The sequence below is a fragment of the Methylotuvimicrobium sp. KM1 genome, from assembly GCF_044788715.1.
Taxonomy (GTDB): Bacteria; Pseudomonadota; Gammaproteobacteria; order Methylococcales; family Methylomonadaceae; genus Methylotuvimicrobium.
In genome coordinates, this window is record NZ_CP173170.1 from 4,382,306 (window position 1) to 4,439,756 (window position 57,451).

Annotated in this window: 61 protein-coding genes and 1 riboswitch (2 of these 62 cut by a window edge); of the genes, 41 read left to right on the forward strand and 20 right to left on the reverse strand. The window is 49.7% G+C overall.

The genetic code is table 11. From position 1 onward, the window contains the following. Positions 1-673 carry the 5' end (the start) of a leucyl aminopeptidase gene (locus tag ACINK7_RS19030; RefSeq protein WP_404357739.1) on the reverse strand. 815 nt of this gene lie to the left of the window's left edge, so the window shows 673 of its 1,488 coding nt (coding positions 1-673); the start codon lies at positions 671-673; the stop codon falls past the left edge of the window. A gap of 196 nt (positions 674-869) precedes the next feature. On the opposite strand from ACINK7_RS19030, the gene lptF reads away from it, so the two are divergent. Continuing rightward, the gene (gene lptF / locus ACINK7_RS19035; RefSeq protein ID WP_404357741.1) at positions 870-2,006 is read left to right on the forward strand and encodes an LPS export ABC transporter permease LptF; all 1,137 of its coding nucleotides are present in this window, start codon (positions 870-872) and stop codon (positions 2,004-2,006) included. Then, positions 2,003-3,070, forward strand: coding sequence for an LPS export ABC transporter permease LptG (gene lptG / locus ACINK7_RS19040; protein ID WP_404357743.1), 1,068 nt, complete (start codon positions 2,003-2,005; stop codon positions 3,068-3,070). The genes lptF and lptG overlap by 4 nt, the downstream gene beginning before the upstream one ends. Positions 3,071-3,080: 10 nt before the next feature. Here lptG and ACINK7_RS19045 read toward each other — a convergent pair whose 3' ends face one another. Together ACINK7_RS19045 and ACINK7_RS19050 are read right to left on the reverse strand one after the other, a co-directional pair. Further along, positions 3,081-3,572: an RDD family protein gene (locus ACINK7_RS19045; protein ID WP_404361478.1), complete on the reverse strand. Its 492-nt coding sequence runs from the start codon at positions 3,570-3,572 to the stop codon at positions 3,081-3,083. Beyond that, a complete protein-coding gene (locus ACINK7_RS19050) occupies positions 3,538-3,717 on the reverse strand; it encodes a hypothetical protein (protein WP_404357745.1) in 180 nt (59 codons plus the stop codon). The genes ACINK7_RS19045 and ACINK7_RS19050 overlap by 35 nt, the downstream gene beginning before the upstream one ends. Before the next feature lie 324 nt (positions 3,718-4,041). On the opposite strand from ACINK7_RS19050, the gene pcnB reads away from it, so the two are divergent. The 5 genes from pcnB (at position 4,042) to panD (ending at position 8,100) form a co-directional block, all read left to right on the forward strand. Continuing rightward, positions 4,042-5,436 (forward strand): polynucleotide adenylyltransferase PcnB, encoded by a 1,395-nt coding sequence (gene pcnB / locus ACINK7_RS19055; RefSeq protein WP_404361479.1) that lies wholly within the window; start codon positions 4,042-4,044, stop codon positions 5,434-5,436. A 14-nt stretch (positions 5,437-5,450) separates the two neighbouring features. After that, the gene (gene folK, locus ACINK7_RS19060; protein ID WP_404357747.1) at positions 5,451-5,951 is read left to right on the forward strand and encodes a 2-amino-4-hydroxy-6-hydroxymethyldihydropteridine diphosphokinase; all 501 of its coding nucleotides are present in this window, start codon (positions 5,451-5,453) and stop codon (positions 5,949-5,951) included. After that, positions 5,952-6,770 carry a 3-methyl-2-oxobutanoate hydroxymethyltransferase gene (gene panB / locus ACINK7_RS19065; RefSeq protein ID WP_404357749.1) on the forward strand — a complete coding sequence of 273 codons (819 nt, stop codon included), beginning with the start codon at positions 5,952-5,954 and terminating at the stop codon, positions 6,768-6,770. Positions 6,771-6,772: 2 nt separating this feature from the next. Beyond that, the gene (gene panC, locus ACINK7_RS19070; protein WP_404361480.1) at positions 6,773-7,624 is read left to right on the forward strand and encodes a pantoate--beta-alanine ligase; all 852 of its coding nucleotides are present in this window, start codon (positions 6,773-6,775) and stop codon (positions 7,622-7,624) included. A 95-nt stretch (positions 7,625-7,719) separates the two neighbouring features. Then, positions 7,720-8,100, forward strand: coding sequence for an aspartate 1-decarboxylase (panD, locus tag ACINK7_RS19075; protein WP_026130189.1), 381 nt, complete (start codon positions 7,720-7,722; stop codon positions 8,098-8,100). Between the two features lie 371 nt (positions 8,101-8,471). Here panD and fliW read toward each other — a convergent pair whose 3' ends face one another. From fliW to ACINK7_RS19095, 4 genes are all read right to left on the reverse strand, one after another. Further along, entirely contained in the window at positions 8,472-8,933 is a 462-nt protein-coding gene (gene fliW / locus ACINK7_RS19080) for a flagellar assembly protein FliW (RefSeq protein WP_404357750.1), read from the reverse strand. Positions 8,934-9,018: 85 nt separating this feature from the next. Next, positions 9,019-9,270, reverse strand: coding sequence for a hypothetical protein (locus ACINK7_RS19085; protein WP_404357752.1), 252 nt, complete (start codon positions 9,268-9,270; stop codon positions 9,019-9,021). A gap of 127 nt (positions 9,271-9,397) precedes the next feature. After that, positions 9,398-10,318, reverse strand: a complete 921-nt coding sequence (locus ACINK7_RS19090) for a VWA domain-containing protein (protein ID WP_404357754.1) — start codon at positions 10,316-10,318, stop codon at positions 9,398-9,400. Then, complete coding sequence (locus tag ACINK7_RS19095) at positions 10,318-10,905, reverse strand: MxaK protein (protein ID WP_404357756.1); 588 nt, start codon at positions 10,903-10,905, stop codon at positions 10,318-10,320. The genes ACINK7_RS19090 and ACINK7_RS19095 overlap by 1 nt, the downstream gene beginning before the upstream one ends. A 199-nt stretch (positions 10,906-11,104) precedes the next feature. Between ACINK7_RS19095 and ACINK7_RS19100 the strand changes: the two genes are divergently transcribed. From ACINK7_RS19100 to ACINK7_RS19170, 15 genes are all read left to right on the forward strand, one after another. Beyond that, positions 11,105-11,236: a hypothetical protein gene (locus tag ACINK7_RS19100; protein ID WP_404357758.1), complete on the forward strand. Its 132-nt coding sequence runs from the start codon at positions 11,105-11,107 to the stop codon at positions 11,234-11,236. Further along, positions 11,233-12,102: a 5-bromo-4-chloroindolyl phosphate hydrolysis family protein gene (locus tag ACINK7_RS19105; RefSeq protein ID WP_404357760.1), complete on the forward strand. Its 870-nt coding sequence runs from the start codon at positions 11,233-11,235 to the stop codon at positions 12,100-12,102. The genes ACINK7_RS19100 and ACINK7_RS19105 overlap by 4 nt, the downstream gene beginning before the upstream one ends. 26 nt (positions 12,103-12,128) lie before the next feature. Beyond that, positions 12,129-13,259 (forward strand): toxic anion resistance protein, encoded by a 1,131-nt coding sequence (locus tag ACINK7_RS19110; protein WP_404357761.1) that lies wholly within the window; start codon positions 12,129-12,131, stop codon positions 13,257-13,259. 401 nt (positions 13,260-13,660) lie between these two features. Beyond that, entirely contained in the window at positions 13,661-15,445 is a 1,785-nt protein-coding gene (locus tag ACINK7_RS19115; RefSeq protein ID WP_404357763.1) for a hypothetical protein, read from the forward strand. Beyond that, on the forward strand, positions 15,442-15,873 hold the full coding sequence (locus ACINK7_RS19120) for a tetratricopeptide repeat protein (protein WP_404357765.1): 432 nt from the start codon (positions 15,442-15,444) through the stop codon (positions 15,871-15,873). The genes ACINK7_RS19115 and ACINK7_RS19120 overlap by 4 nt, the downstream gene beginning before the upstream one ends. Positions 15,874-16,067: 194 nt before the next feature. Next, a complete protein-coding gene (locus ACINK7_RS19125; RefSeq protein ID WP_404357766.1) occupies positions 16,068-16,265 on the forward strand; it encodes a hypothetical protein in 198 nt (65 codons plus the stop codon). Between the two features lie 295 nt (positions 16,266-16,560). Beyond that, positions 16,561-17,610 (forward strand): prepilin-type N-terminal cleavage/methylation domain-containing protein, encoded by a 1,050-nt coding sequence (locus tag ACINK7_RS19130; RefSeq protein WP_404357768.1) that lies wholly within the window; start codon positions 16,561-16,563, stop codon positions 17,608-17,610. Between the two features lie 149 nt (positions 17,611-17,759). Next, positions 17,760-19,673 (forward strand): hypothetical protein, encoded by a 1,914-nt coding sequence (locus tag ACINK7_RS19135; RefSeq protein WP_404357770.1) that lies wholly within the window; start codon positions 17,760-17,762, stop codon positions 19,671-19,673. Then, positions 19,673-20,431 carry a type II secretion system protein GspG gene (locus ACINK7_RS19140; protein WP_404357772.1) on the forward strand — a complete coding sequence of 253 codons (759 nt, stop codon included), beginning with the start codon at positions 19,673-19,675 and terminating at the stop codon, positions 20,429-20,431. Before ACINK7_RS19135 ends, ACINK7_RS19140 begins: the two co-directional genes overlap by 1 nt. 8 nt (positions 20,432-20,439) lie before the next feature. Continuing rightward, positions 20,440-21,489, forward strand: a complete 1,050-nt coding sequence (locus ACINK7_RS19145) for a type II secretion system protein (RefSeq protein ID WP_404357774.1) — start codon at positions 20,440-20,442, stop codon at positions 21,487-21,489. A 364-nt stretch (positions 21,490-21,853) separates the two neighbouring features. After that, positions 21,854-23,644 (forward strand): hypothetical protein, encoded by a 1,791-nt coding sequence (locus ACINK7_RS19150; RefSeq protein WP_404357775.1) that lies wholly within the window; start codon positions 21,854-21,856, stop codon positions 23,642-23,644. Further along, positions 23,641-24,339: a hypothetical protein gene (locus ACINK7_RS19155; RefSeq protein WP_404357777.1), complete on the forward strand. Its 699-nt coding sequence runs from the start codon at positions 23,641-23,643 to the stop codon at positions 24,337-24,339. The genes ACINK7_RS19150 and ACINK7_RS19155 overlap by 4 nt, the downstream gene beginning before the upstream one ends. Before the next feature lie 12 nt (positions 24,340-24,351). Then, on the forward strand, positions 24,352-25,998 hold the full coding sequence (locus ACINK7_RS19160) for a GspE/PulE family protein (protein WP_404357779.1): 1,647 nt from the start codon (positions 24,352-24,354) through the stop codon (positions 25,996-25,998). Position 25,999: 1 nt separating this feature from the next. Further along, the gene (locus ACINK7_RS19165) at positions 26,000-27,226 is read left to right on the forward strand and encodes a type II secretion system F family protein (RefSeq protein ID WP_404357781.1); all 1,227 of its coding nucleotides are present in this window, start codon (positions 26,000-26,002) and stop codon (positions 27,224-27,226) included. Positions 27,227-27,460: 234 nt separating this feature from the next. After that, positions 27,461-27,913, forward strand: a complete 453-nt coding sequence (locus ACINK7_RS19170) for a hypothetical protein (protein ID WP_404357783.1) — start codon at positions 27,461-27,463, stop codon at positions 27,911-27,913. A gap of 561 nt (positions 27,914-28,474) precedes the next feature. On the opposite strand, the gene ACINK7_RS19175 is transcribed toward ACINK7_RS19170, so the two are convergent. Beyond that, entirely contained in the window at positions 28,475-28,900 is a 426-nt protein-coding gene (locus ACINK7_RS19175; RefSeq protein ID WP_404357784.1) for a BLUF domain-containing protein, read from the reverse strand. Positions 28,901-29,965: 1,065 nt separating this feature from the next. After that, positions 29,966-31,834 (reverse strand): phosphomethylpyrimidine synthase ThiC, encoded by a 1,869-nt coding sequence (gene thiC / locus ACINK7_RS19180; RefSeq protein WP_404357786.1) that lies wholly within the window; start codon positions 31,832-31,834, stop codon positions 29,966-29,968. A 28-nt stretch (positions 31,835-31,862) separates the two neighbouring features. Continuing rightward, positions 31,863-31,962: riboswitch (TPP riboswitch) on the reverse strand. 195 nt (positions 31,963-32,157) lie between these two features. Here thiC and ACINK7_RS19185 point away from each other — a divergent pair. The 5 genes from ACINK7_RS19185 (at position 32,158) to ACINK7_RS19205 (ending at position 36,381) form a co-directional block, all read left to right on the forward strand. Next, the gene (locus tag ACINK7_RS19185) at positions 32,158-33,735 is read left to right on the forward strand and encodes an inorganic phosphate transporter (protein ID WP_404357788.1); all 1,578 of its coding nucleotides are present in this window, start codon (positions 32,158-32,160) and stop codon (positions 33,733-33,735) included. A 573-nt stretch (positions 33,736-34,308) separates the two neighbouring features. Next, complete coding sequence (gene minC / locus ACINK7_RS19190) at positions 34,309-35,052, forward strand: septum site-determining protein MinC (RefSeq protein WP_404357790.1); 744 nt, start codon at positions 34,309-34,311, stop codon at positions 35,050-35,052. Positions 35,053-35,079: 27 nt separating this feature from the next. Continuing rightward, on the forward strand, positions 35,080-35,892 hold the full coding sequence (gene minD, locus ACINK7_RS19195; protein ID WP_046061333.1) for a septum site-determining protein MinD: 813 nt from the start codon (positions 35,080-35,082) through the stop codon (positions 35,890-35,892). Beyond that, complete coding sequence (gene minE, locus ACINK7_RS19200) at positions 35,892-36,158, forward strand: cell division topological specificity factor MinE (protein WP_125217102.1); 267 nt, start codon at positions 35,892-35,894, stop codon at positions 36,156-36,158. The genes minD and minE overlap by 1 nt, the downstream gene beginning before the upstream one ends. Before the next feature lie 19 nt (positions 36,159-36,177). Then, on the forward strand, positions 36,178-36,381 hold the full coding sequence (locus ACINK7_RS19205) for a winged helix-turn-helix domain-containing protein (RefSeq protein ID WP_125217103.1): 204 nt from the start codon (positions 36,178-36,180) through the stop codon (positions 36,379-36,381). 61 nt (positions 36,382-36,442) lie between these two features. Here ACINK7_RS19205 and rapZ read toward each other — a convergent pair whose 3' ends face one another. The 9 genes from rapZ to ACINK7_RS19250 all read right to left on the reverse strand — a co-directional run bounded on the left by rapZ (position 36,443) and on the right by ACINK7_RS19250 (position 43,670). Then, positions 36,443-37,300 carry an RNase adapter RapZ gene (gene rapZ / locus ACINK7_RS19210; RefSeq protein ID WP_404357793.1) on the reverse strand — a complete coding sequence of 286 codons (858 nt, stop codon included), beginning with the start codon at positions 37,298-37,300 and terminating at the stop codon, positions 36,443-36,445. 92 nt (positions 37,301-37,392) lie between these two features. Then, positions 37,393-37,683 carry a ribosome hibernation-promoting factor, HPF/YfiA family gene (gene hpf / locus ACINK7_RS19215; RefSeq protein ID WP_017840886.1) on the reverse strand — a complete coding sequence of 97 codons (291 nt, stop codon included), beginning with the start codon at positions 37,681-37,683 and terminating at the stop codon, positions 37,393-37,395. Between the two features lie 40 nt (positions 37,684-37,723). Then, positions 37,724-39,169: an RNA polymerase factor sigma-54 gene (locus tag ACINK7_RS19220; protein ID WP_404357795.1), complete on the reverse strand. Its 1,446-nt coding sequence runs from the start codon at positions 39,167-39,169 to the stop codon at positions 37,724-37,726. 185 nt (positions 39,170-39,354) lie between these two features. Beyond that, positions 39,355-40,080: an LPS export ABC transporter ATP-binding protein gene (lptB, locus tag ACINK7_RS19225; protein ID WP_404357797.1), complete on the reverse strand. Its 726-nt coding sequence runs from the start codon at positions 40,078-40,080 to the stop codon at positions 39,355-39,357. A gap of 7 nt (positions 40,081-40,087) precedes the next feature. Beyond that, positions 40,088-40,600 (reverse strand): lipopolysaccharide transport periplasmic protein LptA, encoded by a 513-nt coding sequence (gene lptA / locus ACINK7_RS19230; protein ID WP_404357799.1) that lies wholly within the window; start codon positions 40,598-40,600, stop codon positions 40,088-40,090. After that, on the reverse strand, positions 40,587-41,156 hold the full coding sequence (lptC, locus tag ACINK7_RS19235; protein ID WP_404357801.1) for an LPS export ABC transporter periplasmic protein LptC: 570 nt from the start codon (positions 41,154-41,156) through the stop codon (positions 40,587-40,589). Before lptC ends, lptA begins: the two co-directional genes overlap by 14 nt. Before the next feature lie 2 nt (positions 41,157-41,158). After that, positions 41,159-41,683 (reverse strand): 3-deoxy-manno-octulosonate-8-phosphatase KdsC, encoded by a 525-nt coding sequence (gene kdsC / locus ACINK7_RS19240; RefSeq protein WP_404357803.1) that lies wholly within the window; start codon positions 41,681-41,683, stop codon positions 41,159-41,161. Between the two features lie 16 nt (positions 41,684-41,699). Then, positions 41,700-42,677 (reverse strand): KpsF/GutQ family sugar-phosphate isomerase, encoded by a 978-nt coding sequence (locus tag ACINK7_RS19245; RefSeq protein WP_404357805.1) that lies wholly within the window; start codon positions 42,675-42,677, stop codon positions 41,700-41,702. 27 nt (positions 42,678-42,704) lie between these two features. Next, entirely contained in the window at positions 42,705-43,670 is a 966-nt protein-coding gene (locus ACINK7_RS19250; protein WP_404357807.1) for a calcium/sodium antiporter, read from the reverse strand. 748 nt (positions 43,671-44,418) lie between these two features. Between ACINK7_RS19250 and ACINK7_RS19255 the strand changes: the two genes are divergently transcribed. From ACINK7_RS19255 to ACINK7_RS19315, 13 genes are all read left to right on the forward strand, one after another. Next, positions 44,419-45,360: an ABC transporter ATP-binding protein gene (locus tag ACINK7_RS19255; protein ID WP_404357809.1), complete on the forward strand. Its 942-nt coding sequence runs from the start codon at positions 44,419-44,421 to the stop codon at positions 45,358-45,360. 1 nt (position 45,361) lies between these two features. Next, positions 45,362-46,144: a lipid asymmetry maintenance ABC transporter permease subunit MlaE gene (mlaE, locus tag ACINK7_RS19260; protein ID WP_341327564.1), complete on the forward strand. Its 783-nt coding sequence runs from the start codon at positions 45,362-45,364 to the stop codon at positions 46,142-46,144. A gap of 1 nt (position 46,145) precedes the next feature. Then, positions 46,146-46,607, forward strand: a complete 462-nt coding sequence (mlaD, locus tag ACINK7_RS19265; protein WP_404357811.1) for an outer membrane lipid asymmetry maintenance protein MlaD — start codon at positions 46,146-46,148, stop codon at positions 46,605-46,607. A 3-nt stretch (positions 46,608-46,610) separates the two neighbouring features. Next, positions 46,611-46,925 carry a lipid asymmetry maintenance protein MlaB gene (locus ACINK7_RS19270; protein ID WP_404357813.1) on the forward strand — a complete coding sequence of 105 codons (315 nt, stop codon included), beginning with the start codon at positions 46,611-46,613 and terminating at the stop codon, positions 46,923-46,925. A gap of 33 nt (positions 46,926-46,958) precedes the next feature. Next, on the forward strand, positions 46,959-48,224 hold the full coding sequence (gene murA, locus ACINK7_RS19275; RefSeq protein WP_341327561.1) for a UDP-N-acetylglucosamine 1-carboxyvinyltransferase: 1,266 nt from the start codon (positions 46,959-46,961) through the stop codon (positions 48,222-48,224). Between the two features lie 9 nt (positions 48,225-48,233). Continuing rightward, positions 48,234-48,860 carry an ATP phosphoribosyltransferase gene (gene hisG, locus ACINK7_RS19280; RefSeq protein ID WP_404357816.1) on the forward strand — a complete coding sequence of 209 codons (627 nt, stop codon included), beginning with the start codon at positions 48,234-48,236 and terminating at the stop codon, positions 48,858-48,860. Between the two features lie 4 nt (positions 48,861-48,864). Beyond that, complete coding sequence (gene hisD, locus ACINK7_RS19285; protein ID WP_404357818.1) at positions 48,865-50,172, forward strand: histidinol dehydrogenase; 1,308 nt, start codon at positions 48,865-48,867, stop codon at positions 50,170-50,172. A gap of 142 nt (positions 50,173-50,314) precedes the next feature. Continuing rightward, positions 50,315-51,412 carry a histidinol-phosphate transaminase gene (gene hisC / locus ACINK7_RS19290; RefSeq protein WP_404357820.1) on the forward strand — a complete coding sequence of 366 codons (1,098 nt, stop codon included), beginning with the start codon at positions 50,315-50,317 and terminating at the stop codon, positions 51,410-51,412. Between the two features lie 127 nt (positions 51,413-51,539). After that, on the forward strand, positions 51,540-52,139 hold the full coding sequence (gene petA / locus ACINK7_RS19295; RefSeq protein WP_404357822.1) for a ubiquinol-cytochrome c reductase iron-sulfur subunit: 600 nt from the start codon (positions 51,540-51,542) through the stop codon (positions 52,137-52,139). Then, the gene (locus ACINK7_RS19300; RefSeq protein WP_404357824.1) at positions 52,136-53,524 is read left to right on the forward strand and encodes a cytochrome bc complex cytochrome b subunit; all 1,389 of its coding nucleotides are present in this window, start codon (positions 52,136-52,138) and stop codon (positions 53,522-53,524) included. The genes petA and ACINK7_RS19300 overlap by 4 nt, the downstream gene beginning before the upstream one ends. A gap of 5 nt (positions 53,525-53,529) precedes the next feature. After that, on the forward strand, positions 53,530-54,252 hold the full coding sequence (locus tag ACINK7_RS19305; protein ID WP_404357826.1) for a cytochrome c1: 723 nt from the start codon (positions 53,530-53,532) through the stop codon (positions 54,250-54,252). A 732-nt stretch (positions 54,253-54,984) separates the two neighbouring features. Then, the gene (locus ACINK7_RS19310; protein ID WP_404361481.1) at positions 54,985-55,590 is read left to right on the forward strand and encodes a glutathione S-transferase N-terminal domain-containing protein; all 606 of its coding nucleotides are present in this window, start codon (positions 54,985-54,987) and stop codon (positions 55,588-55,590) included. Next, positions 55,587-55,964: a ClpXP protease specificity-enhancing factor gene (locus ACINK7_RS19315; RefSeq protein ID WP_341327555.1), complete on the forward strand. Its 378-nt coding sequence runs from the start codon at positions 55,587-55,589 to the stop codon at positions 55,962-55,964. The genes ACINK7_RS19310 and ACINK7_RS19315 overlap by 4 nt, the downstream gene beginning before the upstream one ends. A 138-nt stretch (positions 55,965-56,102) precedes the next feature. On the opposite strand, the gene ACINK7_RS19320 is transcribed toward ACINK7_RS19315, so the two are convergent. Beyond that, complete coding sequence (locus ACINK7_RS19320) at positions 56,103-56,432, reverse strand: DUF1820 family protein (protein ID WP_404357828.1); 330 nt, start codon at positions 56,430-56,432, stop codon at positions 56,103-56,105. A gap of 343 nt (positions 56,433-56,775) precedes the next feature. On the opposite strand from ACINK7_RS19320, the gene ACINK7_RS19325 reads away from it, so the two are divergent. Next, entirely contained in the window at positions 56,776-57,219 is a 444-nt protein-coding gene (locus tag ACINK7_RS19325) for a YtoQ family protein (RefSeq protein ID WP_404357830.1), read from the forward strand. A gap of 191 nt (positions 57,220-57,410) precedes the next feature. Here ACINK7_RS19325 and ACINK7_RS19330 read toward each other — a convergent pair whose 3' ends face one another. Then, a protein-coding gene (locus ACINK7_RS19330; RefSeq protein ID WP_404357832.1) for a glutathionylspermidine synthase family protein crosses the window boundary here: on the reverse strand, positions 57,411-57,451 show its 3' end. The gene runs 1,123 nt beyond the window's last position; only the last 41 of its 1,164 coding nucleotides appear in the window; its start codon lies beyond the right edge, outside the window; its stop codon occupies positions 57,411-57,413.

Here is a 57,451-nt window from a genome sequence, read left to right on the forward strand (position 1 = left end):
TATCCGCTTCTTCCAAAATTTCTACGCTCATCGAAGCAAATCGTTCGGCAATGCTTTGCGCTTGCTCGGCTAGATAAGTCGGCGTGCAAATATTTCCCGGCAAATCCGCTAATTGCTTAGCCAGTGAAACCCCGCCGGCAATAGCTTGTCCTTGTATTAAACCGGTTTGGGCATCAGCTTGTTGATTTTCGGAAACCACAATACTGATACGGTCGGTTTTAAATTCGTTTTCGACAACCGTCTTGCAATGCTTGAATTGGTATAACGCATCATCGAAGACTTCGATAATCTGACGCGTTTTCCAAGCCAAGTCTCTGTCTTTGACATCGATTTCGACCAGCGTGCAGGCCGCCGACTTCAATCCTGAATCACGGACGGTTTTTATCGCAGCGGCTAGAGCGTTGCGATAGTTTTTACCGTTCATTTCATCGGACTTGCCAAGGCCGACCAACAGTACGCGCGCAAAAGAAGTGTCCGGCAACCAATTAATCAAAGCGGTTTCGCCAACTTTCCCTTTGCAATCGCCGCGTTCGATGAATCGGCTTATCAGGTTTTGCGAACACTGGTTTATATGAGACGCAGACGGGGTAAGCGATAGATTTTCATAAAGGCCTACAATAATGCAGTCGGTTTGCAGCTTGTCTAACGGAAGGCTTTCTATAGAATAGTCCATAATGTGCGATGTCTTGATTAGGTGTAATAATTGTAAATAATAAGCCTCAAGCAGTTGAGAGCGCTTTCGAGCATAATTTCGTTAATAATGGATTATACAGCAAGCGATTTTTCTACAAAGTGGAAAATAGCTTGTCTGTCTATCGGCATAAGAGTCGGTTTCGACTAGTGTTTGGCTATTTTTAGGAGCGGTTTTTTTGAATACTGATTGGAATAATGGATACAAGTCACGTCATAGGCCGCTAATCACGGTACTGGACAGCATGATCGTGGCTGATTTAACGCGAACGTTAACGGCGGTACTGTCGGTTATCGTCGTAATCATTGTCAGCCGACGCTTTATCAGAATACTGGAAAAGGCTATCGAAGGGGCCATTTCGAACAAAACGTTGCTGAATATTCTGGGTTTAAAAATGATCGAGGCTTCGATTGCCTTTTTACCGGCCGCATTTTTTATGGCGGTATTGATGGTGGTCGGGCGAATGTATCGAGATCAAGAAATGTCGGCAATATTTTCCGCCGGCGGCGGAGCCGGATCGATTTATCGCTCGGTGTTTATCATGGCATTTCCGCTTGCCGTAATTGCAACCGGCTTATCGTTTTATGTAGGGCCTTGGGCCGAAACCGTCACGAAGGAAATGATGGCCGAGGATGAAAAATCCGCCGATATCCGAGGCATTGCGGCAGGACGCTTCAGCGAATACCAGCATGGCGACCTGGTTTTTTATGTCGAACAGATTGACGACGATGACATAATGCAACAAGTTTTCGTGCAGCACCGAAAAGGTGGCCAAACCGCGATTATCGGTGCCGAAACCGGACGTTTTGAAGACTTGGAAGGCGGTCTGTACTTGATTCTTGAGCAAGGCCGTAGAGTCCTAGGCAAGCCGGGAGAAGCAAATTATACGATAGAAGAATTTGCCGAATATGCGGTCAGGCTGGAAGAAAGAAACCGTGCGGTTGTGCTAAACCTAGAAGCCATGCCGACCAAGGAATTGTGGAAAAACAAAGCCCCTAGTGAGCTGGCCGAATTACACCGGCGACTCAGCATACCTACCGGTCTTGTTTTCTTGGCGCTTCTTGCGGTACCACTTGCACAAATCTCCCCGAGGGGCGGCGTTTACGGCAATATGTTCGTGGCATTTTTAATATATTTCAGTTACGGCAACCTAACTCGCATCAATCATAGCTGGCTGGTCAAAGAAAAAATACCGTTATGGTTCGGTGGAATTTGGGTCGATTTAGTCTTATCAATACTGGCTGTCGCGTTACTGGTTAGACTTTATAGTTGGCGTTATGTGCTTATCAAAATTCAGGAAAAGGTAAAATTGTGAATGTATTGACCGGCTATATCGTCAAAGAAGTATTGAAGGGTTCGTTCATCGCACTGGTCTTGCTACTGACGCTATTTAATCTGTTTACTTTTACCGACGAATTAAAATCTTTGGGCAAAGGCAGCTATGGGCTACAAGAAATCTTTAAGTACCTAGCATTGACCAGTCCAAGAGTTCTCTATGAATTAGTCCCGTCTTCGGCCTTATTGGGGAGCCTGTTTGTCTTGGGCGCAATGGGCAATAACCGGGAACTGATCGCGATGCGCGCATCCGGCATTTCAGTGCTCGGCATCGTTAAATCGGTCATGCTGGCCGGCGCTATCCTGGCGGTTTTTGCCGTGGCGGTGGGCGAATTTTTCGCGCCTACTGCCGAGCGCAATGCTCGCATACTGAAAATGAGCGCTTTAAACAGGGACTTCATCGCACAAAGCCGATACGGCTTATGGTTACGTGAAGGATCGAAATTCATCAATGTCCGTGAAATCAAGGATAATGGCAATCTTAGCGAAATCTATATTTACGACTTAGACGACCGGAATTTTTTGCATACGGCAACAACCGCGAGTAAAGCACTTTTTCAACAAGACAAGCAATGGCTATTGAAAAACATCGAGCAAAGCAGCATTTCCACAGAACAAGTCGAGACGGAGCAAATCGAAAGCCGCCAATGGAAATCATCGATTGATCCCAAGTTATTAAATGTCGTCGTCGTTAAACCTGAGAACTTATCCTTGTATGACCTTGCGCTTTATATCGATTTTTTAAAGGATAATAAACAAAAATCCGAAACCTTCGAATTGGCGTTTTGGGGACGGGTTGTCAATCCATTCGTAATTTTCGTCATGCTGCTGGTAGCAACGCCTTTTGTTATTGGCGTCAGACGCGGCGTCAGTACCGGTAGTCGAATGATGATCGGTATCATTATCGGCATGGGCTTCAACATCATCGATAAAATTACCGGTCATGTAAGCTTGATCTACCATTTAAACCCGGCATTCATGTCGGTATTGCCGAGTGCCGTAGTATTTTCATTGGCGCTTTATGCGGTCAGAAAGGTTAGATAATGCGCTTTGGTTAAGGCTTCGGAACGAAAAATACCGCCGTTCGCGACAACCGGTCGTGCCATGCCCGGTTGTCTTTATCGATTAACACCCAAATGTAGCCTAATCCTAAAACACCCCAGGAAAGTATCGCGCCAATAAATCGGATTGCTGCCTGCATCCAAGTGATGGATTGAAGGTCTTCGGTAAGGATTTTGAGATTCCAGGCTTTAAGGCCCAAGGTTTGTCCGCCATGCGTCCAAAACCAGCCGAAAAAGAAATAGCTGACCAAGACTAAATAGGCGTGAAAATAGAGATTATCCGAAGCGAATGCTTCGCCATGATTGAAAAGAAGGCCTGCGGCAGTTGCCACAAAAAGAACCGCCAATAGAAGTAAGCCATCGTAAAGCAATGCCGCGATGCGGCGAAAAAAACCAGCCGGCCTTATCTCGGAGCAGCCGGCTTTATTGATTGAGTCGCCGAAAATAACGTTATTCCTTAAACAGCGCCAGTTTTTGACCGAAATACATACTCATTACGGTTAACGCTCCAAGCATTAAAAATGAAAATATAAAAGGCGGTCTGTGAAACAGCAAAATCGTCAAGTCCGTTACAAAAAGGCTGGTTAATAAAGGCCTGTCGATTAAGCCGCTGATGATCTTTTTGAACATGAAATACCTCAATGCTGTTTAAGTTTTATGAACAAGAACTGTTTGTCTCGGAAAAGCGCCAAGCCTAGTACTGCCGTCGATTTTACAACAAAATACTAACGCAACTTATTGTTGGCCGAAATTCTACTATATTCAAAAGGGGAAAGTAAAAAGAATCGTGCGGATTGAGCTTGAATTGCTTCAAATGTTATGATTACGTCATAGAGCTGTTTTCACCCGGAAACGGCGAACAGTCTTCATAATAAAAAACATAAGACCACACATCGACAGGATGACGGTTTCCGTAAAAAGTTAACTCGTTATAAGTTACCAAGGACAAAGGCCATTTTAAACTTTTTTAAAAAAATTATTTCCTCGAGCACCGGAACCCCATTAATACCGGCGAAAGATGACAGTGTTTCACAGCCGGAAGCACCTAGGATTTATTCTCGTTCCGAGCACAATATCTCAAGATCGCAAATTAGCGAGAATGCCTTGAAAGTGCTATACCGACTCAAAAAGTCCGGCTTTGAAGCCTATTTGGTTGGTGGTTGCGTTCGAGACCTATTATTAGGCCGAGAGCCTAAGGATTTCGATGTCGTGACCGATGCCCATCCCGAACAGGTGCGCAAAATTTTCCGCAACTGCCGATTGGTCGGCCGGCGCTTTCGCTTGGCGCATGTGCATTTCGGGCGTGAAATCATCGAAGTCGCCACATTTCGAGGCAATGCCGGAGAAGTACCGGACGACGACCTACTGCTCAACGATGAAGGCAGATTGGTGCGCGATAATATCTACGGTACGATTGAAGAAGATGTCTGGCGACGCGACTTCACCGTCAATTCGCTCTATTACAATATTCGGGATTTTTCGGTTACCGATTACGTCGGCGGCATGGCCGATCATACGACTGGGACATTACGCCTAATCGGCGACCCCGAAACCCGCTATCGGGAAGATCCGGTACGCATGCTGAGAGCGATCAGGTTTGCAGTTAAACTCGGCTTTACCCTGCATCCGAACTGCGAGAAACCGATAGCCGGCCTTGCCGAGCTACTGTATCACATTCCTCCTGCTCGTTTATTCGACGAGGCAATAAAGCTATTTCTATCAGGCCATGCCTTACAAACTTTTGAAATGCTTCGCCATTACGGTTTATTTCAAATTTTGTTCCCGGCAGTCGAGCGCAGTTTGTCCGTCGAAGAACAAGGCTTTCCAAGACTCTTTCTGGTCAGGGCTTTGGAAAACTCAGATTCCCGAGTCGCCGAAGGCAAGACCGTTACTGCCTACTTTTTATTCGCGGCGTTTTTATGGGACGCAGTAAAAACACATGCCGAAGAACAAATAGAAAAAGGCGTTCCGGAAAATATTGCATTTCAAGTTGCCGCCAACGAACTGATTGCCGAGCAAGTTAAGCGCGTTTCGCTACCTCGTCAGATTAGCTTAGCCATGCGCGAAGTATGGAGCCTGCAACCCAGATTTGCACGAAGACGAGGCTCAAAACCCTATCGCTTGTTAAACCATCCGAGATTCAGAGCGGCTTACGATTTTTTATTGTTGCGTATTGAAACGGAAGGCGTGGATCCTGAGCTCGGCGAATGGTGGACCCAATTTCAAGCTGCCGGCGAAGCCGAACAAAAAAAAATGACTCAGCTGGCACAAAAATCGAATCGCAAACCACTTAAGCGCCGACGATCCCGGCCCAATAAACCGAGCAATGCCGATACAGCGAAAGACTAAGATTTTTAGCCACTATGACCAATAACAACGACTTCGTAACGGCCTTTATCGGTCTGGGCAGCAATCTCGACCGGCCCGCAGAACAACTGTTGAGAGCCAGACAAACCCTTGCGGCATTACCGAATATAAAGGAAACCGGATTTTCGAGCCTTTACCGCAACCCACCGATGGGCCCTCAGGATCAACCCGATTATGTCAACGCGGTGATGGCCATTACAACATCAGTGCCGGCCATCGACTTACTGCGCCAATTACAAGCTGTGGAACAGTCTCAAGGGCGAATTCGAACAGGCGAACGCTGGGGAGCCAGAACACTAGATCTTGATCTATTACTTTATGGGGACCGGCAAATTGAAGTCCCCGACCTAACCGTTCCTCATATCGGCATTGCCGAACGCGCCTTTGTTTTATATCCTTTGTATGAAATCGCGCCGGATCTGTCGATTCCGGGACTCGGTAAACTGACCGATTTAATCGCGAAATGTCCTAAAAACGACCTACATCGGTTGACCTAAGTGAATAATTATTCTTCCGCTTCTCTAACCAAACCATTGACGATCACCGATCTTCAAACGATGAAGCAGCGCGGCGAAAAAATCAGCTGCCTAACCGCTTACGATGCCAGCTTCAGCGCACTGCTCGATAAAGCCGGCATCGATATCCTCCTGGTCGGCGACTCGTTAGGCATGGTCATACAAGGTCAAACGACGACGATTCCGGTCGGCATCGAAGACATGACCTATCATGCCGCTTGCGTGGTTCGCGGTCGACAGCGAGCATTCGTGATAGCCGACATGCCTTTTATGAGCTACGCCGGTAAGGAACAAGCAGCCGACAACGCCGCTCGATTAATGCAAACCGGCGGCGTGCAAATGGTTAAATTAGAGGGCCCTAAAATCGAACTAGTCGAATTTTTATCCGAGAACGGAATCCCCGTCTGCGGGCACTTGGGCTTACTTCCGCAATCGATCAATCGCCTAGGCGGCTACAAAATACAGGGACGCGAACGATCTGCGGCCGACCAAATGATCGCCGATGCCTGCCGACTGGAAAAAGCCGGCGCGGCATTATTGGTACTCGAATGCGTCCCGGCGATCTTGGCCGAAGAAATCACCCGGCAATTGTCGATTCCGGTAATCGGTATCGGCGCCGGAGCCGATTGCGACGGACAAGTCCTGGTACTTTACGATATTTTAGATATCGGCATCGCCAAGCGACCTCGTTTTTCTAAAAACTTCATGCAAGATGCATCCAGTATCGAAATGGCCATTAAAAATTTTCATGAAGCCATCAAGCAAGGCTTGTTTCCGGACGAGGAACACAGTTTCCAATGAGCCTGTCGACAGTCACAACAATCCAAGCATTGCGCGACACGCTAAAACCGTGGCGAAATACCGGCAATTCCGTGGCTTTTGTACCGACGATGGGCAACTTACATGACGGACATTTACAATTGGTTAAAAAAGCCAAGGAATGCGCCGATAAGGTGGTCGTCAGTCTTTTTGTCAATCCGACGCAATTCGGTGTCGGCGAGGATTTTAACCATTACCCCAGGACCGAATCCGAAGACGCTAAAAAACTTGATGCTATTGGGGCCGATCTACTTTTTTTGCCTCCGGTCTCGGAAATTTATCCTGAAAACCATAGAACGTCGGTCTCGGTATCCGGCTTATCGGACTTGCATTGCGGCAAAACAAGAGTCGGCCACTTCGACGGCGTCGCGACTATCGTTTGCAAGTTATTCAACATCGTGCAACCGGATCTGGCATTCTTCGGCGAAAAGGATTTTCAACAACTGAGCATAATCCGAGCATTGGTTAGAGACCTGAACATTCCGGTCGAAATTCGCGGCATCGAAACGGTTAGAGAAGCGGACGGCTTGGCAATGAGTTCGCGCAACGGCTACCTATCAGCGGATGAAAGACTTGCAGCCCCCGCCCTTTATCGTTCATTATGCCAGGCGCGCGATCGAATAATAGCGGGCGAACAAAACTACCCGGCGCTGGAAAAAAGGTTTATGCTGTCATTGCGGGAAGCCGGATTACAACCCGAGTATTTTTCGGTATGCCGTCAGTCAAGTTTAATGCCGGCTGGCGCCGATGACATGGAGCTGGTTATACTTGCAGCCGCAAGACTGGGAAAAACCCGCCTGATCGATAATGTTTATTTTTCAAAAACGCCATTATGACCGCGGGCAATCTTCAAGCGCTATTTTTAAGTTGAAGAGCACTCTCTATTAAGCGATAATGCCCGGTTTCTAAAAGAATTTATCTTGTAAATAGTATGCAAACTACAATGCTTAAAGCCAAGCTACACAGGGCAACCGTGACCTACTCCGAATTAGGTTACGAAGGTTCTTGCGCGATCGATAGTGATATTTTGGATCGAGCCGGCATTAGGGAGTACGAGCAGATTCAAATCTACAATATCAACAACGGCGAGCGCTTTACAACCTACGCAATCAAGGCGGAGGCCGGATCGCGTATTTTCTCGGTTAACGGCGCGGCGGCTCGTTTAGCTTGTCCAGGCGACATCATCATCGTTTGTGCCTATGCCATCCTCGACCAGCAGGAGCTTGCCGATTACAAGCCTACCTTGCTCTATTTCAACGACAAGAACGAAATTATTCGTTCCAGTCATATCATTCCTATTCAGTCGGCTTAAGTTTTTACCCCTAAAAACCGTACTCTATCCGGCCATCCCTGCTAAGGCGCGACCGGATAGGGCTGTTCCACCGTATAGATCTGAACACTTCAAATGATGCGCTTTACCCCAGTATTTCGGGTGAATGAAAATTCGATCATAGATCCAAATTATACGCTCTTTCCAAAGCTCCAGCTTGGGAAAGACACTCAGGAAGCTCCAGCTTCCTGAGACCGCCACCTGTCAATCGAGCAACAAAACTTGCTTTCCTTGCATTAAAATAGGGACGTTATTTATGCCCGAATCCTAATTGAATATTTTCGTGTGCCTCATGGACAAAATACTTTTTATAGGCTCATGGTTGAACTACAGAATTTAGGACAAAGCCTTATCTATGCTTCCGAAAAGTCGATTTCATGATTTTTTTCGGTCAAGGTGATGCTTTGCTCGACTTGAACCAATACTTTTTGAATACCTTTTCTTGAATTCACATTGATCAGAATCGGTGATTTGATCGAACCTTTGATGGTAGGCTTACCCGACTCTTCGTCATTTTCGTCGGTGTGCAATAGAATCAGTACCGCTAATTCGTCCGGGTTACTCAACTCAAGCAATTCTTGCTCTTCGTCAGTCAAAATAAAACTGTAATTGATATTGAAGTCGACAGGATTGGCCGCGGAAAATGTTAAATCTTCGTCATCGACGGATTGCAACCAAAAAATAATCGGATTATCTTCCTGATGGAAAAGCTTAAACCGGGTTTGATCTTCAAAACCGGGAATGCCTTTCGGAAAAACGATGATAGTATCGGGGTCGACGCGTTGTTCGCCAAGAAATTTTGATTTGATTTCCATGATTATTGCCTGTTGAATTTAAAATAGCCTTTAAGTATAGACCACACTATCGATTAATCGGTAACGAACGAAAACAGCGCCGCCTTCATTTTTGATAGTTTTCGTAATAGTCTTTTTGAGCATCATAAATAAAGCTGTCGGTTCCGTCACGGATGCCATACATTAAATCATAAACGCCTCGCTCGGTATCCCTGATAAATGTATGGATATTGCTAAAAAATCCGACCGTCTGCTCTCGATCAGGCAGACTGCTTGCAGACTCGCCCCGATGATTACCGGTACAGCCAAGATTAACCGCGCTTAACAAAATCATCATCAATCCGATTATGGGTTTCATACAATTCTCCGACAGTTTGCTATTGCCAAGCAATAACAAAGCCAACCAAAAAGGAATCTCATAACCTATTGATAAAAAATACAATCATCCTCGCACACAGAAAGAACGCCAATTTTTCGTCACCTGACTATCCCCGCTTTTTCTTTTTAGCTCCCGTCCGATACCGGCCGACACCACCCCAAATGAAGCGTCGAACAGGTAAATAAGGACCGCTAAAAATCATCAATGCAATGAGGGCCAAAATCCAGCTTAATTCGTAGCGAACCACTTGCTGCTGACGAAGATCGACGGCCCGCAATGCCCGGCTAAGTTGCTCCGGCGTTTCCAGGTGATGATAGTGCAGGCCTGTAATTCCGGCCAAGCGTTGCAGAACCTGTTCTTTAACCGACGTCAAATACTCGCCCGATGAGACCTGTAGTTTGCGAATACGCCTATCTGCTTCATCGACTTGCCAATAACCGGTTTGAATGTTGTTTTGATCGTACTTAGGAATCGGAACCGGCAATAGGTTACCGACCCCAACCAACAAGCCTTTAACCTTGCCTCGCTCAAGCAGGAATCTCGGATCTTTGACAGACTCCGGCGTTTGCTGCCCATCGGTAAAAAAAACCAGACTGGGATTCGAATCGATTTTTGCGACTTCGCGAAGGCTCGTATATAAGCCCCTAGCGATATGGCTATCCGCAGCCCAAGCCATGCGCCAATCGATTTTCATTAGACTTTCTTCAATGACCGAGTAGTGCTCGCACACTTCGAGCGGCTCGAACAACAAAAAACTATTTTTTGTGGTAAACAGACCTAACCCCACATGCGATTGACAAGGCAAAGCCGATATCACCTCTTTCAAGCTCTCCTTAACAAATGAAAGACGGTCCGACGGCATGCCGTCGACATGGTAATCGCGCGCATTCATACTTTGCGTGATATCGATGACAAAAATCAGATTATAGCTGTCCTTGCGAAGTGGAATAGTCGGTTTAAACAAAGCAAGTAACAACAAGACAGCGGGCAATATCAAAAACCAAAGGCGCTTATCCTTAAGCATCATTAAGGCCCGCCTTCCGGAATACCCGGCATAATCGCATGCACGCTACTTTTATGACCTTGCCAGTCGGCTTTTTCCTCTTCCTTAGCGGGCGGACGAATACGTAGAGCGAACTCAAGATTGTAGCGCGCCTGCCAATGACCGGGCTCGACCGCCAACACCTGTTTAAAAGCTTGCTCGGCCAAATCCAGCAAGGTATTGATTTGTCCATATTCCCAAACGCCCTTGGCATTCCATAACTTGGCCGCCTGCTGCAAATAAATCGCGCCCATGTTGTATTGAACATCGACACGAAACCCGGCATCGACAAGCGGCTCTATTTGTAAATAAAGCCGTAGGGCCTGTTGAAAATCCCCTTCCCTATTGAGTTCAACGGCTTGGGCAAAAATAACTTCGGGCGGTAAATTGTCGCCGGCAAGCGCAATCGTGTCGGGTTGTCGAATCATCGCATTGAACTTGACCAGCTGTTGCAATTCGGTGAGTTCGCGCACAGACCATGCCGCTAACACAAGCAACAGCAACCAAGCAACTACCGGGTGATAGGAATTCCAAAGCGTTATTTTTTTCGGTCGTTTAAATATCTGCATCATTTGCTTGTCAATTCAAAATCGGCGGTAATATACCTTTTTTCGGCATTCTACTGTAGATTTAGGGCTTGAAAAACCGCTAAATCGGCGGACCGTCAAAAGCCTGGCAACTGCCCGGCGAAATCTAATATACCGCCGAGTTTGTCAGCAACTTACCGGCTAAGTTAAACTGATGCCGTTTACCCATGCGGAGTCGCTGTTCATGTCAGGTTTCTTCAGAAAATTACTCGGATTCGTGTTGCTGCTGACAACAATAGGCTTGGCAACGTGTCAATCGATGCTGAAAGCCGAACCTGTATTCGGCCAACTAATGCTATCGCAGTCCAAACAATGACGCAAAGCCACAACTTTCGAAAGCCCAAGCGCTTTAGCTCGGACTCCTTGCAAAAATACTCACCAAGGGGCTTGCTGCTCTATTTTCTGCCGATCGCACTACTGCCGGCAATCATAATTGCGCTGGCCAAAGGCAATTTGACCACGATCCTCGTCAACGCCACGGCTTATACCTTGTATCTATTCTCGGCCTGGTGCCTGCGTAAAGGGATTCAAGCCGAAACACGCCATCGACAAAGACCGATGGCCTCACCTACGAAATATCCATTAAAATTGCTTGCCGCTATCATTACCGCATTGACGACAGGCATGCTTGCCTGGCTCGGCGCACGACAAACCTTACCGGTCGCCGCAGCCTATGCAGGCGGAGCGTTTTTGGGCATGTTTTTAAGTTACGGTTTCGATCCCAAAGCCAAAAGCACACAAGGCGCTCAGGGCTATTCGGGCGAAGAACTCGGAAAAGCGCTTGCCGAATCTCACGCCATGATTCGGCGTATCGAGCAAGCCGGCAGCAAAATCCGCAATCACGAATTCAATAACCGCATCGAACGAATCTGCGAAATCGCCGACAACATAATCGCCCAAATCGAAGCCGATCCGCGCGATTTTCGAAGAGCCCGAAAATTTCTCAATGTCTATCTCGACGGCGCGATGCAAGTCACCGAAGGTTATGCCAAAACGCATAGTCAACTCCAACTCGGCCAACTAGAACCCGCCCAATTGGAACAAAGCTTTCGCAATGTTCTCGAAACGATCGAAACATCGTTTCTGGAACAACAGCAAAAACTGCTTGAAGACGACATTTTCGATCTCGATGTCAAAATCGAAGTATTGACTGCGCAACTCAAACGGGAAGGCATACTGTAATGCTTTCTGACAACACAGGTACCCCCATGACTGATCAACCCTTATCTACAGCGACCGCAACAGAATCGAACGAGCCGATTCCCGGAATGTCGACAGACATCATTTCCTATCAAGCCGCCCCGCCGGAAAAACGGGAACAAGTCGAACAATTGCTACAAGAAATCGACATAAACGATACTCATTCGATACTGTTCTTCGGCAGCAAGGCCCAAGAACAACTAACATCGATTTCCGACCGCATGCTCGATGGCGTTAAAAACAAAGACATCGGCCCGGCCGGCAACGACCTCAATGAAATGGTCGCGACACTACGCGGCTTCGATGTCGACGACCTCGACCCGAACAAAAAACCGAGCTTTATGGCGAAACTCTTCGGCAAAGCCAAGCCTGTCGTCAAGTTTTTGCAGCAATACGAAGAAGTCCGTAAACAAATCGATACGATCAGCGACAAGCTGGAGCGCCACAAAACCGATCTACTCACCGACATCACATCGCTCGACCGGCTCTATCAAGCCAATTTGGAATACTTTCACACGCTCGAGGATTATATCGCCGCCGGCGAAGAACAATTACGCAGGCTCGATGAAGAAATCATTCCGCAACGGCAACAACAAGCCGAAGCCGGACAAGAAATCATCGCCGCGCAACAACTGCGCGACCTGCGCTCGGCCCGCGACGATCTCGAACGCCGCGTTCACGACCTACGCCTGACCCGCCAGGTTTCGATGCAAAGCCTACCCAGCATCCGCCTGGTACAAGAGAACGATAAAGGTCTAGTCAGCAAAATCAGCTCAACGTTAGTCAACACAGTGCCGTTATGGCGTCAACAATTGGCGACCGCCGTCACCATATTCCGCTCGTCTCAAGCCGCGCAGACCGTTAAAGCGGCGACCGACTTGACCAACGACTTACTGACCGCCAACGCCGAAACGCTCAAGCAAGCCAACGCCGAGACGCGCAAACAAATCGAACGCGGCGTATTCGATATTGAAACGATCAAACAAGCCAATCGCACCCTGATCGAGACGATCGAAGAAAGCCTACAAATTGCCGATCAAGGCAAAAAAATGCGCAGCGAAGCGGTCGTTCAACTGCAGGAATGCGAAGATGAACTACGCAAAACACTCAGTTCTGCTCAGAGTAAGACTGCGAGCTGAGTGTTCCCTGGTTCCCACGGTCCTCCGTGGGAACCCATACCCGCGCCAAACACAGCCATGAGTCACACGCCGCTACCGAAGCGTAAACATACCGCCCCCTTCACAACCCCAGCCCGATGCGCATCGCTTACGCTCAACACAGCCTACTGCGCTGATCGTTTCCCGCCTACTGTCGATCTAATCTCAAGTTCTTCTAAATCTGAATAACGAGACTTTATCCTCAAAAACGCCAGGAATCAGCGGCGCGAATATTCGGGATTTATTCCTAAAGACAAGTGAGATAGCGCTGACATACACTATGCGCCCTTATGGGGGAGGGCCCCACTGTGCGGTTAGTATTTGCCTGGCTGGTCGTTTATGAAAATAACAGAAATAGGCAGCAAGGTTTCTAAAGAGTGTTATTGAACAGATTGAACAAACACATCAAGTTCATCGGCATCATGCTGCTATGCATGCTCTTACCGATGGCCGCTTTCGCAATGCCTTTCGAGATACAGGAACTGGAATTCAAAGGCTCAAAAGTCACCGACATCATCCGGGTGCTGTCCGAGGATGCGCAGGTCAACATCGTCGCGACACCGGAAGCCGGTAACAAAGAAGTGACAGTGTTTTTAAAAAAAGTAACACTCGAAGAAGCGATACGCGCGATCTGCCGTATCAGCGGCTTGTGGTATCGGCGCGACGACGGCGTCAACGGCACCTACCGTTTGATGACCAAGGAACAATACAGCAAAGACCTGATCGTCGGACAAGACGACTCGATCCGCGTATTCCAATTGCGCAATCCGAATGTGATCGCGATCGCGATGGCGATCGAGGATTTGTATGGCAACCGTGTCCAAGTGTCTTACGGCAACAGCATGATGATGGGAGGCGGCTTCGGCGGATCTTCCAGTGGACGGGGAGGCTTCGGTGGAGGCGGTCGTAGCGGCGGTTTCGGCGGCGGCGGCCGATCGTCCAACCGCTTCGGCGGTCGCGTCGGAGGCAGCGGCGGACGCGGTTTTTCGGGCAATTCGCGCTCGGGCGGCGGACGCTTCGGCATGTCGCTGACGCAAAGCGAACAATTGCCCGACGACTTGACGGTCGAACAGATCGAAGCCCTGTCCGCAGACGGCGGCAAACAAGTCGAAGGCGAACGGCTATCGCAAATCTCGGGATTAAACAAGATCATTTTTGTGACCGTCAATACCGAACACAACCTATTGATCGTCAAAACCAGCGACACATCGGTGCTGAAATCGATCGCGAGCCTGGTCGAGCAACTGGACCGCCCGCAAACACAAGTGATGCTGGAAATGAAAATCATCGACATCAAAGTCGGCGAAGACTTCTCGTCGTTATTTAGCCTCGAGTTCAGAGACACCGCGTTCAGCGGCGATAGCCTGAATCCGATCATCATGGGCGGCGCGGCGCCGTTCACCGGCGGAGGCACATTGATTTACGAGTTTCTCAGCGAAAACATCAAGGCAAACATCGAACTGCTGGAACGCAATAACCGCATCAATGTGGTTTCGAAACCGATGCTGGTCGCGTCGAACCACCGTCCGGCGACCTTGTTCGTCGGCGAAGAAAGAATCATGGTCAGGGGCTATTCGATCGACGCGATCGACAATCTGAATACGACGCGCACGGTGACGACGCCGGAAACCGAATTGGAAGAAATCGGCACGACGCTGGAAATTATTCCGCATATCAACAGCGACGGCAGCATACATATCCAATTGAAACAGGAAAACGCGACATTGAACGAAGGCGCGGCGGTGATACCGGTCACCGACAACACCGGCGGCGTCGTCAACCTGCCGGTCGACACGATCACGACTGCGCGGCTGGAAGGCGAAATCTTCGCCAAACACGGCTATACGGTCGCGGTCGGCGGCTTGATCCGCGACAGCTTTTCGAGAAACCGGCGCAAGGTACCGTTTCTGGCCGACATACCGATAATCGGCAACGTGTTCCGGTCGACGGTCGACGAAGACAGCAAGTCCGAAATGGTGCTGCTAATCACGCCGTACATCCTGAACGAAGGCGACGCGCGGGAAACTTACGATCCGACCCGGCAATACCATCAATACGCGCCGGACGCGGCCTACAAACCGGACACGCTGCCGGAACGCAGCAAGCCGGCTTTGCCCGAATGCGGCGAATATTGCGCGCCGGCCAAATTGAGAGAGTCGGACTTATGACGACCGGATTGAAAACGCTTCTTATCGCTTGGCTTTGTTTGATGCTAAACGGCTGCGCGCATTTCGGCCTGGACTCGGAAGCCGACATCGCAGCCGAAAACTGCTATGCGTACCGTTACGGCGACAAATTACGCCGCATCAACTTCGCGAAAGCGTTCGACTGGTGTCACCGCTCGGCGCGCTGGGGCGACGCGAACAGCCAAGCATTGGTCGGCGAACTCCATTATATGGGACTCGGGGGGAAGCGCGATTTGTTTTCAGCCGCGCAATGGTTCGATAAAGCGGCGAGACAAGGCCACGCCCATGCACAATACATGCTGTACCGCATCTATTCGCTCAGCGACGACCCGGACCAGCGCGAACAAGCGATCTACTGGCTTCAACAGGCCAGGCAGAGCGGCTACAAACTGGCGCTGCAAGTGCCGTAGCCCCCCTGGTTCCCACGGTCCTCCGTGGGAACCCATACCGAGACCAAGTACTGGTATGAGGCTAGTAAGGGTATGGAAGCATCGGTCTGCATTCCCACGCGGAGCGTGGGAACGAGGAGCCATAGAAGACAACAATAGAAAACCTGCCCACGCAAGACCGAAACGTGCGGCAGCGAGAACAAGAGGAAGGAAAAATGACAGCACAAAACACCGGTATCTTTGCCGAACCCGTCAAAGCCAAACTGAACGAACTGCTCGACGACGTATTGCTGCATGACGGATTCGGCGACATTCGGGTTGAGGTCAAAATCCTGAAGCGCAAGCAGAAAGAAGTCATCCTGCACTGCGGCAAGCAATACCGCTTTGTCGTGGACAGCCCGGTACAAGGCTGAGCGGAGCACCGGATGCGCCTGGTTACTCTGGTTCCCACGGTCCTCCGTGGGAACCCATACCCAGGCCGAGTACAGGCACGAAACTCATGCCGGTACGGAAGCACCGGTATGCATTTACCCTGCCTCCGGCGGGCACAGGCCCACGCAGGAGCGTGGGAACGAAATAACAAACGAGTGCGAGCGAGTCGCATCGAATTTTTGCAAACCCGCGATGCGCGGGACCAAACACAAGACGCCAACAGACCGCGCGCGGCGGTTGCGGTATGACGACACAACTGAAAGAGAGGCTTAATTAATGAAAACACAAACCTTAACCCACCGAGCCGCCGGTCAAAGCGGTTTTACCTTGTTGGAATTGCTGGTGGTCGTCACCTTGCTGGCGATTCTGGCCACCGGCGCGCTGGTCGCCTACGACGGCGCCGACGAAAAAGCACAATCCTCGCGCGCGGCCAACACCATCGGCGCGCTCGATCAAGGCGTGCGTGCTTACCGGGCCGTCACCGGCGCTTATCCGAACCAATGGGATAACTTGGCGGATCCGGTAACTGCGAATCGACCGGCAGGTGTGGACTTTAATGGTGATGAGGATTTTATTCCTTCAAACCTTCAGAATATTTTAGGCAGTCTTGATCTGCGGACGGCATTGGAAGGCGTTTATGGCACCGGCACAGTCACAGATGATTTCATGGAAGATTTTTTCGTGGAACGCTTCGGCTTTGATGAAATTCAGCATGTTTTAGGTAACGGTATTGGCGGAAATGGTAAGGTCGAACCGAACCGTGCGCATAATGAAGGTACCAACCCGCCTGAAAATGGTAACGGCGCGCTCGAAACTGAATTCGATGACTTTGGTGGCAATGTTACATATATTTCTGTGTTAGCTTCGGATGCATTCAATGACGACAACAGTAGCACTTTAGGTTGTACAGTAGGTGGGGAGGCGTTAGCAAACGTATGGGGCGATGTAAATGGTAATGGCACAGCCGACGACACTGCTGATCCGCTCGTCATCAACTCCATCAACGACGCCTTGAGCACCGAGCGTTGTAACCTGGTCTTGGCGGTCGGTTTCGGCGGCGACGCGGCGCAAAGCACCGTCGATTCCTCGGCCGGCGTGGTTCAAGCCCCAACCTACACCAGTAAAAACGTCAATCCGGCTAATCAATATGCGCGTTACATCGGCCTGTTCTTGTTGGCGAAAGGCCCAAAAGATGATGGTACCAATACCGCACGGGCAACTGATTTACAAGCTGAAGATTTCCTGGCGCGTCCACGTCTGTTGGGCTTCATCGACACAGAAGGCAACACGATCGACATGAACATCGCCGACGCGACTCGCGACTAAGGCGTAGCTCTCTTCGGGTTCCCACGGCCCTCCGTGGGAACCCATACCGAGGCTGAGTAGCGGTAAGAGGCTTATGTTGCCATGGAAGCCCCGGTATGCATTCCCACGCGGGAGCGTGGGAACGAGTAACCCAAGATCATCGAATAACCATGCCCGACCACTGTAACCGATACCCGCTATTGACCGCTCTCGCCCTGCTGCTGGCGACGGCATGGCTGTATCTGCCCGGTTTGTCGGGGCCGCTGCTGTTCGACGATCAACCGAATATTTTTAACAACCCCGCGTTTTCCGACCTGCACGGCTTCGATAGCCAAGCCATTATCGCCGCGACCTGGTCGGGCGACGCGGGGCCCTTGAAGCGTCCGGTCAGCATGTTGAGCTTCGCGCTGAATTATGCCGCCACCGGCGCCGACCCGTATTATTTCAAACTCACCAATCTCATTTTGCATTTGTTGACCGGCCTCAGCCTGGGCTATTTAACCTGGCGGCTATTGGCTGTTTATCAACAACGTCAGGCCGCCGAGCTGTCACCGACGCGCCGGGAGTGGCTGAGCGTGTTGGTCATGGCGCTCTGGCTATGGCATCCGCTGAATCTGAGCCCGGTGCTGCATGTCGTGCAGCGCATGACGCAGTTGGCAGCGTTGTTTACCATCGGCGGCTTGTTGGCCTATTTGACCGGCCGCACGCGCTTATTGGCCGATAGCCGCTCGCCGAGCGGCTGGCTCTGGTTGGCCGTGGGGCTGATCGGCGGCACCGCGCTGGCGGCGTTGAGCAAGGAAAACGGCGCTTTGTTGCCGTTGCTGGCGCTGTTGCTGGAAGCGCTGTTGTTTGATTTTGCCTGCCGCACGCCACGCGCCCGGCGCGGGTTGATCGGCGTGTGCGCGGCGCTGCTGTTGTTGTCCGTCGTGGCGGCATTGGCGTACCTAGGCACGTTCAAGCCCGGCGGTTTGGGCGCGGCATTCGCCAATCGCCCGTTCAGCTTCGAAGAGCGCGTGCTGACGCAAGGCCGGGCATTGTGGTTTTATGTCCGACTGTTGCTGTGGCCGGATATTCGCCAAATGGGCTTGTTTCACGACGATTTTCTGCTGTCCACCGGTTTGACCGCGCCGATGACTACCTTGTTGGCTTGGCTGGGCTGGTGGCTGATGCTGTTGTTAGCCGTCATCGCCCGGCGAAAGGCGCCGCTGTTCAGCTTAGGGATCGTTTTTTTTCTGATCGGTCACGCCATGGAATCGAGCATCGTGGCGCTGGACATGATTTACGAACACCGCAATTATTTACCCGCTTACGGCCTGCTGTTGACGCTGGCTTATTACCTAACGCATCCGCGTTTATGGCGCTGGTCGCGCTCGCCGCTATCATCGCGTATCGGCGCCTCGGCGCTGGCGGCGGTGTTGCTGAGCGTCTGCGGTTACGCTACCGCCGCGCGCGCCGCCGTATGGTCAAGCAGTTTGAGTTTGCTGCAAACCAGTTGGGAGAACCATCCGCGCTGCGAACGCACCGCCGGGATGTTCGGCGAGGCGTTGTTGGCGGCGCTGGAGCAGCGCCGAGCGAAAGGCGAGGACACGCCGGACATGCGCGAGTTACAAAGCTTTTTACGCGGCTTGTTCGCCGGCTTGCAAGCCGTCGATGATTATTATTTGGCCGGGCCTATTTTGTCCTTGCGACTAGATGAGCTGGAAGGCAAAGCGGCGAATCCGGCGTTATTGAGCGCCTTGACCGAACGTTTGCGGCAGCCGCCCTTGTCGATCAACGCGGTCGGCTTGTTGTACGGCCAAACCGCCAAACGCTTGCGGGAACAACAAGGCTTGTCGATTGAAACGCTGTTGCCGCTGTATGCCGCGATGCTGGAAAATCCGAGATTACGCGGCGGCCGCAAGGCGCGGGTGTTGGGCGAATACGCCCGGCTGCTGGCGTATCGCGGCGAGCCGGGCCAGGCGTTGGCGTATGCCGCGCAAGCGGTGAAACTCAATCCCGACGAGCCGAGCTTGCGTAAATTGTGGGCCGAGCTGCTGCTGAAAGCCGGTCGCACGCAAGCCGTGCGCTTGTACGGAGAACGCTGATGCGGCGATTGACTTATAACACAGGTTTCACCTTACTCGAACTGCTGGCCGTCATCACATTGCTGGGGGTATTGGCCGGTGGCGCGTTATTGGCCTATGAAGGCGTGCAAGAGGACGGCGAAGACAGTCTCGCCCGCTTTGAACTGGCCGAAATCAGAAAGGCCTTATTGCAGTTTCGGCGCGACACGCGCGAACTGCCGTGCTGGGTGTATCGTGCGGGGGATTATCAGACGAATAAAGATAACATGACTGAACTGAACTTTGCCGGTCTGCCCGCTACACCGAATGCGATCGATTATCATGTCTGGTGCCGAAACGCCTTATCCGAACAACAAGACAGCGGTTTGAGCATGCTGCACCGGTTTCCATACGACGAAACCGATAGCGCGCACACCGGCAAACTGTGGAACCCGGATACCCGGCGCGGTTGGCACGGGCCTTATATTAACGAGCAAGGTTTAACCGATCCTTGGGGGCGGCGTTATAGTTTGCTCGATCCCGAATTGGCTTATCCGGCTTATTATCGTTGCCGGAAGAGCGGCGCGAATTATGCCTTCGTCGATGGCGAATATGATTGCCTAAGCACCGATGACGACGCTTTCGATAGCGATATTTATACCCTGCCCGCGAATGTGGCGCGGCTGGTGAGTTTGGGGGCGAATGGCCGGCTGGATTCCGAAGTGAATTATGCCGATGTCGATAAGGCCGATTGGTGTAAACCTCGCGAAGATGATTTGGTATTGTGTTTGTTTCGATGAGAGTATTCGTGCCGCCACGCGATAATGAGTCCGGCTTCACGCTGCTGGAAATGGTGTTGGTATTGTTCCTGATGGCGCTGGTGGCTTCGGCTGGTTTGATGTTGACCGAAGGCGTGGAAGATCAGGCTAAGTACGACGAAACCAAGCGCCGCATGGAAATCATTCGCAAGGCCATCGTCGGCGACCCGACCCGTACCGTCAACGGCAGCCCGGAAATCAGCGGCTTTGTCGCGGACATGGAGCGGTTGCCGGGGTGTTTACGTGAACTACTAGAAGCATTCGATTGCGACGACCCTGCCAATCCGTTAACGCAATGGTCTATGGACCCCACAACGGGGTTGGCCTTCGGATGGCGAGGACCCTATATTCAAGTGCTACCGGACCGCGACGGGGAGCGACGTTTTCGCGATGGTTACGGCAATGATGGAGACGATAAAAACTTTGGTTGGAATTGGGAGATTTACGATGATGAGGGACGTGATACAGATGATGCCGCATACGAACCGCCCGCCCTTAGCGTCCGATTACAAAGTAATGGTCCGGATGGAACTCAAAAATATCCGGCAGGCGATATAGACGCCGAAAATGATGAGGATAAACCAAAGGAATTGATTACTGAATACGACTGGCGAGTTAATTTGCCATTTAAGGTAAATGTGGTTTTTAAAAACCAGAGCGGTGTCGATGTTCCAGAAGTTGGTGTTACCAAGGATGTGGTTTTGCTGGTTTACGGTAACGATTTCAGTTCGCCGCTTGCGGAAAGCGATTCTGTAGAACTTTCACCGAGTGAAATTCCTGTGAACAGTATTGTCATTAAAGATTTTAATTTCACAACTTCTTCCGGTCCCATTGCGATTGGAAGCCGGCCTTATGTAGTCGCATGTGACAAGTGGGATCATGATAGTGATTCTGGGACTGATGATGAATATACGGCTTTTTTGGGGAACGGAGGGAGTGAAGGTTGCAGCACCGAGTCTATTAGTAAAGATGATGCCAGGATTTTTTCTGTTGTTCCCCGGCAGGCTTTGCATTTGAACTTGGATTGGGTCATTGAGTAAGTTTCGGCCAACCGATGAGGACATGTATACTCATCGTAGATGAAAATTCGGCCTCGGGGTGCCCGTTAAAGGACGCCGTAAATACGTCCATGTAGGCTCTATGCCAGCTCCATGCTGGCAAAGCCTTTATCGAGCACGCCGAAGCCTCCTCCCGCACTGCCGAAATTTGAAGTACGAAAGGTATATATTGATGTCCTTCAGGGTGTCCTGGAGGTTGGAATTTCTTGTGGGAGCGGTCCCTTGATCGCGATTTCGAAGTCGGAGTAGATGAGGCAACAATCGCTGGTATCGAGGTCACATGCCCTGGTTCCAGGAACCACTGCACCCTAAAGCGCATAAATGGAAATCCATAAGAGTTTAGCTAATGAAGTTCAGTAAATTATTGCCTTTTGGCAAGCCTTCCCAACTGCTGGTCTGCGAAACCGACGGTTTTTCTCTACGCGGCGCAGTATTGGTCCGCTCCGGTACGCAGGTCGTGGTGTTGCATCAGGCTAAAATCGAGCAGGTGGATATGGCCGATGCGGTCGCCGACTTAATTGCCGCGTTGAAAAACGACGGCTGGCATGGAGGCGGTTCGGCGGTTTTGCTGTCTCCTGCGGTGTTGTCGACACTGGTCGAGTTGCCGGTCAATCCGAAAAAACCCAGGCCGATTCAGCAGATGATGGAATTGGTGCGCTGGGAGGTCGAGCCGTTGCTGGTGCAGCACATGACGCGTTGGTCGGTCGGGCATTTGCTGGTCGGACAGGGCTACATGACCGAAGAACAAGCGCAAGCGGTGATGGATTTACAGCAAGGCAAACCGAATAAAGCCGGAGGTTTGGCGTTGTCCGACAAGTTTTCGTTGCGCCGTTTCGGCGATTTGGCCGAGGAATTGGGCTATATCAAGCGCAGTCAACTCAATGCTTGTCTTACCGGTCAGGAATGGCTTAAATCGGACGACGAGACGATCGAATGCGGTTGGGCGGTTCAAGGACCGGTGGAGGACATACCGGGCACATTCAGTTGGTTGGTTAGTTGTGTCAACAAGTCTTTGTTGCAGCGCTGGATCGACGTGTTTGCCCGTCAAGGCGTGAAACTGAAGGCGCTGTATCCACTGACCGGTTGCAGCACGACGCTGCTGCCGAAAAACCCGTCTTCGGAGTTGATTCTGGAGTCGCATCGCGGCATGACTTACGGTATGCGGCTGCATGCCGGGCGCATCGCCGAGCAACGTCAGTATTTAAACGTTACGAAGACGCCCCTTGAAATTTGTCTGGAAAATTATCATGCCTTGCATGGCGCGCCAAACGAACCGGTATGGTTGGCGTGCTGGCACGACGACGCGCATGCTTTGGCGCAGGAGATGCGGCAGATGCTCGAAATCGAGGTTGAGATCATCACCGATCCGGCCATCGGTACGGCTTGTTCTCCTGGCATGGTCGGTGCGGCGAGGCACGCGTTCGGCTTTGCCGGCGACGAACGCTGCATCGGCGTGCGGAATGACGGGCCGCTGCCGCCGCTGACGCAGCGAATCGAGGTCCGCGGCGCTGCGTTGGCAGTGGTGTTGCTGCTGTCGATCGGGACATCCGAAGTCTCGCTGATGATTCGCAAGAGTTCGGTGGAAACGCGCAAGCAAGATGTCGATGCGCGCTGGAAAGTCGTCGATGAGGCGACAAAGCGCATTAATGCCCAAATCCAGGAGATCGGCAAACGGAAACAAGCATTGGCTCAGAAAAAAGCCGATTTGGCGCATCTCGAAGCGATGTTGGATTTTTACAGCAATGCTGCCCCTCAACGGACCTCGCTTGTTCAAGGCGTTTTGGGCGTGTTACAGACTGCGGTGACCGACGAGGTGATCGTTGTCGCCATTGACGAAACGTCGAAAAGAGGCAATACGGTTCCCGCGCCAATCTCGCCTTCCGAAGCGCAAGACAAGCGTGTCGAAGTGGAAAGCTTTCATCTCGATGCATGGGCGATTTCCGAAGCGGCGGCGCAAACATTCATTCAAAAAATGAAGGAAGCGATCGCGCCCTGGCAATTGGAGGTCCGGGACGCGCATGTGACGAGCCGGGCCGGTCCGCTCAATCTCGACGGTTTCACCGTTTCGATGCGGTTGGTCAAATTGGTACAGGCAGATCGCATCTCGCAGCTTCAACAGAAGGCGGGCCAGTCGTGAAAATACCCCGTTTGAACAATCGCGAACAACTGTTGATAGCGTTGTCGATCGTCGTCATCGTCGGCGGCGGATATGGCGTATTCCGTTTTTGGCCAACCAACCAAGCCATCGCCGCGATGCAAAAAAGCGCAGAAGCGACCGAAAACCGCTTGCTGAAGGCTAGAATTCCCGATGAGCCGATCGAAGACGCCGATAAGCTAATCGAACAACTCGAAGACCGGGAGCGGGCGATCGTACTTGTGCGCGCTCAGTTCGAGGCATTGGAAACTCGGTTGGCTCCGTTCGACTCGCAGGAAATGATCGTCAGCATCTCTCAGCTTGCCCGGGATTCGCAGGTTCGGATTCGCGTCAATGAAGCGTTAAAAGTGGCAGCGAAACGAGCCGGCGTCGTGAGTAAAAAGAACAATAAGAAAAATAGAAAACGCCGGGGCGTCGAATCGAAACAAACAACCCCGCTCATTTTGCCCGAGACTAGCAGCTGGATCGATAGAATGTCACCCGGAACGATGTTTCATCGGCCACTACAACGCATCGAGTTGGAAGGCTCGTTCGTGTCGATCAGAAAATTCATACATGGGCTCGACAAACTGCCTTATCAAGTCACGGTTTTGCGTTTGAAGATCGAAAAACTGCCGACTCTCGCGCCTACCGGTTATCCGCAAACGCTGGTGTGCGAATTGGTGTTGGCTTTATAGGAAGGACATTTTGTGGCATTGACAGATGAACAGTTAATCGATGCGGGCATGCGTAGCGGTTTAATAGATCCGGCGGTACTCGAACGCCTGCGTCTTGATGCCCGCCGGCAGCGTGTTCCGGTACTCGGTGCCGTGCAGGCTTACTACCGTTTTCCGCTGTCGGCGCTATACCGTGCGGTGGCCGAACAACGCGGCGTGCCTTACATCGATTTGAATGCGTTGCCCATTGACGGACAACTGTTGAAGAAAATTCCACCAAGTTTGGTGCGACGCAAACTGATACTCCCGGTTGTCGATAACGACCGAACGATGCTTGCCGTCGCCGATCCGGGCGATCGAGGCATGCTCGATTCGATTCAGCGTTTGCTCGGTCTCGCGCTGCCGGTTGTCATGGCCGATTTGTCGTTGTTGCAACTCAAAATTACACAGGCTTTGGCCGGCAAAGGCGTCGAAACGGCCTCGGGAGCGACTGCGGATGACGCCGATTTAGTCGCCTTGCTCGATACGATAGTGCGCGAGGCTTATTACAACCGCGCTTCGGATATTCATTTGCTGACCGAGACAGCGGGGCTACGCGTTCGTCTTCGGGTCGACGGCAAGCTGCGGGATTATCCTGTCGATGCAAACGGTGCGGTTGCCCCCGCATTGGTATCGCGCGTGAAAGTTTTATCCGGGCTCGACATCGCCGAACAGCGTATGCCGCAGGACGGCGGATTTTCGTATCATCTGGCGCCGCCGATCGACAAGGCGTTCAATGTCCGAGTCGCGACGGCACCCACCCGCTTGGGCGAACGTGTCACGATGCGTCTGCTCGGTCAGGAGTCGGGCGGATTGTCGTTAACCGAGTTGGGTATGTTGGACGACGATTTACACCAATTTCGAACGGCGATTCATAAACCCTACGGCATGATCTTGCTGACCGGCCCGACCGGAAGCGGTAAGTCGACGACCTTGTGTGCCGCGTTGCAAGAGATCAATAGCCCGGATATTAATATCATGACGGTCGAGAATCCGATCGAATACGTGATCGACGGCATCTCGCAAATTCAAACGGGACCGAAGATCGGCTTCGCCGATGCCTTGCGCTCGTTTTTACGACACGATCCCGACGTGCTGATGGTCGGCGAGATTCGCGATCATGAAACGGCCGATGTCGCGGTCAAGGCGGCGATGACCGGGCACATGGTGTTTTCGACACTGCACACGAACAATGCGATCAGTGCCGTGACGCGGCTGATCGATATCGGCTGCGAACCGTTTTTGATCGGCTCTACGATGACGGCGGTGATCGCACAGCGCCTGGTTCGGCGTCTATGCATGCATTGCCGCAAGCCCCGTATCGCGAGTCGTGACGAATTACTTGAACTGAGTGCCGAAGACGAAAGTCTCGAGCTATTCGAGCCGGTCGGCTGCGCGGTTTGTCAGGGTACCGGTTTTCGCGGTCGTTTAGGTTTATTCGAAACGTTGTGGTTCGATGAACAACTGGCGCGCATGGTCGCGCGCGGCGCCGATGAAGAGGCTTTGGAAACCGGCGCCGGCAAACGCTTGAAGCTCATGTGGGAGGACGGCTGCCGCAAGGTGCGACTGGGCTTGACAACGCTGGATGAGCTGCGCAACGTCGCGGTGCATAAATCTCGCGACATGCAGGAGCCAAACTGAGATGCCGCTGTTTTCATATACAGCACTCGATGCACGAGGCGCCGAGATCGTTGGACAAGTACAGGCCGACGATAGCCAGTCGGCGGCTTTGCTATTGCGTCAACGCGGCTTGCGCCCGATGGAATTGAAGCCGGCTCGCAATCGGTCCGGTTTTTTGGGTCAGGAAAACTTTTCCGATTGGTTGGCTTCGCAGCGTTCGGTGAGCAATGCATCGTTGATTTTTTTCTTCCGGCAGATGTCGTTCATGCTACGCGCGGGCCTACCGGTTGCTCAAGCGCTCGAGCTCGCAAAGGCACAATTGACGAATCCCCGGCTCAATCTGACCATTCGTTTGATGTTAAAGGATATCGAAGCCGGACAGTCGTTGTCTGCGGCGATGGAAAAGCATCCGGCGGTTTTTCCGGACATGGCGGTGAATTTGGTCGTCGCCGGCGAGAGCACCGGCGATCTCGATGTGATCATGGACAGACTTGCGATCCATTTGGATAAAAAAGCGGCGCTACGCGCGCAAATGATCAATGCGATGATTTATCCGGTTGTCGTGATCCTGGCGGCGATCGGCGTCGGCACTTTCATGGTCGTCAAGATCATTCCGAAATTCGCCAAGTTTTTGTTAGGAAAGGGAAAAGTATTACCGCCATCGACGCAGTTGTTGATCGATATTTCGGATAGCGTTCGGGCCAACGGATTGTTTATCGTCAGCACTCTGATCGTTTCGATTGCCGTCCTATTGCTGCTGTACCAGACCCGGTTTGGCCGGTTATGGGTCGACCAAGTTCTGTTACGGTTGCCGGTGGTGGGAAGTCTGTTAATAAACGGTTCGATGGCGCAGATGTCTTGGGCGCTGTCAATCTTGCTACGTAGCGGCGTGACGGTGTTCGATGCGACAAAAATCACGGCCAATTTAATCGGCAACCGGGTCTATTCGGATAAATTGCGGGAAACGTCCACGAAGATACTCGAAGGGCGCGATGTTTCCAGCAGCCTCGATCATCCGAAAATACCGCCGCTAGTGGTGCAGATGATCGCCGTCGGCGAGAGAAGCGGAAGCCTCGATCACGTATTGCATGAGCTGGCCGTTTATTACGAAAAGTTGATGGAGATCGCGATCAAGCGGCTTTCGGCAATGATCGAACCGGCGATGATACTGGTAATCGGCAGCATGGTCGGATTCGTTTATTATGCTTTTTTTCAGGCGTTGTTTTCGCTCGTTTCGGGCGGGCGCTGACGGTACTAATACATGGCACGCGTCACAGCTATAAAGTCAAACCGACAGGGATTGCCAGGATCAAGACCACAAGGACGAGAAAGCCCCTCACCATCCATGACATCTGTGCTCCGGGAGTCCATCCCGGAGCACAGATGTCAACTATTCACGCAAACATAGCCTAACTGACTAGCAGTGAGGTTCTGCGTATTTAAACACTCTTGTGGGAACACAAGATTTTTTAAGAAGATGATTATGTACAGAATATATCGTATTTGCAGTTTGTCGTTGGGCATCGGGTTGATATACTCCGCAAGCAGTTTTGCTGACAATCGCCAACTCTCTTATCATTCAAACCCACCCGCCTACGCATCTCAACAATGGGTTCGGGATCCATTTACACCCAGCGCGTTGATGTATGAAACCGTCGGAGCAAAGACAGGACACACGAATGGCACGTTCGGGTTCGTCCCTTCCGGCGAATCGATGCGTATCCCCAATATGAAATTGCGAGGCTTGCTGAATCAGGATGACGAGTTTATCGCCTTGCTCGAAGTCGTCGGCGTCGGAACTTTCATGGTACGCGAGGGAGACGAGTTCAATATCGATCCGTCGCAGCCCAACAATGCGATTCGTATCGATAAAATCACGCGACTCAGCGTGACGGTCGAGACGGGCATGCTCGGTTCGATACGAGTTTTAAGATAATTGTTGAACATATTTCCACGGTACCCGTTGGGATCGATACTTTGACTGCCTATGCAAGATCAGTATGCATTCCCACGGAGGGCTGCTCGCCGTTATACACAAGTATCGGTAAACTTGCTAAACAGAGGTCATCGTAGACCTGGAAACGGTGCTGTTTGATAAATCTGCGGATATTGAACATCAGTGGCTTCGAAATCGCGACGAAGGCGTCGCTCCCACAAGGGGGCGGATGCTCTGTGGGAGCGATCCCCAGATCGCGATCTCGAGGTCGAAAGTGTTAAGTAACAATAAATGGTATCGAAGACTCATTAGCTAAGATTGCAAAACGGTAATTTTTGACTTATGTATAACGATGAGCGGAGGGCTGTGGGAAAAAGGATGCGTTCTACACCGCCAACAACGACAGCGCCCGGGAATTGATGCAGAAAGACAAGCAGCGCAAATTGGCTATCATGTTATACCTTTCGTACTTCAAATTTCGGCATGGCCGACTCCCTTGTGATCGAAAAACCGTCTAAGAATAAAAGGTATGGGATGTGTCTATCATTCGCAATAGATCCACTAGAACAGGGTTTCATTTTTGAACATTTCCAACAAGCGCTCAATCTCGCCGGATGCTCCTGCCAAGAAATTAGGCGCTGATTGTTCCCAAAAGTCGAAACAGCCGTCAAGGCTCTCTAACTCTTCATCGCTAACTTTATTAAAGCCCATCGTCCAATCTGAAAAAGCACGCTCTTTAATTTGCTTCTTGTAAATAACCGAGACCTTATGGTGCCTTGAATCTTCTTTAATGCGGTTAAACGAGTCCAGCACTACTTTTTCCTCGCCTTCCAATATTTGAATAAAGAAAGGATCGAGATGAAGCAGCATGCCGGTAATATTTAATTTTTTATTTTTTTCTCTTGATTTTTTTAGCAAGGCTTTCAAGTCGTCATCGGACATTTCCTGACTTGAAACGCTGGTATAAACCAAACAATAAAGCGGCATTAACAATTCTCGCTACAACTTAACGCATCAAACAAGTGGCGAGTTTACCCCAGGACTCTTCTCATTGCCAGGAATTCCCTTATTTAAAGTATGGATTGGTGTCTCAAAATCATTGACATATATCTTTCGCACTTCAAATTTCGGCAGTGCCTAAGGAGGCGCCGGGGTGCTCGGCCCCTCACCTAACGCTAGGTGAGGGGCCAGCATGGATGCTGGCATAGAGCCTACATGGATGTATTCACGGCGTCCTTTGACGGGCCCCCGGTGCCGAATTTTGATCTACGATGAGTATATACCGCTACCGCCCACGTTTATCTATGGGTTTCGTCAGCAATTCCCAATTTGGGTATCAAAAAGAGTGTGGGGGAGCAGGCTTGGCGAGGATGTCGGCAGCAGGGCAGATATTTTGCTCCTCGGCAACTGCTGAGTTACATGGATGTAATGAATGCAGAAAATGCAGGAGCATTTTTCTGCCCTGCGTCGCCTAAAGCGCCTACTGTTGGCGCCCTACCTCCTGCATCCTTGCAGTCGTCGGCAGTTGCTGAGTTACATGGTTGTAATGAACGCAGAAAATGCAGGAGCATTTTTCTGCCCTGCATCGCCTAAAGCGCCTACTGTTGGTGCCCTAATACACGCCATCCTTTGCGTTCGAGCTGCCGTCAAGCCTCCATGGATAGGACTTCATACCTTTGTTACCGAGAAAAGCTCGGTATGTGCATTGCCACGCTGGAGCGCTCATCGTTATACATAAGTCAAAAATTACTGTTTTGCAATCTTAGCTAATGAGGCTTCGATACCATTTTTTGTCGCCCAACGTTCCCGACTTCGAAATCGCGATCTGGGGATCGCTCCCACAGAGCATCCGCCCCCTTGTGGGAGCGACGCCTTCGTCGCGATTTCGAAGCCACTGATGTTCAATATCCGCAGATTTATCAAACAGCACCGCTTCCAAGTATACGATAACCTCTGCTTAGCAAGTTTACCGATTTGTGTATAACGGCGAGCGCGGGAACGAGGAAACTTATACCGGGCGCCATCCTTGGCATTTTTATGTGTTTTCGACGCTTAAACTTCGTGATAGATGGCCGCGCCTTCTTCAAGAAATTCCTTGGATTTTTCTTCCATTCCCATCAATAGGGCTTCTTCTTCTTTCACCCCTTTTTGAGCCGCGTAGTCGCGCACATCCTGGCTGATTTTCATCGAACAAAAATGCGGTCCGCACATCGAACAGAAATGGGCAATCTTAGCCGACTGTTTCGGCAGCGTTTCGTCATGAAACTCCCGTGCGCGCTCGGGATCGAGGCCGATGTTGAATTGGTCTTCCCAGCGGAATTCGAAGCGGGCTTTCGACATTGCATTGTCGCGTGCTTGAGCGCCCGGATGACCTTTAGCTAAATCGGCGGCGTGCGCGGCAATCTTGTAAGTCACGATACCTTCGCGGACATCCTGTTTGTTAGGCAAACCCAAATGTTCTTTTTGCGTAACGTAACATAGCATCGCGCAACCGTACCAACCAATGTTCGCGGCACCAATCGCCGAGGTTATATGGTCGTAGCCAGGAGCGATATCAGTCGTTAGCGGACCTAAGGTATAGAATGGCGCTTCATGACAGTCTTCAAGCTGCTTTTCCATGTTGATCTTGACCATGTGCAACGGCACATGACCCGGCCCTTCGATCATCGTCTGCACGTCATGCTTCCATGCGATCTTGGTTAATTCGCCCAAAGTTTCCAATTCGGCGAACTGCGCTTCGTCGTTAGCGTCGTATATTGACCCGGGGCGTAAACCGTCACCTAACGAAAAGGAAACATCGTAGGCTTTCATGATTTCGCAGATTTCCTCGAAGTTGGTATAGAGGAAGCTTTCGGTATGATGCGCCAAGCACCATTTAGCCATGATCGAGCCGCCGCGCGACACAATTCCGGTCATACGTTTGGCGGTCAACGGGACATGCTGCAAACGCACGCCAGCATGTATCGTGAAATAATCGACGCCCTGCTCGGCTTGCTCGATCAACGTGTCGCGGTAAATTTCCCAAGTCAGCTCTTCTGCCTTGCCGTCGACTTTTTCCAGCGCCTGGTAAATCGGCACGGTTCCGATCGGCACCGGCGAGTTACGCAATATCCATTCGCGGGTTTCATGGATGTTTTTACCGGTCGATAAATCCATGATCGTGTCGCCGCCCCAGCGAATGCCCCAAAGCATTTTTTCGACCTCTTCTTCTATCGAGGAAGTTACCGCCGAATTACCGAGGTTGCCATTGATTTTGACCAGGAAATTGCGTCCGATAATCATCGGCTCCAATTCGGGGTGGTTGATATTGGCAGGAATGATCGCCCGGCCGCGCGCCACTTCGTCGCGTACAAATTCCGGCGTAATCACATCGGGAATCGATGCGCCGAAAGATTGCCCGGGATGCTGATCTTTCCATAGATCGCGCATTTCTTCCATTTTTTGGTTTTCGCGGATCGCGATGTACTCCATCTCCGGCGTTATGATGCCTTTTCTCGCATAATGCATTTGCGAAACATTCACACCGGCCTTGGCACGTCTTGGCTGGCGAATTAGCTCGAAACGCAAATGCGCGGTTTCGGGATCATGCAATCTTTCATGTCCGAATTTTGATGTCGGGCCGGACAATAACTCGGTATCGCCACGCTCTTCAATCCAAGCGGAACGCACCACCGGCAGGCCTTTTCTTAAATCGACCGCGACGTCAGGGTCAGTATAAACACCCGAGGTATCGTAAACGTAAAGGGGGGTATTTTTTTCAGCACCGAAATGCGCGGGAGTATCGGATAACGTAATCTTGCGCATCGGCACTTTGATATCAGGCCGACTGCCTTGTACATAGACTTTTTCCGATGCGGGATAAGGATCGATTTTGACACTACTGACAGTAGTTGAAGGAATTTCTTGGCGGACTGCGCTCACGCTTTTCTCCTGGAATATTATCAACGAGGCGCAGGGAAGTTGGCTTCCCTACGCCGGTATTAGCCGGAGTCAGGTTCAAAGGGTTTTTCTCAGCCCCGATTCGCATCGGAGCACCCCTAGCCTTACGGTATGGTGTCTAAACTAAAGGATAATTATCAAGATTGCAAGTCTGAAAACACCCACGCTAGAAAAGAAATACCCTGTATTTTATAGGGTCCGAATGACATCTTTCCTGACTACGGCGATTAAATCCACCTGGAAAAGCAGCAATGACTCAATCAATAGGATAAAATGCGCGCTTTCTTTAGTTACAAAAATATTACATGGATCTTAACGACCTCAATCAGATCAACAAAGCCAGTTCGTCGGCTCGTAAAGACTTGATTCGCCTTAGCCTAGGTCTCGCTTTTATACTTTTGGTGGTTCTCTATTTAATCAATAAGGAACACGTCGAAGGACACTTAATGCTGGTTATCGCCGCTGTTTTCGGTAGTTACATGGCATTGAACATCGGCGCAAACGATGTGGCCAATAATGTCGGCCCCGCGGTCGGATCGAAAGCGCTGACGATGACCGGCGCCATTGCCATTGCTGCAATTTTCGAGGCTTCCGGCACGCTAATAGCCGGCGGAGACGTGGTTACGACCATCAAGGACGGCATCATTAATCCTCAACTAATTCGCGACTCCGATACTTTTATCTGGCTGATGATGGCGGCACTATTGGCTGCGGCAATTTGGTTGAATGTGGCGACCTCGCTCAATGCGCCGGTTTCGACAACTCATTCTATCGTCGGGGGCGTCTTAGGCGCCGGAATCGCCGCGGGCGGAATAGAAATCGCCAATTGGCCGGTCATGGGAAAAATCGCAGCCAGCTGGGTTATTTCGCCGGTTTTGGGCGGCTTGTTTTCGGCCGCTTTTTTATATGTGGTCAAGCGAAAAATCACTTATCAACCAAATATGCTAATAGCGGCGCAAAAGGTCGTCCCGGTATTGATCGCATTGATGACCTGGGCTTTTTCGACCTATTTGATTATGAAAGGCCTGAAACAAATCATTAAAATCAATTTCCCGATCGCCGTCTCCATAAGCTTCGCTTTCGCCATTATCATTTTTCTTATCGTCAAACCGCGCATTGTTAAGGCCTCCGCAAATCTGGAGCCTAGCAAGGCCAGCGTGAATAATTTATTCACTTATCCCTTGATATTTTCAGCCGCACTATTGAGTTTCGCGCATGGCGCCAATGATGTCGCCAACGCAGTCGGCCCTCTCGCGGCCATCAACGATGCGATTTTTCAGCAAGGTGTCAGCGATAAAGCCTCTATTCCGCTTTGGATTATGATACTTGGCGCCGCCGGCTTATCGATAGGGCTTGCCCTATACGGCCCCAAATTGATTCGAACCGTAGGCAGCGAAATTACCGAACTCGATAAAATGCGCGCATTTTGCATAGCGATGTCGGCCGCCATTACCGTGATATTCGCCAGCCAGATGGGTCTTCCCATTAGTTCCACTCATACTGCAGTCGGCGCTGTATTCGGCGTCGGTTTTTTACGGGAATATTTAAAACACAGCAATGCAAAAAGAATGGAAGAAATCCGTGCTCACCACGAGCATAACGACCCTGAAAAAATCGCCGAATTTTTGAATGCCTTTAAAAAAGCATCCATCGCCAAAAAAGGGAAAATGCTCAAGGAGCTTAAACGACAAGCCAAACTACACACCGACACCAGCTTACTCACTAAAAAAGAACGCAAATCGCTGAAAAAAGTCTATCGTCAAGAGCTTGTCAAACGCTCCCATCTCTATAAAATCGCCGCCGCATGGTTGGTTACTGTTCCTCTATCGGGAATACTTGGTGGTTTATTGTTTTTTACGATCAGAGGAATCATGCTTCCTTAGGATTCGGTCATAAATAACTTCCTTATTTTTAATGAAAGGCAAGCAGGTTCGGTTGCTCGATTGACAGGTGTCGGCGGCAGGGCAGATTTTTGCTCCTGCAAAATCTGCATTCATGCCATCCATGGCAATCGGTCGCCGCCGCCAAGCCTACACGGACGTATTCACCCAGCACCTAAATTCCATAGCCCATTGGCTATGGTTAACTATCTTGGATAATTTAGGTGCTGGGTTCACGGCGTCCTGTCAAGCGAGTTACCGAACCCGCTACAAAACTTATAGCACAAGGAAGTTATTTTTCACGAAATCCTTAACTACACTGACAGGCAAAATCTTCCCGCTAGACTGAAAGGCATGCCGGTGCTAGGGCAGAATTTCCCGTCACATAACCTTTTTTTATACTCCAAATTCCGGCTGCGCTTGAGGAGGCGCCGAATTTTGATCTTTAACGCGTATATACTGTGCACTCGCTCACATTGCATAAAATTAAAATTAAAATTCTTGGAAAAATGCATTTTTGTGAAAGCAATGTTAAAATCCCTTCCGAAACCCGTGATTTAACAGCAGAGAGTACGGATGTCGACTGAGCCTCAGCACACACCTTATCAAAAGCCTGCTTTGGAGTTTAAGAGCAGTACATTCTCAGTGCCTGTCCTAATTCCTTATACGAATGACCTGACTGTTATCGAGCATCAACTACAGCAAAAAATCAATCAAGCGCCTGAGTTTTTTAGAAACTCCCCGATACTCATCGACCTACAGGAACTGAATAAGCAATCGATTAGCCTGAACGTAGCCGAATGCATCGAATTATTAAGGCGATTAGCGCTTCTTCCGATAGGCATCCGCGGCGGCCTACATGACCAGAATGAAGCCGCGTTGGCATTAAATATTCCAAAAATTTCAGCCCAGCAAAACATTAGCCATCAAGATACCGCTCAAAAACTCGAAAAAATAATACCTGAACCGGAACCGGAACCAGAAACATCGGAACAGCCCACTACCCGGATTGTTACGAATCCGGTCCGCTCCGGCCAACGAATCTACGCGCACGGCGACTTGATCGTGCTGTCCCAAGTCAGCGCAGGCTCCGAGATCATGGCCGAAGGTAATATTCATGTTTATGGAACTTTACGAGGAAGAGCATTGGCGGGCATTCAAGGCAATACCGAGGCCAGAATTTTTTGCTCTGATTTACAAGCCGAACTCATTTCCATTGCCGGTAATTATAAAATAAGCGAGGATTTGGATGAGTCGGTACGCAACAAACCGATCCAAATCTATCTCAATGATTTGGCGTTAATCATTCAGGATTTATAATTTCACGTCTCGTTGGAGGACAATCAGTTGGCTAGAATCATCGTCGTAACATCCGGAAAAGGCGGAGTTGGAAAGACAACAACCAGTGCAGCCATCGCTATGGGACTCGCTAAAAAAGGACATAAAACTGCGGTTATCGATTTCGACGTAGGCTTAAGAAACCTTGACTTAGTGATGGGCTGCGAGCGCCGCGTAGTCTATGATTTAGTCAATGTCATCAATGGCGAGGCAGCACTTAATCAGGCATTGATTCGCGACAAGCGCTGCAATCAACTGTATATTTTGCCGGCTTCACAAACACGCGACAAGGAAGCGTTAACTATCGAAGGCGTCGGCAAGGTTCTTGAAGAACTCGCCAAGGAATTCAAATATGTCGTTTGCGACTCGCCAGCCGGCATAGAAAAAGGCGCCACTCTTGCGATGTATTTCGCCGACGATGCCTTCGTCGTAACAAACCCGGAAGTTTCATCGGTCCGCGACTCGGACCGTATGCTCGGCATTTTGGCCAGCAAATCGAAACGAGCCGAAAACAACGAAGAGCCGATCAAAGAATATTTATTACTGACACGTTATTCTCCCGATCGCGTAAAATTAGGCGAAATGCTGAGTGTCGAAGACGTACAAGAAATCCTGTCCCTGCATTTATTAGGCGTCATACCGGAATCCAAATCGGTACTAAACGCATCAAACTCGGGCATTCCTGTCATTTTGGACGAAAAAAGCGATGCCGGCCAAGCCTATGACGATGTAGTTGCACGTTACTTAGGCGAAGACAGGCCGCACCGCTTTATCGATGAAGAGAAAAAGGGCCTTTTTGGAAAGCTGTTCAGGAGTAAATAATGAGTTTACTGGATTACTTTAGAACTACTAAGCCAAGCTCGGCATCCATTGCCAAGGAAAGATTGCAAATTTTGGTGGCGCACGAACGCTCCTCAAAAACGCAACCCTCTTATCTCCCACAGTTACAAAAGGAACTTCTCGAAGTGATTCGAAAGTATGTCAACGTCGAGCAAGATGCGATATCGGTTAATTTCGAACAAGACGACGATCAGGAAATTCTCGAACTCAATATTGTGCTACCCGACGAGCACGACAAGGTTTCTTAAACTAAATTAGGTGAAAAAAATGACTGATACGATTGGACAATCCGCTGGGAAAATCTGGCAATTCTTGAATGATAACGGTGCGACCAGCGTCAGCAAAATCTCGACCGAAACCGGGATGAATAAGAATGATGTTCAGCGCGCGCTCGGCTGGCTTGCCAGAGAGGATAAAATCAGCATAGAACTCAAAAACGGGCGTACCGAAAGCATTTCACTGATTGAATAAAAATTTAATTGCCAAATATCGGCAACTGTACCTATAACCGGCAGTCTTGCCTGTCGGTTATTTAATGCAGCTCCCTATGCCTAATAATGATATTAAGCGCTTGAGATTTATATTGCTTAGCCAATAAATCGGCCAAATAAACCGAACGATGCTGCCCTCCGGTACATCCGATAGCGATAGTGAGATAACTACGCCCTTCTTCTTCGAAGCGAGGAATCCAGCGCCCGAGAAAAGCGCTCACATCTTGAAAATATTCCAACACATTAGGCTCTCGGTCAAGAAACTCGATTATTGCTTGATCCTTACCGGTCAACCCCCTCAATTCCGGCACCCAATAAGGATTGGGCAGACATCTAACATCGAAAATAAAATCGGCATCGAGCGGAATGCCATGCTTGAAACCGAAAGACTGAAATTGAATAGAAATATGTCGAGCATTGCGCTCACCGACCTGATCCCTGATTAGATCGCGTAACTGATGATAATGCGTACGACTGGTATCGATCACAAAATCCGCGAGCCGCGCTATCGGCTTGAGAATTTCTTTTTCGATAACCAGCGCTTCTTTTAGCGGCAAATTATAGTCGGTCAAAGGGTGCCGACGCCGAGTTTCACTGTACCGTTTTAACAATACCGCCTCTTCGGCCTGCATGAACATCACCTCGCATTCTATCTTCTTTGATCGAATCAACTTGATGATGCGGGCAAAATTCAACAAACTATCGCTTTGATTACGAGCATCAATGCCGATCGCCGTTTTTTCATAGGTTTTTCGATCGGCCAACATGACATCATTGATAAAGTCTTCGAGCAAGGTCACCGGCAAGTTATCAATACAATAAAACCCGCAATCCTCCAGCGTGGTTAGCGCAATACTTTTACCGGACCCGGAAAGCCCGCTGACGATAAGCAATTTCATGATAAAAGTTCTAACGAACTGTTCTGTGGGTAGCGAAGGCACCGGATATCTTCCAGCGCCCTCGTTGTTAAATCGTTGAAGGCAATCTTTAACTAGCGATGACTGCCGGTTTTCTCTTTATGCTTGATGATTTGACGATCCAATTTATCAACTAATTTATCGATAGCAACATACATATCTTCCTGAGTATCCTCGGCGAATAATTTGGCGCCGCTGATTTGAACTGTCGCCTCCGCTTTTTGATTCAGTTTTTCGACCGTCAAAACGACGTGCACATCGGTAACATGATCAAAATGACGCTCGAGTTTTTCAAACTTCGACTCGACAAACGTTTTTAACGATTCCGTTACTTCGATGTGGTGGCCGGATACACTGATTTGCATGGAATAAACTCCTTATTGTTGGTGTGGTATAAATTCTGCGTTATAAAAGACGCTTACGTTGACTGGATGAAGCAATATTCATTGCCTCACGATATTTGGCAATCGTTCTTCTTGCGACATTAATGCCTTTTTCTTTTAATAATTCGGCTATTTTACTATCACTGAGCGGTTTTGTTTGATTTTCGTTCTCGACCAACTCTTTAATCAGCGCTCGAATAGCCGTAGAAGAGCACTCGCCGCCCGTCGCAGTCGATACATGACTGGAGAAAAAATATTTAAATTCGACGATGCCATTCGGCGTATGCATGTATTTTTGCGTAGTCACGCGCGATATCGTCGACTCATGCAACTGCAACTCTTCTGCGACATCGCGAAGCACCATCGGTTTCATCGAAATGGAACCGTGCTCCAAAAAATCCTGCTGTTTTCCAACGATACAGCGAGCCACCCGCAACAAGGTTTCGTTTCGACTATGCAAACTCTTGATAAACCAACGAGCTTCCTGCAGGTGATCCTTCATGCAGGAGTTATCCTTGCTGCTATCCGCGCGCTTGATCATACTTGAATAAAACGGATTGATTCTGAGCTTCGGCGCGATATCGGGATTGAGTTCGACTTGCCACTGACCATTTACCTTGACCACATAAACATCGGGAATCACATATTCGGAGTCGGTATTTTCAATTCTTGTCCCTGGCTTTGGATCCAATGTCCTAATTAACGCAATAACTCTATTCAGTTGAGCCTCGGTTAACCCCAACTTGCGCATCAATTTAGCCTGATCTTGAGACGCCAACAAACCTAAATAGCGACTTACCAGCTCTACCGCTTCTTTCTTATAAGGAGTATCGTCGGGTAATTGCTGTATTTGTAGCAAGAGGCAATCGCTTAAATCCCTGGCGGCCACACCGGGAGGATCGAAATTTTGCACTTGATGCAATACTGCCTCAACCTCATCAAACTCGAGATCTTCCACTTGCTCCAAAAGCCCTTGGAAAATATCTTCCAATGAGCTGACTAAGTACCCATCTTCATTGATCGAATCTATGATCGTCTCTGCAATCTCACGATCTCGGTCTGAAAAGTGCGCCACGTCCAATTGCCACAACAAATGATCCAATAATGTTTCCGACTTACTGCGTTGGCTTTCGAACTCCACCGATTCGCCAGCCCCGCTGATAGCTGCCTGGGCATTTTCAAAAACATCTTCCCAAGACGTATCGATAGGCAAATCGTCGGGCATGTCGGTTTGCGAACCTTCACTCGTTGCCTGATCGGAATAATCGGTCTTTTTGTCCAGAGACTCCTGATCGACAACGCCTGTAGCCTCCTCATCGGCGACTTCCAACATCATATTCGATTCCAGCGCGTTTTGGATTTCTTGCTGCAAATCGAGCGTCGACAATTGCAGCAGCTTTATCGCTTGCTGCAACTGTGGGGTCATCGTAAGCTGCTGACCGAGACGGAGTTGAAGTGACTGTTTCATCGTATAAGTTTGAACATTATTAATCCATGCATCAGCAGGTATCTTTTGGCTATTTTAGGTCAAGGATACTATTCTCGAATTACAAAGTGGAATATTTCCGTTTCCGGGGCTCCTATGAGAGCATCGTCGTGACCGACTCTCAAAATATATCTGCAATCGACTTTGCACTTGCTTGAAGTATAACGCTAAAGGCTGAAGTTCTCACCCAAATAAACCTTCCTTACTTCTTGATTACGGACTATAGCCTCCGCGTCGCCTTCGGCAATCACTTTACCTTCGTTGAGAATATAAGCACGGTCGCAAATCCCTAGAGTTTCCCTGACATTATGTTCGGTTATGACAACACCAATCCCTCTATCCTTCAGATGAATTATAATCTGCTTGATATCCTCAACCGAAATCGGATCAACGCCGGCAAACGGCTCGTCCAGTAAGATAAATTTCGGCTCGCTGGCCAAAGCCCTAGCAATTTCGACGCGTCGACGCTCGCCGCCCGATAAGCCGACGGCAATTTGATTACGTAGATGCTCGACATGAAACTCCGCCAGCAGCTCCTCGATCATCAATTCGACCTGCCCTTTGGTCAAGTCGGCGCGAATTTGCAGCACCGCACGCAAATTATCGGCAACGCTTAACTTTCTGAATACCGAAGGCTCCTGAGGCAAATAACCAAGACCCATTTGCGCACGAATATGCATCGGATAATACGTGATCGAAAGATCGTCCAACATTATTTCGCCGGCATCGGCTTTAATCAACCCGACCAGCATATAAAAGCTAGTGGTTTTACCGGCACCGTTAGGTCCGAGCAACCCTACAATTTCCCCGGTATTGACGTTCAACGAAACGCCGTTGACGACATTACGTTTATTGTAGTGTTTAATCAATCCTTGAGCCGACAGTTTTGTCATATTTTTATCATTTTTCCGATTTAGGTTTTAATATAACGCGAACCCGCTTGGCATCGGATTCCTGATCGCCCGCTTTGACAATTGAGTTTCGACTGTCGTAACGAATGATGTCGCTTGCATAGGTATTGCCCTCTTGCCAAACCACCGCCTCCTTGATCAGTATTAATAAATTCTGCTTAGGATAATATTCGCCGGTCAACGCCTTACCGGTGATATCGCCGCCGTTATCGGGGGTTTGCTGAAAACGGGCCGGTTTTCCGGTCGCAACCAACTTATCGACATCGCCGTCTTTAAAATATACAACCAATTTATCAGACCAAACCTTAAGACTACCCTGGGTCGAAACAACATTCCCTGTGTAAATACTAACCCCGGCATTATCGTCGTAGGTTGCTGCGTTCGAGTCGATATAAATCGGCTGGTCGGCATCGCTTTTCAACGCCAAACCGGACGAACTATAAGCGATTAAAATCGAAAAAATGATCCCGTAACAGGTTTTTTTATGGTTATTTTGTCTCATATTTTCCTCTAACCTTGGAAAACAACTCTATCCGGATAGGCGTGCTGTAATAGAGTTTCATCCCTATACCTTCCGTCCTGTTCGGAGGACTAAGCAACTCAGCCCATTCATCGGTTTCCGCGTAATTAATCTCCGGCTGAACACGCACATTCGAACTATTGATTTTCATCGCCCTGGAACCGGGCCCAGCCTCTCTAGCAACAACAGCTTTTCCATTCATCAGAATAAGTTTCTTATCGCTCGAAACAATTCCGGTTTCCGACTGGATCACCCAAGGTGGGACGCCCGGGTTCATAATAGTCATAACCGGCTTCTGCAGGTGCGTGGTTCCGTCGTCATTATAGTGCGTCAAGGTATCGGCAACCAATTTGCTCTTGAGCAGACCTGTAACATCCATCTCCCATTTAGCATAGCCGGTACTAAAATAATCGACGGTATGAGGAGACTTCTCGAGCGCTATGACTTCTTCATCAACTGCCGTCAACTGTAACAACCACCAACTTACAATCGCCAGCAATACACCATAAATATAGAGTCGAAGATTGCTTTCCGGCATAACTAGTACAGGTACTCTTCAAGAACGGCAGCAAAAGTCCCCTGGGCCTGCATAATCAAATCGCACACCTCCCTGACCGCGCCTTGACCGCCCGGCAGCGTCGTACACCAATGAGCACGTTGCTTGACGGCAAAATTCGCGTCCTCGACCGCAATCGCCAAACCGACCCGCGACATAATCGGCAAATCCAGCAAGTCATCTCCAACATGCGCCGCTTCAGCCGGATCGATAGCCAATGCTTGAACAAGCTCCTCAAAGGCCGTAATTTTATTTTCATACCCTTGATAAACATGCGTTATCCCGAGATTTTTCATCCGCAAAGCCACCGAATTCGACTTTCGCCCGGAAATCACGGCCACCTCGACGCCGGTTTGACGCAGTAATTTTATTCCATGACCATCCCGGGCATGAAAACATTTATATTCAACGCCTTGGTTATCGAAAAACAAGCGGCCATCGGTCAGTACGCCGTCGACATCGAGAATCAATAATTTCAGCCGGGCGGCTTTGGCCAATATGTTTTGCATTTTTCGGCTCCTGGTATTAGACAATTCCGGCATGGATCAAGTCATGCATACTTAATGCACCGACCGGTTTGTGAGACTTATCATTAACGATCAAGGCATTGATTTTTTTTTGCTGCATGATCTGCATCGCTTCGGCAGCTAGAATATCGGCGTCGATCGCAGTAAAGTTTCGAGTCATCGCTTCACCGATACGCGTTCCATGCACATCATGACTTTTTTCCAAGAATCGCCTCAAATCGCCATCGGTAAAAATGCCGGCACTCTTGCCGAAGCGATCGACAATCACGGTCATGCCCATTTTTTTCTCGGTCATTTCCAACAAGGCCTCTGTAATCAAAGCCGTTTCCGGAACAATCGGAATTTCATCGCCGGTATGCATGATATCGCTGACCATCAACAACAAACGCCGCCCTAAACTTCCCCCTGGATGCGATAACGCAAAATCATCTCGGGTAAATCCTCTTGCCTCCAGCAGTGAAACCGCGAGAGCATCGCCCATCACCAACGCTGCGGTCGTACTGGAAGTCGGCGCCAACCCTAAAGGACAGGCCTCTTGACGAACGCTAACATCGATATGCGCCGTGGCGAATTTCGCCAATGTCGATTCGCGATTGCCGGTCATCGCTATCAACGGCACGCCGATGCGTTTGATGATCGGTAGAATGGTAATGACTTCGCCGGTTTCGCCCGAGTTAGAGAGGGCTAAGACTACATCCTGAGCAGTTATCATGCCTAGGTCGCCATGACTGGCCTCACCAGGATGCACAAAAAAAGCCGGCGTCCCGGTACTCGCTAAAGTAGCGGCAATTTTACCCGCAATATGACCGGATTTGCCCATTCCGGTCACAACGACTCGTCCTTTACAATTAAACATTAAACGACAAGCCAAAATAAAATCGTCATCGATCCGTTCCGCCAAAGCAGTAACAGCATCGCCCTCGACCTGAATAACCGCCAAGGCCAGTTTTCGCAATTCGGGTTCGTGAATCATCATATTATGTGCTCTAACCTGTTATGCACTCTAACCTGCGATTGTACTTTTAAATACTAGCCATTGATAAGCGCCGTAGCTTGATAACAAAAACACTCCCTCCCATCGATTGATTCTCCTCGATTTGAAAAAACCGAATACGAATACAAAAAACGCCAATGTCAATGCCAACATCATCGGAAAATCCCGAGACAAAACACTTTCATTTACCGGTCCTGGGGCAATCAATCCCGGCAACGAATAAACAGCTAGCAAATTATACATATTCGAACCGATCACATTGCCGACCGCCAAATCGGTCTGCCGCTTTAATACGCTCGCCGCCGATGCCGCCAACTCCGGCAAACTCGTTCCCATAGCGACTAGCGTCAAGCCGATAACCAAATCGCTGACACCTAATGCATTCGCAATATTGACTGAAGCCCACACCAGGAGTCTCGAACTGATTAACAGCCCCAACAAACCGATAATCGTAATAAACCAGGCTAACCGCATAGAACACATCGGTAATGGCATTGCCAATGTATCGTTAAAATCGCCGTTTTTTGATTGATCAAGCCCATTTCGAACCAACCAAGCAATAAAACATACCAGTCCGACCATTAAAATAATGCCGTCGCTCCGCGACAACCCGTCAAAAGCAAGACCGAAGCACAATAAACTTGTTATTAATAAGAGCTGCAACTCCCGGCGTAACAGTTTTGTCCGAAAAGTCAACGGCATGATTAGTGCGCAACAACCTAATATTAGCCCGATATTCGCGATATTCGACCCCAATGCGTTGCCGACGGCAAGGCCCGCATTACCTTGCCATGATGCTAAACCTGAAACCAACACCTCGGGAATCGAAGTCCCAAAACCGACGACAGTCAAACCGATTAACAAGGCCGAAACGCCCCAATTTTGTGCAATCGCTGCCGCACCATCGACAAATGTATCCGCCGAATACACCATTAACGCCAAACTTGCAATCAAAACGATAGAATCGCACCACATAAGATATTAAAGAGGGCAAAATTGGCGCATTATGACACGATTAAGACGCCAATGTCCCTAGCACGCTCAACTCTGTAAGGATAAAACCTAAAATATTTGCCTATCTATAAGGCAGCTCATCGCTTATTAAGTCAGCGGTAAACAGTAAGCCGGCAGCAGAGAATCGTTTACAGAGGCATCTCGACCGAATAACCTCCCGAGATGTGAGTATTCAGTCCCACAGCCAATCTCGTTCCCATGCTCTGCGCTCGCCTTTATACACAAGTATCGGTAAACTTGCTAAACAGAGTTCGTCGTATACCTGGAAACGGTGCTGTTTGATAAATCTGCGGATATTGAACATCAGTGGCTTCGAAATCGCGACGAAGGCGTCGCTCCCACAAGGGGGCGGATGCTCTGTGGGAGCGATCCCCAGATCGCGATTTCGAAGTCGGGAACGTTGGGCGACAAAAAATGGTATCGAAGCCTCATTAGCTAAGATTGCAAAACAGTAATTTTTGACTTATGTATAACGATGAGTGCTCTGCGTGGGAACGATAGGGGTGTGAATAATTACCCCGAGATCGCACTTTCCGCTTCATTCCCTATTCCCTATTCCCTATTCCCTATTCCCTATTCCCTGTTCACTGTTTACTATTTACTGCTCACCAACCACCACTCACTAATAAATCCTGCAATTAGTTGACTTAACCTTCGCATGTCGGCCAAAATACTCGGTTTAGATTTTCCGACAGGGTTATCATCAGGCATGGATAACAGCGATATCTCGGCCGACAGTTTAATATCCGTCCGTAACCTTTCATTTTCGCGCGGCAACAGAAAAATATTCGACGATATTTCTCTCGATATCGCGCGCGGCAAAATTACCGCGATCATGGGCCCTAGCGGCACGGGTAAAACCACGCTGCTCAAGTTGATTGGCGGACAACTTTTCCCGGAACAAGGCTCTATCGTCGTCGACGGGCTCGATGTTCATCAATTGCGACGCAAAGAATTATTCAATTTGCGCAAACGCATCGGCATGCTGTTTCAAAGCGGCGCATTATTAACCGATATCAATGTCTATGACAATGTTGCGTTTCCGCTTCGCGAACACACGCACTTAACAGAGTCGATGATCCGGACCTTGGTATTAATGAAACTCCAGGCCGTCGGTCTGCGCGGCGCCCGAGACCTAATGCCGAACGAACTTTCAGGCGGCATGGCCAGACGCGTGGCGCTCGCCCGTGCAATCGCGCTAGACCCGATGATGATTCTGTACGACGAACCGTTTACCGGACAAGATCCGATCTCGATGGGCTCAATCGTTCACTTGATCAAATCACTCAATACCACGTTAGGACTGACCAGCATCATCGTCTCCCACGACGTCGCGGAAACCTCGGCAATCGCAGACTATATCTATGTTATTTCCGACGGCAAAATCGCAGGGCAAGGCACTCCTAAGGAAATCGAAGCATCGGAATCGTCATGGGTTCAGCAATTTATGAAAGGAGACCCGGACGGTCCCGTTCATTTTCATTATCCCGCACCGAACTACATCGAAGACCTGCTGACTTCCGCCCAATCGCCGTCTCGATTCGCTCCCAAAGAAGAAGCCAAAAAAACAGACGAATCCTTGAACGCTAAGGGATTGAAAAAAACGCCTTCCCGTAAACGCGGACGTTCGCGCTATCGCCGCGAGGATTAACATGCTGCATTTCTTACAACAATTGGGCTCATCGACCCGCACCAATTTCGCCAAACTCGGTCGAGCCACGTTCTTTCTCGGCCACACGTTGACCGGTATTGTGGATGTTGCACTAAGACCCAGGTTGCTGCTTAACCAACTTCATTCGGTCGGCGTACTGACCTTCTTGATCATAACGATCTCCGGCCTGTTCGTCGGCATGGTCTTAGGGCTTCAGGGTTACAACATACTGTCGGATTTTGGTTCGGAAGAAGCACTTGGCATCATGGTCGCCGCATCACTAGTTAGAGAACTAGGCCCTGTGGTTACCGCATTGCTGTTCGCCGGACGCGCTGGTTCCGCCCTAACTGCCGAAATCGGCCTGATGAAAGCGACCGAACAGTTATCCGGCATGGAAATGATGGCGGTCGACCCGGTCAACCGCATCATTTCACCACGCTTTTTCGCGGGGTTCCTATCGATGCCCCTGTTGGCGGCATTATTCAGCATGGTCGGCATTCTTGGCGGGCATATGGTTGGCGTCGGGCTGCTCGGTGTCGATGACGGCTCTTATTGGTCGCAAATGCAAGCGAACCTGGATTTTTATGACGATATTGTCAACGGCGTCATTAAAAGCATAGTCTTCGGTTTTGCCGCCACTTGGATCGCATTATTCGAAGGTTACGATGCCGTACCGACCGCGGAAGGCGTTAGCCGAGCGACGACTCGCACCGTGGTCAATTCCGCATTCGCCATACTCGGTCTGGACTTTATTTTAACCGCCATGATGTTTGGAGACATTTAGCATGCAGCATACCCGCACCCAGGATACATTGGTCGGACTGTTCGTCGCGGCCGGTATCGTCGCCCTATTTTTTCTGTCTTTGCAAGTCAGTAATATTCGATCCTTCATGCCCGCTGATACCTATGTCATCACCGCGCGTTTTAGCAATTCAGGCGGCCTTAAAGTAAAATCTCCGGTCTCGGTCGCGGGCGTTCGAATCGGTCGCGTTAGCAACATCTATATCGATAAAGAGACTTACGAATCGGTCGTGGAAATGAGCATCGAATCGAAATACGATACTTTACCGGAGGATTCCTCGGCTACGATCTACACTGCGGGACTTTTAGGCGAACAATACATCAACCTCGACCCAGGCGGCTCTTTCGATTATCTAAAAAACGGCGGACGAATCGAAATCACGCAATCCGCAATCGTACTGGAGGAAGTGATAGGCCGATTCTTGTTCCAAAAAGCGGAAGAATAAACGGTGAGCACGATTAGTATCACCCAACAAAGCCCCGGCATATTTTCTGTAGCAGGCGATCTAACCTTCGTCAGCATCGATAAAAAAACCGTCGAATCGTTAGCATTTTTAAAGTCGGCACAATCGGTAACCATCGATCTTACGGAGGTAACGAACACTGACAGTGGCGGCTTGGCATTATTGATCGAGTGGGTTAAATTCGCCCGCGGCAACCGGGTTGAACTTAAATTCCGAAACATCCCCGAACAACTTTTGACACTGGCAAAATTAAGCGGCCTGGAAACAACCGAATACTTTGCCGCCGCCCTGCCCGAATAGGCGCTTAACCTGTTATATGAGAACACACAGTCCATGGATAAATTACTGATCAAAGGCGGCGTTCAACTCTCCGGAGAACTGCGCATTTCCGGCGCTAAAAACGCAGCCCTGCCGATCATGGCCGCCACACTGCTTTCGGACCAACCGGTCAACCTTGGCAATATCCCTCATTTGCATGACATCACCACCACGATGGAATTGCTCGGCCGCATGGGCGTTCAATTGATGGTCGATGAAAAAATGAATATCGAAATCGACAGCCGTTCGATTACCAATTTCGAGGCGCCCTACGAACTGGTCAGAACAATGCGGGCATCGATTCTGGTGCTCGGCCCCCTGCTGTCAAGATTCGGCGAAGCACATGTCTCGCTTCCCGGTGGATGTGCGATTGGTACGCGTCCGGTCGATATACACCTTGACGGTCTTGCCAAAATGGGTGCCGACATAAAAGTCGAAGGCGGCTTTATCCATGCCAAAGTCGATCGTCTAAAAGGCTGCCGATTGGTGCTCGAACAAGTCACCGTGACCGGCACTGAAAACTTATTGATGGCGGCAACGCTAGCCGAGGGAACGACGATTATCGAAAATGCGGCGAGAGAACCTGAAGTTTCCGACCTTGCGCACTTTTTGAATGCGCTGGGCGCACGCATCAAAGGCATCGGTACCGATATCCTTGAAATCGAAGGCGTCGATAGACTGGGTAAAAAAGACCTTCACTACACCATCATGCCGGACCGTATCGAAACCGGCACTTATCTGATCGCCGCCGCCATTACCCGCGGCAAAGTTAAACTAAAAAGCACCCGTACCGACATTCTTGACGCCGTTCTCTCGAAGCTAACGGAAGCGGGTGCCGAAATCACAACAGGTCCCGACTGGATTGCATTGGACATGCACGGCAAACGACCGAAAGCCGTCTCGGTGCGCACGGCGCCTTATCCGGCATTTCCAACCGACATGCAAGCGCAATTCACCGCGATGAATACGATTGCCGAAGGCGTCGGCATCGTGACCGAAACGATCTTCGAAAACCGTTACATGCATATCCAGGAAATGCAGCGCATGGGCGCCAATATCAGACTGGAATCCAACACTGCGATTTGCTCCGGCGTCGACAAACTAACCGGAGCTCCGGTCATGGCAACCGACCTGCGCGCCTCGGCCGGATTGGTCTTGGCCGCATTAGCCGCCGAAGGCGAAACGCTGGTCGACCGAATCTATCATATCGACCGTGGCTACGACCATATCGAAGAAAAACTGTCACAACTCGGCGCGATCATTCGCCGTGTTCCAAACTAAGGTTTTAACATGTTAACTATCGCCGTATCGAAAGGCCGAATCTACGAAGAAGCACTGCCTTTACTGGAAGAGGCCGGCATCCGTCCGGTCGACGATCCGAAAACCAGCCGCAAATTGATTTTGCAAACCACCCGTGACGATGTGCAATTGGTGATTATCCGCGCCACCGATGTCCCGACTTTCGTCGAATACGGCGCGGCCGACATGGGTATCGCCGGCAAAGACGTCCTGCTCGAACACGGAGCTGAAAGCCTTTACGAGCCATTGGATTTGAATATTGCAACCTGCCGGCTGATGACAGCGGCCCATAAAGACGCGCCGAAAATTACCCGCCGCGTGCGCGTTGCGACTAAGTATGTCAAAACCGCCAAGAAATATTTCGCCGAACTGGGCATACAAGCCGACATCATCAAACTTTACGGATCGATGGAGCTTGCGCCATTGGTCGGTCTCGCCGACTGCATCGTCGACCTGGTCGATACCGGCAACACCCTAAAAGCCAACGGACTCGAGCCGCGCGACTTGATCATGAATATCAGTTCGAGACTGGTCGTCAATAAAGCCGCAATGAAGATGAAACATCAAGCCATCCAATCCCTGCTCGACCAATTCGAAAAAACCCTGGCCAAGAGGTAACTCCATGACCGATTTTTCAATAAACCGACTCGATACCGTCGACTTGGATTTCGAACGCCGCCTGAAATCCTTGCTGGATTGGAACGAACAAGACGACTTCGAGATTCAAAAGCAAGTCTTAGATATCATTGCCGCCGTCAAAAAGTCGGGCGATCAAGCCGTCATCGATTATACGAATCGCTTCGACCGACGCAGCATTCAGGCGGCAAACGAACTAGAAATCAACAAGGAAACCCTAAAAACCGCTTGGGACAAACTGCCAAGTGCGCAAGCCGAAGCTCTCGATACCGCCGCGCGGCGAATTCGCGCTTATGCCGAAAAACAAACCATGGCATCCTGGCAATTCAGCGAAGAAGACGGCACCCTACTCGGCCAAAAAATCACCCCGTTGGACCGAGTCGGCCTTTATGTTCCGGGCGGCAAAGCCGCTTATCCATCCTCGGTACTGATGAATGCAATACCGGCTAAAGTTGCCGGCGTTCCTGAATTAATCATGGTCGTGCCGACGCCTCTAGGCGAATCCAATCAGCTAGTATTGGCAGCAGCTTATCTGGCCGGCGTCGACCGGGCTTTTTCGATCGGCGGCGCGCAAGCGGTCGCAGCGCTCGCATACGGCACCGAAACCGTTCCGGCCGTCTGCAAGATCGTCGGCCCCGGCAATATCTATGTCGCCACAGCGAAAAAAATGGTATTCGGTCAAGTCGGTATCGACATGATCGCGGGACCGTCCGAGATATTAATCATTTGCGACGGCCATACGGACCCGGACTGGATTGCGATGGACTTGTTTTCACAAGCCGAGCACGACGAAAATGCGCAATCGATCTTATTATCCGATAGCGCCGATTATTTAGACGCCGTTGAGCGCAGCATCTTAAAATTATTGCCTGAAATGGAACGAGCCGAAGTCATTAAAGCCTCGTTGTCCGGCCGTGGGGCACTCATCAAAACCGCCGACCTCGATGAAGCCGCCGAAATCGCCAATCGTATCGCACCGGAACATCTCGAATTGTCGGTCGCCGACCCGGACTCGCTGTGTGCGAAAATCCGCAATGCCGGCGCGATTTTCATGGGCCGCTATACCGCAGAAGCATTAGGAGATTATTGCGCGGGACCTAATCACGTGTTACCGACATCCGGCACGGCAAAGTTTTCATCGCCGCTCGGCGTCTACGACTTTCAAAAACGTTCGAGCCTAATCAATTGTTCGGAAGCCGGCGCCGATACACTAGGCAAAACCGCCTCGATTTTAGCTCGCGGAGAAAGCTTAACCGCGCATGCTCGATCGGCGGAATATAGAATCAAATCGTAACGACTCGGAATTGTCATATAAATACCCCGGATTCATAATATAAGAATCCGGTGCAATCCGTTAGATCGACATGGCCTTGATTTTTTATCGATTAACCTGCGACAAGCCCCAGCCATCACTCTGAATACCGTTGACTTGACTCATGCCACAACCCCATTTTATTAGCTCTATTTTCCGTAAAGAAGTGCTGGACCTATCGGCCTATAAAGTCGCCGATGCCGGCCGACTGATCAAACTCGACGCAATGGAAAATCCTTATCGCTGGCCGGAACCGGTCATAAAAGAATGGCTCGACGTTATCAAAGAGGCCGAAATCAATCGCTACCCGGATCCTGAAGCACGTAGGCTAAGCGCTACCCTGAAAAAGATCGATGGCATTTCCGGGAACTTAGAGATGCTGCTCGGCAATGGCTCGGACGAAATCATACAGTTACTACTGATGGCCTTGCCGCCTCATGCAAAGGTACTATCGCCATCGCCGGGCTTCGTGATGTATCGACAACTGAGCCGATGCCTTGGCCTCGATTATATCGACATTCCCCTACAGTCCGGCGATTTCGACTTGGATTTGCCGGCCATGCTCGAGGCGATCGACAAACACCAGCCTTCGCTTATTTTTCTGGCCTACCCGAACAACCCCACCGGCAACCTGTTCAGCGAAACCTCTATTAGAAAAATTATCGAAGCCACTCCCGGACTGGTTGTTGTCGACGAAGCCTATGCGCCATTCACCGACAAGAGCTTTATCGACGTACTCGGCGAATATAGTAACTTGCTAGTGATGCGCACTCTCTCGAAACTCGGTTTGGCCGGACTTCGTCTTGGCTACATCGTTGGGGATGCCGCTATTATCGGCGAATTGAACAAAATCAGATTGCCTTACAACATCAATACACTAACTCAAATAACGGCCGAATTTGCTTTAAACAACAGCGATTTATTCAAGCAACAAACCGTACAAATTCGAAGCGAAAGAAGCCGTGTATTGCATGAGCTAGGTACAATCGAAGGCATTACTACCTACCCGAGCGAAGCTAATTTCATTTTATTTAGAACGCCGCCCGATCAAGCCGTAGCGCTCTTCGAAACGCTTAAGACGAAAGGTATCTTAATCAAAAACCTGTCGCCTCAAGGAGGCCTCTTACTGGATTGCCTACGCGTTACGATCGGCACGCCCGATGAAAATGACGCCTTTTTACAAGCGTTATCTTCAAGCTTCGAACAACTGAGAATTTCGTAACAAATACATCCATCGTAGACGCTGGATATAACTGCTTCAAATTCCGCTAACTATAATGGTATATTGCCATGTCGAAAACTATAAAAATCAAGTATACGAGGCTTAGCCTTTACCAGGAGTGCAATAAATGAATATTGAAGGCGTCGATAAATCCAAGCGCCAGTTTCTAACCTCGGCGCTGACCGTGGTCGGAGCTGTCGGTACCGGCTATATTGCGGTTCCCTTTCTCGCGCAAATGCAACCCAGCACAAAAGCTATGGCCGCAGGCGCGCCGGTCACCGTCGATATCAGTAAAATGGAACCGGGACAGCTAATCCGTGTTGCTTGGCGCGGTAAACCGGTTTGGCTGCTTAACCGCACGCCGGAAGTGCTGGAAACACTGAAAACATTGGACGACCAACTCAGAGACCCTCAGTCTTCAGAATCCATACAACCGGTGTACACCAAAAACCCTACTCGCGCATTGAAACCGGAAATTTTTGTTGCCGTCGGCTTATGCACGCATTTGGGCTGTTCGCCCACCTTCCGGCCTGAAATCGCACCGGCCGACTTGGGACCCGACTGGAAAGGCGGTTTTTTCTGCCCTTGCCACGGTTCTTGGTTCGATCTGGCCGGTCGGGTTTTTCGTGGTGTACCGGCTCCGACCAACCTTGAAATTCCACCCTATCGCTATATTAGCGAAACTCAGATCATCATTGGCGAAGACACCGTGGAGACAAGCGTATGAAAACGAACCGCTGGACTGACTGTGGCAACTGGGTACTGGATCGTTTTCCGCTGACAAAGTTCTGGAACGAACACATGGCGCATTATTATGCGCCCAAGAATTTTAACTTTTGGTATTTTTTCGGCTCGCTCGCCTTGCTGGTGTTGGTCAATCAATTCGTTACCGGCATTCTGCTGACGATGAACTACAAACCGGACGCCAAATTGGCCTTCGACTCGGTCGAATACATCATGCGCGAGGTTCATTGGGGCTGGTTAATCCGCTACATGCACTCGACCGGTGCTTCGGCATTTTTCATCGTGATCTATCTGCATATGTTTAGGGGCTTACTATACGGTTCTTTTAAACAGCCTCGCGAACTGATCTGGATTTTCGGCATGCTTCTGTTTGTCGCTTTGATGGCCGAAGCGTTCATGGGCTACTTGCTTCCTTGGGGACAAATGTCTTATTGGGGAGCCCAAGTCATCATTTCGCTATTCAGCGCGATCCCTGTCGTCGGAGAAGAACTGTCATTATGGATCAGGGGCGACTATGTCGTATCCGATGCAACACTGAACCGATTCTTTGCCTTTCACGTCATCGCAGTACCTTTGGTTCTGGTATTGCTGGTATTGCTGCATATCATCGCATTACACGAAGTCGGCTCGAATAACCCGGACGGCATCGACATCAAAAAACACAAGGATGCCAACGGAATACCCTTGGACGGCATTCCATTCCACCCTTACTACACTGTCAAAGACTTGGTCGGCTTCGCGGTCTTCATGTTCTTTTTTGCAGTCGTTATTTTTTATATGCCGGAACTGGGAGGGTTCTTCCTCGAACACGCCAATTTCATACCTGCCGATCCATTGAAAACGCCGGAACATATCGCTCCGGTCTGGTATTTCACCCCCTTCTACGCGATTCTGCGCGCGGTTCCGGATAAGTTTGCCGGCGTCATTGCGATGGGTGGCTCCATTGTCGTGCTGTTTCTATTGCCATGGTTGGACCGCAGCGAAGTCAGATCCATCCGTTATCGCGGAGGCATCTATAAAAAAGCGCTTCTACTTTTCGTAATTAGCTTTATCGGCCTAGGCTATCTGGGCACACAACCTGCAACGCCCAGCGCTACCGCCGTCGCACGCGTTTTGACGGCGATTTATTTCGGCTTTTTCCTACTCATGCCGATTTACACCCGCTGGGAAAAAACCAAGCCTGTACCGGATCGTCTAACCGAACAACCTAGCCTCGAGGATCGAATACCGGATCTTGTTGAAACTTTCAATGAAGTCACGGTGAAAACCGAGGGCAAATCCGGCTTATTCAGCAGAAAACTCAATTACCAAGGGTTATCCGCCGTTAGCATCCGTTTTTTAAAAAGAATTAAAGGCAGCTTGGATTAATAATTATGAAAAGACTACTCAATACCTTGATACTGTTGTCGCTGCCTTTCGGCGTTTTCGCCGGAGGTGGTGTCAAACTTCAGAGCGCGGATTTCGACCTCAGCGATAAAAGCTCCTTGCAGCGCGGCGCAAAACATTTTGTGACCTATTGTTTAGGGTGCCATTCTGCAAAACATATCCGATACCTTAGGATAGCGCTCGACTTCGATATTGAAAAAGATAAGGTGCTCAAGGATATCGCCCCTGAAGGCGCCAACATCTATGACAAAATGAATTCGGCGATGAACGCTCATGACGCCGAAAAATGGTTCGGCATCATGCCGCCCGACTTATCGCTGATTTCACGGTCACGCGGACCGGATTGGCTTTACAGTTATTTGAAAGGCTTTTATTCCGACTCCTCCAAGCCTCTCGGCGTCAATAATGTCGTTTTTCCGGATGTTGGCATGCCGAACGTTTTATGGCAATTGCAAGGCGAACAAAAACCGGTTTTCAAAAAAGACGGCGACCAACAAGTCATCGACAAACTGGTTACCGAAATTCCAGGACAACTTCCGGAAAAAGATTTTGATCGCATGATTAACGACCTAGTCAATTTCCTTGTTTACGTTGGAGAGCCTGGACAGCTCGAGCGGCGAAGCATGGGCAAATATGTTTTGTTTTTCATTTTCATGATTTTCATACTTGCCTATCTATTAAAACGCGAGTATTGGAAGGACATTCATTAATCCCCCCCATTCGTAAAACAGGGACGTTTTACCCGTATTATACTCATCGTAGATGAAAATTCGGCCTCGGGGTGCCCGTCAAAGGACGCCGTAAACCCAGCACCTAAACTATCCAAGACAATTAACCATGGCTAATGGGCTTTATGGAATTCATCCAGCACCTAAATTAGCCATGATATTAAACATAGCCAATGGGCTATGGAATTTAGGTGCTGGATTTAGGTGCTGGGTAAATACGTCCATGTAGGCTCTATGCCAGCTCCATGCTGGCAAAGCCTTTACGAGCACCCCGAGGCCCTCCTCCCCTGCACTGCCGAAATTTGAAGTGCGAAAGGTATACCTATTGCCAACCGTATCGACAATTGCTGAGTTACAAGGATGTAATTAAGGCAAAAAATGCAGGAACACTTTTCTGCACTGCTGACGACACCCTCGGCAGGCATACCACAGACCTTCATAAAGTTAGCCATTTTTTGAACATAAAGGAGTAAGTTTCATGTGTCATTGGCAATGATTCAAATTCATGACTAACTTAATCGCTGGATTCACATTGACCCTCGGCAGACATACTCCACTCCTTGTACACGGCGAATTTTCTTAAGCCGGGAATTGCGGCAAACGGATATAAGCGAACAAAATGTCGAATTTTTCATGATATAATTGCCGTTTTAGACTCCGTGTACCCTAATGAGGTTATGATTCGTGGCACAACCAACTACTCGTAAATCCGCTATGACTCTTTTTTCATCTCCGACATGCGCGATGAGCCACGGCGCCCGATTGGTTCTTCATGAGAAAGCCATTGCGGCGGACATTGAATATTATGACATCAACCAACCACCTGACGACTTATTAGAGTTTAACCCGACCGGCACTTCGCCAACGTTGCTGGAACGCGGACTAGTCCTGTATGACGCGCGCATTATCATGGAGTATCTGGATGAGCGGTTCCCGCACCCCCCTCTCCATCAAATGGATCCAGTTTCCAGGGCCAACGCCCGAATGATCATCAAACGTATCGATCAAGACTGGTACGAACTGATGAATGAAATCATTCATTCCGGCGAAAAAAAATCGGCCCGAGCCAAAAAACTGCTCAAAGAAAGCTTGCTTTCCGCGGCCCCAGTATTCGAAGCGCGTCCTTTTTTCATGAGCGACGAATTTTCATTAATTGATTGTGTGATGGCTCCGCTCTTATGGCGCCTACCTATTCTCGGCATAGAAACCGCAACGACCGGTGAAGGATTAAAAAACTACGCCAATCGTTTATTCCGCAGACCGGCTTTCGCACTCAGCTTAAGCAGCGCCGAAAAAGAAATGAACGAAATCCCGAAATGACATCTTTAAAACCCTACTTAATCCGTTCGATCTACGAATGGATCTTAGACAACGAACTTACGCCGCACCTATTAGTCGACGCCGAATACGAAGGCACGGTTTTGCCTGGTAATTTTGTCGAGGACGGTAGAATCGTACTCAACATTAATCCGCCTGCAATACAAGGGCTTACCCTGGGAAATGAAGACATAGAGTTCAACGCCCGTTTCAGCGGCAAACCCATGCATATCCTCGTGCCTATGCCAGCAGTGATGGCAATTTACGCCAAGGAAAACGGCAAAGGGATGATTTTCGACCGCGAAGAAGACTCGGGCGATGATGAACCGCCACCGGAAAAAAAACCGACTCGGCCGCAATTGCGCGTTGTTAAATAGTAAAAGCCCACGATAATCGAAGCTTAACGGCAGTCAGTTCAAGTATTCGAAATAGATGATAAGCAACAACAGAATCTCATAGCCTCTTCCGCCTGGAAATCAGGCGGAAGACATAACCGCTCTTCCAAATTCGTGCTGTTATTTTTTATCCGGGGAATACAGCGTCGAAACTTTTCCTGAAGATTTTCCGGAATCCGGTTGCGCAATGATCTTAGCCACCCCCCGTTTTTTGACTTGATCGATTCTGATAATTTCGTGCATCGGAATGAATGAGCGATTGACACCTTCGAATTCCATTCTGAGCCTCTCCTCTGACGGATCAATTACAATTGCGCTTTTTTCGCCAAACACAAAGTCCTCGACGACAATAAAACCGTAAAGATCTCCTTGGTATACGTTTTTTGCATAAATCTCGTAAACTTGATCCTGATTGACGAACACGACTTTATAAATTAGTTTTTCCGACATTGAATATACTTGCCTACATTAAAATAAACGTTTATGGTTTGCCATTCTAACGCGAAAGCATAGATTTAAGATATTGCTGCCGTCCCGAAAAAAGCCGGTTATTATTGGATGGTGACGTAGATTCGTTTTGCTCAATCTTTATACCGCAGAAGAAGGCAAGCAATAATATCAGCGAATACCGGAAGCATATACGCCCATCGTAGATCAAAATTCGGAGCCGGGGGTACTACCGACATTTGAAGTGCGAAAGGTATAAAAAAAATCGTTTATGGCCCTCATTGTAAAAACCGACGCTTGAAGCTCAAACCCTTGCGAAAACCCACCACACAAAGCAGGTAACCCTATGGCTTATACAATATATTTATCCGGCGAAACGCATACCGATTGGCGCGACCAAATCATTCAGGGTATCGAAAACAACGATCTGGACATCGAGGTGCTCGGGCCGATTACCGACCTTAACATCAGTGAAAACATCGGCGCTGAAATCTTGGGCCCGGAGGAAAACAATTTCTGGCGCGATCACAAAAGCGCCAAGATCAACGCACTGCGCAATAATCATTATCTCGGTCAAGCCGACCTGGTCGTCGTGCGTTTCGGAGAAAAATACAAACAATGGGAAGCGGCATTCGATGCCGGCCTTGCGATAGGCATGGGCATTCCTATCGTCGTGATGCATGACCCCGAACTGACCCACGCCCTGAAAGAAATCGACGCGACCGCCCTTGCCGTCACACAAGATTCTCTCCAGGTCATCGAGATCCTTAAATATATCTCACAGCAATAACAAGATTTCATGAAAAATAACTTCCAGGAGCTGTGAGTTTTGTAGCAGGTTCGGCCTATCCTACATTTTTATCACCGAATCCTAAGAATCGTTGGATTGCGTTAAATTACGCAATCCAACATAAACTCCGCCCCCTATTTTCTTCTAACCGATCGAATAAGGCTCTGATTTTTAGTCTGAAAGGAGTCGAATCAGACAATCACATGCGGTAAGTAACGAGATAAATCCTGAG

Coding starts and splice junctions, on each gene's coding strand:
- ACINK7_RS19050 (WP_404357745.1), bottom strand. CDS start 3,717: ATGTTCAAAAAGATCATCAGCGGCTTAATCGACAGGCCTTTATTAACC.
- folK (WP_404357747.1), top strand. CDS start 5,451: ATGACCAATAACAACGACTTCGTAACGGCCTTTATCGGTCTGGGCAGC.
- panD (WP_026130189.1), top strand. CDS start 7,720: ATGCAAACTACAATGCTTAAAGCCAAGCTACACAGGGCAACCGTGACC.
- fliW (WP_404357750.1), bottom strand. CDS start 8,933: ATGGAAATCAAATCAAAATTTCTTGGCGAACAACGCGTCGACCCCGAT.
- ACINK7_RS19085 (WP_404357752.1), bottom strand. CDS start 9,270: ATGAAACCCATAATCGGATTGATGATGATTTTGTTAAGCGCGGTTAAT.
- ACINK7_RS19090 (WP_404357754.1), bottom strand. CDS start 10,318: ATGATGCTTAAGGATAAGCGCCTTTGGTTTTTGATATTGCCCGCTGTC.
- ACINK7_RS19095 (WP_404357756.1), bottom strand. CDS start 10,905: ATGATGCAGATATTTAAACGACCGAAAAAAATAACGCTTTGGAATTCC.
- ACINK7_RS19100 (WP_404357758.1), top strand. CDS start 11,105: ATGTCAGGTTTCTTCAGAAAATTACTCGGATTCGTGTTGCTGCTGACA.
- ACINK7_RS19105 (WP_404357760.1), top strand. CDS start 11,233: ATGACGCAAAGCCACAACTTTCGAAAGCCCAAGCGCTTTAGCTCGGAC.
- ACINK7_RS19110 (WP_404357761.1), top strand. CDS start 12,129: ATGACTGATCAACCCTTATCTACAGCGACCGCAACAGAATCGAACGAG.
- ACINK7_RS19120 (WP_404357765.1), top strand. CDS start 15,442: ATGACGACCGGATTGAAAACGCTTCTTATCGCTTGGCTTTGTTTGATG.
- ACINK7_RS19125 (WP_404357766.1), top strand. CDS start 16,068: ATGACAGCACAAAACACCGGTATCTTTGCCGAACCCGTCAAAGCCAAA.
- ACINK7_RS19130 (WP_404357768.1), top strand. CDS start 16,561: ATGAAAACACAAACCTTAACCCACCGAGCCGCCGGTCAAAGCGGTTTT.
- ACINK7_RS19135 (WP_404357770.1), top strand. CDS start 17,760: ATGCCCGACCACTGTAACCGATACCCGCTATTGACCGCTCTCGCCCTG.
- ACINK7_RS19140 (WP_404357772.1), top strand. CDS start 19,673: ATGCGGCGATTGACTTATAACACAGGTTTCACCTTACTCGAACTGCTG.
- ACINK7_RS19150 (WP_404357775.1), top strand. CDS start 21,854: ATGAAGTTCAGTAAATTATTGCCTTTTGGCAAGCCTTCCCAACTGCTG.
- ACINK7_RS19165 (WP_404357781.1), top strand. CDS start 26,000: ATGCCGCTGTTTTCATATACAGCACTCGATGCACGAGGCGCCGAGATC.
- ACINK7_RS19170 (WP_404357783.1), top strand. CDS start 27,461: ATGTACAGAATATATCGTATTTGCAGTTTGTCGTTGGGCATCGGGTTG.
- ACINK7_RS19175 (WP_404357784.1), bottom strand. CDS start 28,900: ATGCCGCTTTATTGTTTGGTTTATACCAGCGTTTCAAGTCAGGAAATG.
- ACINK7_RS19185 (WP_404357788.1), top strand. CDS start 32,158: ATGGATCTTAACGACCTCAATCAGATCAACAAAGCCAGTTCGTCGGCT.
- minC (WP_404357790.1), top strand. CDS start 34,309: ATGTCGACTGAGCCTCAGCACACACCTTATCAAAAGCCTGCTTTGGAG.
- minE (WP_125217102.1), top strand. CDS start 35,892: ATGAGTTTACTGGATTACTTTAGAACTACTAAGCCAAGCTCGGCATCC.
- ACINK7_RS19205 (WP_125217103.1), top strand. CDS start 36,178: ATGACTGATACGATTGGACAATCCGCTGGGAAAATCTGGCAATTCTTG.
- rapZ (WP_404357793.1), bottom strand. CDS start 37,300: ATGAAATTGCTTATCGTCAGCGGGCTTTCCGGGTCCGGTAAAAGTATT.
- hpf (WP_017840886.1), bottom strand. CDS start 37,683: ATGCAAATCAGTGTATCCGGCCACCACATCGAAGTAACGGAATCGTTA.
- ACINK7_RS19220 (WP_404357795.1), bottom strand. CDS start 39,169: ATGAAACAGTCACTTCAACTCCGTCTCGGTCAGCAGCTTACGATGACC.
- lptB (WP_404357797.1), bottom strand. CDS start 40,080: ATGACAAAACTGTCGGCTCAAGGATTGATTAAACACTACAATAAACGT.
- lptA (WP_404357799.1), bottom strand. CDS start 40,600: ATGAGACAAAATAACCATAAAAAAACCTGTTACGGGATCATTTTTTCG.
- lptC (WP_404357801.1), bottom strand. CDS start 41,156: ATGCCGGAAAGCAATCTTCGACTCTATATTTATGGTGTATTGCTGGCG.
- kdsC (WP_404357803.1), bottom strand. CDS start 41,683: ATGCAAAACATATTGGCCAAAGCCGCCCGGCTGAAATTATTGATTCTC.
- ACINK7_RS19245 (WP_404357805.1), bottom strand. CDS start 42,677: ATGATGATTCACGAACCCGAATTGCGAAAACTGGCCTTGGCGGTTATT.
- ACINK7_RS19250 (WP_404357807.1), bottom strand. CDS start 43,670: ATGTGGTGCGATTCTATCGTTTTGATTGCAAGTTTGGCGTTAATGGTG.
- ACINK7_RS19255 (WP_404357809.1), top strand. CDS start 44,419: ATGGATAACAGCGATATCTCGGCCGACAGTTTAATATCCGTCCGTAAC.
- mlaE (WP_341327564.1), top strand. CDS start 45,362: ATGCTGCATTTCTTACAACAATTGGGCTCATCGACCCGCACCAATTTC.
- mlaD (WP_404357811.1), top strand. CDS start 46,146: ATGCAGCATACCCGCACCCAGGATACATTGGTCGGACTGTTCGTCGCG.
- murA (WP_341327561.1), top strand. CDS start 46,959: ATGGATAAATTACTGATCAAAGGCGGCGTTCAACTCTCCGGAGAACTG.
- hisG (WP_404357816.1), top strand. CDS start 48,234: ATGTTAACTATCGCCGTATCGAAAGGCCGAATCTACGAAGAAGCACTG.
- hisD (WP_404357818.1), top strand. CDS start 48,865: ATGACCGATTTTTCAATAAACCGACTCGATACCGTCGACTTGGATTTC.
- hisC (WP_404357820.1), top strand. CDS start 50,315: ATGCCACAACCCCATTTTATTAGCTCTATTTTCCGTAAAGAAGTGCTG.
- petA (WP_404357822.1), top strand. CDS start 51,540: ATGAATATTGAAGGCGTCGATAAATCCAAGCGCCAGTTTCTAACCTCG.
- ACINK7_RS19300 (WP_404357824.1), top strand. CDS start 52,136: ATGAAAACGAACCGCTGGACTGACTGTGGCAACTGGGTACTGGATCGT.
- ACINK7_RS19305 (WP_404357826.1), top strand. CDS start 53,530: ATGAAAAGACTACTCAATACCTTGATACTGTTGTCGCTGCCTTTCGGC.
- ACINK7_RS19310 (WP_404361481.1), top strand. CDS start 54,985: ATGACTCTTTTTTCATCTCCGACATGCGCGATGAGCCACGGCGCCCGA.
- ACINK7_RS19315 (WP_341327555.1), top strand. CDS start 55,587: ATGACATCTTTAAAACCCTACTTAATCCGTTCGATCTACGAATGGATC.
- ACINK7_RS19320 (WP_404357828.1), bottom strand. CDS start 56,432: ATGTCGGAAAAACTAATTTATAAAGTCGTGTTCGTCAATCAGGATCAA.
- ACINK7_RS19325 (WP_404357830.1), top strand. CDS start 56,776: ATGGCTTATACAATATATTTATCCGGCGAAACGCATACCGATTGGCGC.